Genomic DNA, 57,671 nt, shown 5'->3' on the forward strand with positions numbered 1-57,671 from the left:
CATGGAGTTCCGCGAAGGCGGTCATTGGCATTACGCGATGGTTGAGCCGAATGGCCAGGAATACTGGGGACGTCTGGATTATCAGACCATACAGCCGATTGATCGCTACACGGCGCTGGATGGTTTTTCCGATGCCAGCGGGGCGTTGAATCCTGATCTGCCGCGGTCGACCTGGAACGTCACGTTCTCGGACAAGGCGGCCCATACCGTGGTTGAGACGGTGGTTGCCTATGCCTCGGCCGAAGCGATCCAGCAAGTCATTGACATGGGAATGAAGGACGGCATGACGTCAACGCTGGAGCGCCTGGACGAGTTACTGCTGGCGTTGAATTAAACCGGCGGTGCGGTGGCATGCTTCGCCACCGCTTATATTAGCGTAAGCGTTGCAGGTGGCGGAACATGGTGGCGGCGTTGAAGTCGTTCCCGCGCTCGCGTCGCAAATATTGCACCAGGTCGCCTGCGTCAAAATGAATCCCGTGTACGTCGAACGGGGTGACGACGCTAAATACCTCCCATTCTTCCACGTGATTCTGGACGTCGGTGCGGCTGATCGCCAGCCGGCCGTCGGCCTGTACGGTCCAGCTGGCGACGCGCGGGTTGTTGCGGGAGATATCCATGTCCTTGGCCGAGGCAAATAGGCATGGGGAGGTGCCGGTTATCTGCGCATTGCGTATTTCGCCGTTGGGGTAGTAGGCGACGGCTTCACACTTCACTGGCTGGAACCGGCGCGACGTCAAATCCGAGGGCTTCGGCCCAAAGCGCAATTTCTGTGAGGTTTCTGGAAACAGCCAGACGCCTTCGATATCCTGCGTGGCCGCTGGCCGGAGCTCCTTGCGATACGGAGAGAACGGGCACGGATACAGCGTGTACACCATTTTGGCAATGGCTTCCGCATTGCCGGCCTGGGCTTGCGGTAGCCGCGCAATCACGGCGGCCTTGATGATGGGCAGCGATAGATTCTCGTTCAGGCATAAGAGCTCGGCACTGTGATCCCGGAACTGTCCGATGATGACCTGGTCCACCAGGTCTAGCGGCGCCTGCTGAGCGGAGGCGCTGCCGCAAATACAAAGTAATCGCAGAACAATGGGGTTAATCAGGCGTTGCATCGTGATTGTCAAAAAGAAAATTCTTACTCTATCACTGTTGCCCCGCCCGTAAAGCAGATGCTTTGCTATATTGCCAATTTGTAATTTAACCGTGATGTTCGTGAGAGTGTTTGTTGTCTTCGTGCTTTTCTGGCGCGGGCTTGGCTGGCGCTGGCGGCGCGGAATGCGGCCGCTCGTTGTGCATGGCGAGCATGTCCTGACGCGCTGGATGCGGCTGAGGATGTTCAGGCGGCTTCGCGTCATGGCTTGCGACGGGAGGATGCGGCTGGTTCGCCTCTACGTGCTGGGCCATTTGTGGCATGTGCTGGGCGGCATTGCTGTGTTGCTGCGGCTCGGCGGCATGTTCGTGGACGGGGTTGGCAGCAGGTGGCGGGCTTTTCGGCGCCGGCATTTGCTGGGCGACGTGCTGCTGTGGTGGCTGCTGTTGCTGCAGGTGCAGATCATGGCGGGGCAACGGTGGCGCGGCTTGCGCGCTATGTGCCGGCGCTGCGGTCCGAACGGCAGGTGGCGCTGCCGGCTGGACCTGCTGAGGTGCGGCCGCCATGCGGACCGGCGGCGGCGGTGCTAATGCTGCCGCACGCGGGCCTGGTTCCATATCTCGATGATTGAAGTGCGGCATGCTCATCGGCCCGGCTGGGCGAGGCGGTGCCTGGTTGATGACGTTGTTGGTAATTCGGTAGTTATTGACGTGATTCACCACGGTAACGGACTTCGATATATACGTCGCGTTGTTGTACACCACGGCCGGGCGATGCCACCCGCCATCATGGTCGTAATGGTCAGGATGCGGCGCCCCCCAGTTGACGCCCCATGCATGCCAGCCGTTGTCGTGATGATGGTTGATGGCGGCGCCCACCAGCACGCCGACACCAAACGAAAGCAGCCCGGTCGTGACCAGGTTTTCACTGCTATAAGCCGGCTGCTGCCGCACCCAGCCCGGATAAACCGCCACCGGTTCGCCATACACGACCGTGGGATTGTATTGCGGCACGTAGACCACATCCGGCTCCGCCGGTTCAATCACGATGGTCTGCGGTGGCGGCGGTATCACCGCCGGGCCGGCATAGGCCAACGGCTCCGCCGCAGATGGCGCGTAGTCCGGCGGCGGCGCCTGGCGCACGGTGGTCGATACCCGCAGCTGCGGCGAGTTCTTCAAATTACCCGCCTGCTGGGCACGCAGCCGCATCGCCTGTATGGCGTTCATCACATCGTTGGGATCGTTCACATAGGCTTCGCCCAGTGACCTGGTCCATTGGGGATTGCCGGCCATCTGGTTCAGTACGCCAGGGAAGGCGGTCAGCGATTTCACGCTGACGTCCCACGGCTGCGCGGCTTCTGCATTTTGCAGCGTCTCACCTTTCAGCGCCGGATTCTGCGCCAGCCACTGGTTGGCGGCGGTAATTTGTTCGGGGTAGGTGGCGCCCGCCAGCACCTGGGCCACCAGCTTGTCGGGGAACAGCGCGATCGGCGCCACCATCTGCGACAGTTGCTCAGCGGTGGGCGGCGTGTAGGGGGCAGCGGCTGGCGCTGCCGCGATATTCTGCTGCGGCGTGTCCGCAGGCTTGTTGCATCCGGCAATCGTCAGCAGGCTCAGTATCAGGGTCGAGGAAATTGCTGTTCTTAAATTTTGTGGCTGAACGGGCATGATGAGCTTCCTTCTTCGCTAAGTTTGGAAGCAGATTAACAACTCGCCGCTGATAAAGCTGTTACCTGTTGTAACGTGCGCGGGGTCGGCAAAGCCACATTAGCTGTGCAAAGGCACGGCTATTTTCTGGATGAACCGGTGTGGGAGGGGCGCATGATGAAGCGGTCGTAATGGATTGAGTGAGGCCATCATGGAGCCGCCCCGGACACAAACTACCCATCCCAGCAAAGAGGCGGTACGCCGCCTGTTGCAGCAGCGCCGTGATGCACACACGCCGCCGCCTACGCCCGAACGCATACGCGAAGAGCTGGGCTGGCGGCTGCTGAAGCACTACAACTTGTACGAAGCCTGAAGCGATACGGTGCGCGGCGCCATCGGCAGGTCGTACGGCAGCGTCAGGCCGGGCGCGGGGCTGGGCTCGCGCACGTCGGTGTTGAACAGGTTGCGCAGCGCCAGCGCGAAGTTCCACTGGTTACGGCCATTGCGTGTCGCCAGCGTCAGGTCCAGCGTCGTGTAGTCGCTCAGATTGGTGCGGGCATCGCCGAACGCACGCTTGCGGCCAGCCACCCAGTTGACTTGCGCGCCGGCCTGATAGCCGCTGGTGAACGCCCAGTCGGCGCGGCCAAACAGGTGGTTATGCGGCGCGTAGCCGGCATCGGTGTGATTGGTTTCGTCAGTCGAGCGCTGGAACGCGTAGTTGCCCGACAGGCGCAGATCGCGCGTCACCGTCCAGCTGGATTCCAGCTCGATGCCATGGCCCGTCTGGTCGCCGGTGTTTTTGTAGGTCGAACCGGTGCCGGTCATCGCGTTGGGCACGGTGCGGATGATGTCCTTCATCTTGTAGCGGTAGAAGGTCAGGTTCACAGTCGCATCGGTGCGCGCTTGCCAGGCGAAGGACAACTCGGTGGTGGCGTTCTTCTCGGGCTTGAGGTTGGGATTGCCCAGCACGACCGGGTTGGTGATGCCATAGCTTTCGGCAAATGCGGGCGCGCGGAAGGCACGGCCGTACAGCAGCTTGGCGGTCAGGTCAAAGCTGGCGTCCCACACCAGTGCCAGGCGCGGATTGGTGGTGCCGCCAAAGTCCGAGTAGTGATCATGCCGCACGCCGGCGGTGAGATTCCAGTCCGGTGCGAAGCTCCATTCATCCTGCAGATACACGTAGTCGATCTTGCGGCGCTGCGGGCGCAGGAACGGCGTGGTGTAAGTGGTTTCAATCACGGCCGGCAGCGGAATCGGCGTGCCGTTGCTGGCGTAATTGAAGTTGCGGAATTCGCGCGTGCGGTACAGGTCGATATCGTCGTGGCCCAGGCCGACGCGCAGGTGGTGGTTGCGCACGCCGCTGTAGTCCGCATAGCCGGACAGGCGATAGGTGCGTTCCCATGTCTCGGGCGCGCCGATCATCCCGTTCGGGAATGGGCCGGTGGGAAAGGCCAGGCCGGGCGGCAGCAGATTGTACCGCGTCGGCATCTCCTGCGAGTACTGCTGGGTACTCAGGCTCGCGCCCAGTCCCAGGTCGCGCATCACTTGTGGTTCGGCCCAGCTCAGGCTTGAGGTTACGCGTTCGCTTTGCTGGCGGCCGACCGGATCGAGCGCCGACGAAATGCCTGCGCCGCTGCCCATGTCGTAGCGGCGCTTGTAGCCAAAGCGCGCGCGCCAGGCGCCGTAGATCAGGTCCAGATTGGCGTCGACTGCCTTGTACTCGGTGTTGAGCTGTCCCGGCGCCAGGCTGGCTTTGGTGCCGAATATTTTGTCGTTACGGGTTTGCGCATCGGCCTCGATGGTCTCGCGGATGCCGTCGGTCTGGCCGACGCGCAGATAGGCCGCAACGTCGATGGCGCCCAGCTTGCCGCCATGCTGTACCCAGCCATCGTAGGTGGACAGCGAGCCGGCGCGCACGCCGATCTCGGTGCCGGCGGCCTCGTTCGGCCCTTTGGTGATGATGTTGATGACGCCCGAATAAGCGTCCGAACCATACAGCGCCGAACCGGGGCCGCGAATGATTTCGATACGCGCGATATGCTCGACCGGATAGCCGGCCCAGATATTGCCCTTGTTGCCGATGTAGGCGGTGGTAATCGGCACGCCGTTCTGCAGCATCAGGATCTGCGGCGTGTAGGCGCTGACGATGCCACGCACCACATACAGCGGCGAATAGCTGTTGGGCGTGCGGTTGACGTGGATGCCAGGGACGCTTTCCAGTACCTGGTCGAGATCGGTCGCACCCATTGCGGCGATGTCGGCAGCGGTAATCACGGTGGCCACGGCGGGCGCGCGGCGCAAGGCTTGTAGATTGCCGGTGGCAATGCTGACACTATCGCCCGCGCCGTAGACCAGCGCCAGTTCGTCTTCGTCCGCGACCGGGCTGGCGAAGGCGGCGTTCAGCGCCAAGCTGAGTGCCGCAGACACGCACAGCTTAAGCTGTAGCTGGTGGGCGCTCAACACTTTCAAGATGCAATCTCCCTAGTTGTTTTTTTGATTCTATCCTGAATTCAGCAGCTTGACGATGGAAGTGTTGTAGCCATGTCTACAGTTCTTCTCACAAGTTCAGCAAACTGGTCCGCCGGAATCGCGGGACTCAGGTGATACCCCTGCATCAGATCGCATTCGCGGCCCGCCAGGAACGCCAGCTGCTCGCTGGTTTCCACGCCTTCGGCCACGACTTCCAGGCGCAGGCTGTGCGCCAGCGCGATGATGGCGCTGACAATGGCCGCGTCGTCGGCGTCCTGCGGCAGGTCGTAGACGAAGGAGCGGTCGATCTTGATGATATCGACCGGGAAGCGCTTCAGGTAGGACAGCGAGGAATAGCCGGTGCCGAAATCGTCGATCGACAGGCGCACACCAAGCTCGCGCAGGCGATGCAGCGCGGCCAGCGTGTCCTGTGCATTTTCCATCAGCGTGCTTTCGGTGATCTCCAGCTCCAGCAGGTGCGGCGGCAGGCCGGTGTCCGCCAGCACCGCTTCCACCGACGCAGCGAAGTCTTTTTGCAGCAGCTGGCGCACCGACAGGTTGACCGCCACGCGCAGCTCCGGCAGGCCGTTGCGCATGAACTGGCGCAGTTGCGTGCAGGCGGTACGCAGCACCCAATCGCCCAGCTGGTTGATGATGCCGGTTTCCTCGGCCAGCGGAATGAAGTCCGCCGGCGGTATCATGCCGCGCGTCGGATGGCGCCAGCGCACCAGCGCTTCCATGCCGATAATGCGGCCGCTGCTCAGGCAGGCCTGCGGCTGGTAATAGACTTCCAGCTGGTGCTGCTGTTCCATGGCGCGGCGCAAATCGCTTTCCAGCCGCACGTGCTCGGAGATCGAGTGCTCCATTGACGATTCATAGAACTGGAAGCCGGTGTTGGTGCGCTTGGCGCGGTACATGGCGCTGTCCGCATGCTTGACCAGCGTGGCGACGTCGCCGCCATCGTGCGGGAACATGGCGATGCCGACGCTGGCCGTGACAAAAATCTCGTGGCCGTCAATCGGGAAGGGCACGGACAATGCGCGCACGATGTTGTGTGCGGCGCTGGCGGCCGATGCCGGGCTGTCCAGCTCATTGAGCACCACGGTGAATTCATCGCCGCCCAGACGCGCTACGGCATCGGCCGACCGCACGGTCTGGCGCACACGCTGCGCCACGCCTTGCAGCAGGCGGTCGCCGATTGCGTGGCCCAGGTTGTCGTTGACGTATTTGAAGCGGTCCAGGTCCATGAACAGCACCGCCACCTGCTGGCCCGCGCTGCGCGCGTGGTCGATGCTCTTGCCCAGCAGCTCGAAGAACAGCGTGCGGTTGGGCAGGTTGGTCAGCACGTCGTTGTAGGCCAGGTGGCGGATGCGCTTCTCCGCGCGGTTGGCTTCGATGATGCGGCGTACCCGCTGCGACAGCACGGCGTAGTGGATCGGCTTGGGAATGTAGTCGCTGGCGCCGGCCGCGAATGCGCGTTCCACTGACGAGTTGTCCTGCAGTGCGGTGATCATCAGCACCGGAATGTCGGCGCCGTTGGGCAGTTCCTGCATGCGCGCGCAGGCGGTAAAGCCATCCATCACCGGCATCATGGCGTCCATCAGGATGACGTCAGGCTGGAAGCGCGTCAGCATTGCCAGCGCCTGCTGGCCGTCGGAGGCTTCCTCCACGCGGAAGCCGTCGCGTTGCAGCGTGTGGCGCAGTGTGCTGCGGGTGCTGCGGTCGTCGTCCACCACCAGCACCTGTGGGGTGTCGTCGCTCAGATGCAGGTCGTCGCTGTCGGTGTTGTCCAGCTCTGCGCGCAGGAAGGCGGCCAGCGACCGATACTGCTCGTTCAATGGCGCCAGCAGCGGCTCGATGCGCTCCGGCTGGTTGGCGGCAGCGAATTGCTCCGCCTGCAGCGCCAGTTGCGCCAGCGCCTCCGCGCCGAAGTTGCCCGATGATCCCTTGAGTGCGTGGGCGCGGTTGCGGGCGGTGTTCATGTCGCCGGCGCGCACTGCCAGCGTCAGTTCTTCCAGGCAGACGGGGGTGTCTTCCAGATAGGGCATGACCGCGTGCGGCAGCGACTCGCCCAGCACTTCGCGCAGCTTGTCGAACACTTCCAGGTCGACCGGTGCATTGCCGGCGGCGCGCGAGGTGTGGCTGGCGGCAGCCGTGGTGTGACTGGCGGCGCTGTGTGTGACGGCGCCCATATGATCGCCTTGCGGCAGCCATTTCTCCAGCTTGTGGCGCAGTTCGACCAGCGTGATGGGCTTGGCCAGATAGTCGTCCATGCCGGCGGCCAGGCATTTTTCTGCATCGCCGATCTGGGTGTTGGCAGTCATGGCCACCAGCGGCGTGCGGCGCCCCAGCGCCAGTTCGGCCAGGCGGATGTGGGCGGTGGCTTCGTAGCCGTCCATCTCCGGCATGCTGCAATCCATGAGGATCAGGTCGAAGCGCTCGCGCTGGGCGGCGCGCACGGCTTCGACGCCATCGGCGGCAAACTCGCACACGCAGCCGTTCATGGCCAGCATGCCGGCTGCCACCATCTGGTTGGTGCGGTTGTCTTCGGCCACCAGCACGCGGAACTGGCGCGCAGGCGCGGTGCGGGGCGCCGCGTGCAGCACGGTGGTGGGCAACGCTGGCGCCAGCGGCACGCCGGCGGGCTGGCATGGAATCGCGAAGGTGAATGTGGTGCCGGTGCCGGCCACGCTCTGCACGCCGATCTGGCCACCGAGCAGTTCCACCAGCTGCTTGCAGATGGCCAGGCCGAGGCCCGTGCCGCCGAAGCGGCGGGTAGTGGTGGGGTCCGGCTGCACAAAGGCTTCAAACAGCTGGCGCTGGACGTCGGCGCTCATGCCGATGCCGCTGTCGCGTACTTCGAACGTCAGCATCGGTGCGTCGGCGCCGGACTGGGTGACGTTGATGGTCACTTGTCCACACTCGGTGAACTTGACGGCATTGCCGGTCAGGTTGATGAGGATCTGGCGGATGCGCAAGGCGTCGCTCAGGATGCGGTCCGGTACGTCGGGGGCAACGGCCCAGCTGACGCCTACGCCTTTCTGCTGCGCCGGCCGGCCCACCAGTTCGACCACTTCCGCCAGTAGCGTCGCCAGGCTGAATTCAGTCTCCTCCAGTTTCAGCTTGCCCGCTTCCATCTTGGAGAAGTCGAGGATGTTGTTAATCAGCGCGATGAGTGTGCGCGACGAATTCCAGGCGACGTCGACAAACTCCTGCTGGCGCTGGGTGAGGCGGGTTTCCTTGAGCATGTCCAGCATGCCGACCACGCCATTCAGCGGCGTGCGCACTTCATGGCTCACGGTGGCGGCGAATTGCGCCTTCATCTGCGCCATGTTGACGGCGGCGTCGCGCGATTCCTTGAGCTCCGCTTCGCGCTGCTCCAGCACATTCATCATCTGATTGAAGGCCTGGCCCATTTCGATCAGGTCGCGCGGGCCGGCGGGATCGGCGCGCATGCCGGATTCGCCTTGTTCCGCGCGGCGCATCAGGCGCGACAGCGCGTTGAGGGGATTCAGCATATGGCGCGTCAGCACCCGCGCCAGCACCAGCAGGATCACGGCAAACGACAGCGTCAGGCCCAGATTTCCCAGCAGCAGGGACCAGGTCAGATTCTGCAGCGTGGCCTTGGACAGCTGCACATGCACATAACCCAGCAACTGCTGCTGGTGTTCCTGCAGTTCAAACGGCGACGCTTCCGACTGGCCACCGTAGACCGGCGCCACAAACACCCAGCCATCGGCCGTCTCGCCCACCATGGCCGCGTGCGACGGCGGCATGGCGCTGAACAGCGCCGCAGCGAGCTTCGTGTCGCCTTGTACGCGCGACAGCAGCACCTTGCGGCGCGCATCCATGATCTGCAAACCGGCGACATCGGGGAAGGCCAGGGTGGCGTTGACCACGTCGCGCGCATTCTCGGCGGAGTGGAACAGCAGCGCGAGCGTGCTTTGGCGGGCCAGGTTGTCGGCGATGCGCTGGCCCTGGCCGATGAAGTGGTCGCGCATGCGGGAGTTGGCTTCCCAGGCATTCATCAGCGCGGAAAACACGGCCAGCCCCAGGATCGCGGCTGACACGATGATGGTCAGTTGTTGCTGGAAGCCGGTACGGCGCAGGAATTGTCGGATGGTGTTCATGGCTGTGGGTACACGAAGTCAAAACTGCGCTGTTGCAAGGCACCCAGATTCAGGCCGATATGGCTGGCGGTACGAAGATTGATGGCGGTCTGCAGTTCGCGCAGCGGCACCAGCGGACGGCGGCGCACGTCGCCGGCGATCACGCCCATGGCGGATGCGGCCAGCGTGCGGCCCAGCTCCACGTTATCGGGCAGCATGGCAAACAGCGCGCCTTTCTTCACGTGCAGCACATTGCTGGAGAACAGCGGCAGGTTGCTGTTCCAGGATTCCTTGAGCACCAGCGGCAGGATGGTGCTTTCTTCGACGGTGGTGCTGTCATGCGGCAGCCAGATGGCGTCGTGGCGGTTGTCGGCGCTGGCGATGAGCTGGCTATACAGTTTGGCCGCGCTGGCCAGGTCCGCCGCCACGTAGGCCGCCAGTTCGAGGTTCTGCGCCTTGGCCGCCTCGCGCCCCAGCTTGATGAGCCAGTCGGATTTCTGCGGGTTGTAGACCACGACGATGCGGCGCAACTCCGGCAGCAGCAGGCGCAGGCGCGAGAACAGCATGGCCGGATCGGGCGTCATGCTGATGCCGGTGACGTTTTCCGACTCCGACAGCAGCAGCACGCCGCCGGCCAGCACCGAGATCTCGCGGTCAAGGCCAGCCGTGGCGCTGAGGCCCTGACGGCCCAGCGCGATCACCACTTTGGTGCCGCTGCGCTTGAGCGTGTTGTTGAGGTCAGCCGTATCGACATGGGGATCGACCGGGTAGGCGCGCACCTTGAGCTTGATGCGGTCCTCGATGCCCTGGATCATGGCCAGAAAGGCCGAGCGGAACGGCTCTTCCACATTGGGATACACCACGGCGATGCTGCCTTTGCCAAGCGAGGCTTGCAGCTCGGGGCGGCGCAGCTGGTCTTCCAGCTGGGCCAACGTGACGGGACGGACGTCCGGACGCAGCGGCGCCGCGACGGTGACGATGTCCATGGGTTCAATCAGCATGCCGGTGTCGGCAGCGGCTGTGGCGACGGCGGCGCTGGACTGCAAGGCGCCGCCGCTCGCCTGTAGGGCGCCGGCCGAGCTCAGCAGCACTACGGCGGCAAACAGGGCGTTTATTATCTTTTTCATCACGGCGATCGTTACCGCATCGACAGGCAGACGGCGCCGTTAAGATGCTTTCATAGTATAAGTCGAGTCTTTGCTAAAACGGAAAGAAATTTAGCCACACGTCTACGGCTGGGGGTAGATGGCGTCGAAGTTCCGTTGTTGGCTTACGACAAGATTCAAGCCCAGGTGGCTGGCGGTGCGCGTGTTGAGGGCGGTACGTACCGCGCGCAGCGGCGTGACCTCACGCCGGACGGTTTCGCCGTTCTGCATGGACAGTGCCAGCGCGGCCAGATCGCGCCCCAGTTGCTGGTTATTGGGATACATCCCGAACAGCACGCCTTTCTTCACATGCAGCACGCTGCTGGAAAACACTGGCAGGGAACGTGTCCAGGATTCTTTCAGTACCAGCGGCAGGATGGTGTTTTCATCCACGGTGACGGCGTCTTGCGGCAACCATAGTGCATCGCGGCGGCCGTCGGCGCTGGCCAGCTGGGTTTCGTAGATGCGCGCGGCGCTGGCCAGGTTGGCGGCCTCCAGCGCCGTCAGCTCCAGTCCCTGGGCGCGCGCGGCGTCCTGCGCAATGCGTATCAGCGCGGCGTTGGTTTGCGGGTTGTAGACCACGATGACACGGCGGACGCCGGGCAGCAGGCCTTTGAGCGTGGCAAACAGCAGCGCCGGATCGGGCGTCAGGCTGATGCCCGTGTAGCGCTCGGCGTCGGCGCCGCCACCGATGCCACCGACCACGATGGCGGGCGCCGGTTCCAGTGCGCTGGCGGCCTTCAGGCCTTGCCGTCCCAGTGCGATGACGACCCTGGCGGCGTTGCCGCGCGATTCGGCTGGATCGCTGTTGGCGGCCAGCGGCACGGTGTGGGCACGGGCTTTGGATTGCTCTTCTATGCCTTGAATGATCTCCGCAAACACCGCGCGATATGGTTCGCCGATCTCGGGATACAGCACGGTCAATGACTGTGCGGCCGCGTTGCCGCTGAGCAGCAGCAGGGTGGACGCGCAGACGAGAAAGCGATGGTTCAATGGCATGTCGAAAGTCTAACGGCTAGCCGGATAGTTTTCTCAAATACTATTAGTGAAAGCGCTTCCACTTGGTATAAAGTAGAGCTAATTGGCAACACTTCTACTGACCGCTCCCATGTCCGCCTCCCCAACGCCGGTACGCACGCCACCCATGTTTAACCTTGCGTGGCCATTGCTGGTCGAACTGGGATTGGGGATAGCGGCCAGCGTGATCGGCACCGCGCTGGCTTCGCGCATTTCGGATGAAAATGGCGGCGCGTTTGCGATCGCCAGCCAGGTGTCGGCGACCCTGTTCATTTTGTTTCGGATTATTGGCGCGGGCGTCAGCGTGGTGGTGACGCAGAATCTGGGCGGCGGCCAGCGTGCGGCGGCCGACAAGGTGGCGCGCGCCGTGGTTGGCGCCAGCACCTGGCTGGGCGTTGTCACGGCGCTGATGGCGCTGCTGGGCGCCCACGGCCTGCTGCATTTGCTGAACGCGCCTGCACAAGTGCTGCCGATCGCCGCGCCATTCCTGATGGCGCTGGCGCCCGCGATGCTGCTCGATGCGTGGAATGCGTCCATGGCCAGTGTGATGCGCGCGCATCTGCGGACGCGCGATACGCTGGTGGTGCTGGTCATCATGCACATCTCGCATTTGCTGCTGGCGATTCCGCTGATGTACGGCTGGGGGCCGCTGCCTACCATGGGCTTGCCCGGCTATGCACTGGCGCTGGCGGTCAGCCGCGCCATCGGCCTGGTCCTGCACCTGCTGATGTGGCGCGCGCATCTGGGCATTACGCTGTCGCGCGGGGACTGGTGGCAGCTGCCGCGCCGCGAACTGGCGGCGGTGCTGCATATCGGCTTGCCCGGTGCGGCGGAAAACATCGCCTGGCGCCTGGCGTTCATGGTCAGCGTGGCCACGGCGGCGGAACTGGGCGCCAAGGCGCTGGCGACGCAGGCCTATGTGCTGCAGCTGATGGGCGGCGTGATGATGTTCAGCATCGCCACCGGCCTGGCGGTGGAAATCGTGGTGGGCTATCTGATCGGCGCCGGCCATTTGCGCGAGGCGCACCGCGTGGTCAAGCGCGCGCTGGCGCGTGGGCTGGTGGTGTGCGTGACGATCGCTGCTGCGGCGGCGCTGATGGGGAACTGGCTGCTGGCCTGGTTCACCCAGGACCACGAAATTCTGGCGGCGGGCGCCACGCTGCTGTGGATTACGGTGCTGCTGGAGCCAGGCCGCACCTTCAATCTGGTGGTAATCAACGCCTTGCGGGCTGCGGGCGACGCGCGCTTCCCGGTGATGGCGGGGGCATTCTCGATGCTGTTCGTGCTGGCCGGCGGTAGCTGGCTGCTGGGCGTGGTGCTGGGATGGGGCCTGCCTGGCGTGTGGATCGCTTACGCCGCCGACGAGTGGATACGGGGTCTCATCATGTGGCGGCGCTGGCAGACCCACGCCTGGGTGCCTCATGCGCGCACCTCGCGCAAGCGGCTGCGTCCCGCTATTGTGGTGGAAGGCTGAAGCGCTCTGCGATCCAGTCGATAAACACGCGCAGCCGGTTGCTCATGTGGCGGTTGGGCGGATAGACCACATAGAACGGGTAGGGCGGCGACTGCCAGTTTTTGAGTACCGGCACCAGCGCTCCGCTGGCGATGTAAGGATCGGCCAGGTAATCAAAGGTCTGGATGATGCCGAGTCCCGCCAGGGCCGCTTCGAAGTGGGCGTTGCTCTCATTGATGCCGACCGCATGGCGCGTGCTTATCTCCAGCCGTTCGCCGTTTTTCGTAAAGTGTACCGGCAGGGCGCGCCCCGTGCGGGCGGACAGATAGCTGACCACCAGGTGGCCGCTTTCCAGATCATGCGGATGTTTGGGCACGCCGTGCCGCTTGAGGTAGTCGGGCGAGGCGCATGTCACAAACGCTGCCTTGCCGATCTGCCGCGCGACCATCGACTGGTCGGTGATCGCGCCGCCGCGTATCACGCAGTCGACATTATCGCTGATGAGATCTACCGGGCGGTCGCTGACGCCCAGGTCCAGCTGTATGCCCGGATACTTCGCCATGAACTCGGGCAGCGCCGGCACGATGATGCGGGTGGCGACCGAGGAGCCGGTGTCCACCCGCAGATGGCCGCGCGGCGTGCCGTGGGCCGCGCCAAAGCTGGCATCGATATCACCCAGGTCCTTGATGAAGCGCGTCGCTTTGTCGTAGTAGGCGGCGCCGTCGGGCGTGACGGTGACGCGGCGTGTCGTGCGTTGCAGCAGCTTGACGCCCAGATGCGTCTCGAGTGACTGCACCAGCTTGGTCACGGTGGCCTTCGGCATTTGCAGCGAATCCGCAGCCTTGGTGAAGGTGCCGGCTTCCACCACGCGGGCGAAGGTTCGCATTGCCAGTAATTGATCCATGATTGTGCATGTATGGGAATAATGAATTCATTATAGCCATATTTATCAAATAATCGTTACGCCTTAAAGTGTGTTCACTCAACTCACTTTTAAGGAGCAGATCATGAAATTAGCAGGCAAAACAGCACTGGTTACCGGTGGCACCTCTGGCATCGGCTTGGCGACCGCACAGGAATTTGCGCGCCAGGGCGCTAAGGTGTTTATCACTGGCCGTCGTCAGGCCGAGCTGGATGCGGCAGTCGAGGCGATCGGCCATGGCGTGGTCGGCATGCGTGCCGACAGTGCCGACCTGGCTGACCTGGATCGCGTGTATGCGGAAATCGCCCAGCGCTCCGGCCAGCTCGATGTGCTGTTCGCCAATGCGGGCGGCGGCGATATGCTGCCGCTGGGCGCGATCACGGAAGAGCATTTTGACCGCATCTTCGGCACCAATGTGCGTGGCGTGGTGTTCACGGTGCAGAAGGCTTTGCCGCTGCTGAAAGACGGCGCATCCATCATCCTGACCGGTTCGACGGTGTCGATCCAGGGCACGGAGAATTTCAGTGTCTACAGCGCCAGCAAGGCAGCGGTGCGTAACTTTGCGCGTTCATGGCTGCTGGATCTGAAAGCACGCCGCATCCGTGTCAACGTGGTGAGTCCTGGGCCGATTGCTACGCCAGGCCTGGCAGGGCTGGTGCCGGTGGAACAGAAAGACGGCCTGTATGGCCATCTGGCGAGCCTGGTGCCGATGGGGCGCCTGGGCGAACCGGCGGAAATCGCGAAAAGCGTCTTGTTCCTCGCCACCGACGACAGCAGCTTCGTGAACGGCATTGAGCTGTTTGTCGACGGCGGCGCGGCGCAGATCTGACGCTTACTGCACGGTGAGGATGACTTTGACCGAGTCATCCACCGCCGACTTCTCGATATAGCCGATGGCGCTGGGATCCGCCGCCACGGCTTTTTTCACCTCGGCGCTGGAGCCATACTCCTTGGGCGCCGTGGCTTTACCGGTGAACACCAGTTTGGACCAGATGGCCTTGACCTGGGTGGTGTCCTTGTCCAGCACCTTCTTGTAAAACTCGTTGCGCAGCGGGCCGTCGCTGTGTTCGACCGGCGTAAATAGCGTGGATTTACCAAGGAAAAACTGCGCCGCCTGTTCGCTGAACATGCGCGTTGCAGGATTCTTGGGATTCACGATCACCACAATTTCAGCTGCGAACACAGGGGCTGCAGCCAGCCATACGCCAGTTGCCAGCAGCAGCTTGCCGATAGTCTTGTGCATGGCATTCTCCTTAGAAGACGAAATCGATGCCTGCGGCATAAACGTTGACGGTGCTACCGGCAAAGCCAGGTTTGGCGTTGACGAAGTAGCCGCTGCCATCGCGCGTCTTGATACGGTCCATCTGTATCTTGAAGGCGGCCGATTTGTAGAAGTCCCAGCGCAGACCGATGGCGTTGGTCGATTGCAGGCCTGACTTGATGGCCCCATTGACGGCGGCACTCAGCGGCGCCAGCGGGCCGGTAGTCGGCAGCGTCTCGAAGCTGCGGCGGCTGTCCTGCTTGACGTCGCCGTGCATGTAGTAGGGCACGAACTTGCCGTAGCGGTAGCCCAGCATGATGTACCACGAGCTGGTGTCCTGCACCAGGCGCGTATCGGTCTTGCGCTTGGCGTATTCGGCCTGGCCGATGATGTTGTTGTAGTCCATGCTGATGCCGGCCGAATTGAACGTGCCCTTGATGTCGGTCAGCGGCAGTTCAGCCACCACATTGTTCAGCCCCAGGCTTTTGGCCGTGTTGACCAGCGTGGTCAGGCTGGCGTTGTCATAGATGCCGAAGGTGGCGCGCGAATGGCCGAGGCGATAGGTGAACGGACCGCTCTCCAGCGATACCTGGGTCGAGATCACCGGTTTGAATTCGACGTAGTAGTTGCCTGGCGAGCGCACCTTGGTGCGGCCAATCGCGGCCTGTGCAGTCAGCGTGCTGTCGCCAAAACTGTGCTGGTAGATGATGTCGCCGCCATCCGCATTGTCAGCCGTGACCTGGCGGTACACCTCGTTGGGCGGACGCAGCATGGTGTTGGCGTAGCCGACGTTGCGTACGTCGGAAATCATGTACACCGGCAGACCAATACGGCCCACGCGGATAGAGAATTCGTCGTTCAGCTTGAATTTGGCGAAGGCCCAGGCCAGCTCGGCGCCGAACTGGTCGTTATTGCCGTTCTTGCGTACCAGGCCCTGAGCGGTGAAGGAGATGGTGTCGCTCAACTTGGCAGTGGCCTGGATGCCGAGGTTGGAATCGACGCCGGCGCGGGCGTCTTTGCCGACACCGGAGGTCTGGTTGACGCGATTGAATTCGGCCTGGTCGCTGTTGGTCATGGTCAGCGCGCCGGTGCCGAAGCCGCTGACGGTGATGGGAATGCCTTCCTGGGCATGGCTATTGAAGGCCAATGTGCCGAGAACGGCTAAAGTGGTGATGGCGAGCGCGGGTTGCTTCATCGTGTCTACCCTCCTGATTTGTCGTTGTGGTACTGCTTTTTCAGTATGGGTGTTTTCACGGAAAATGTCACAAATCCGTTGTGTAGTGGCAACGGAATCCATGATGTGAACGCTACCATGTGATGCAAACAGCAAGCTTACTTAAAGGGTATCCGCGATATTCACTGCTGGATTGGATGCTTCAAGCTGAGCTTGCATGACACAATTTCGTCCCGCGTGCTTGGCCCGGTACAGGGCCTGGTCTGCCGCTTCCAGCAGCAGTGCCGGCGTCTGGTCTTCCGAGGGAATAACGGAGGCGACACCGATGCTGACCGTGACGCAGCCGGCCGGCGCATGCGCGTGCGGCAGCTTGAGCGCCTGGAGCGCGGCGCGGATTTTCTCCGCCATGTCCGCTGCCTGGCTGGCGCTGTTCAGCGGTGCGATAAAGGCGAATTCCTCGCCGCCGTAGCGGGCCGCGAGGTCGGTGGCGCGGTGTACGCCTTCATCGAGCACGCGCGCCACTTCACGCAGGCAGGCATCGCCAGCCTGGTGGCCATAGTTGTCGTTGTAGAGCTTGAAGCAATCGACGTCGATCATGGCCAGCGCAAGCGGTTCGCCGGCACGCTGGGCGCGCCGCCATTCGCGTGCCAGCGCCTCGTCAAAGCTGCGGCGGTTCGCCAGGCCGGTAAGGCCATCCGTGGCGGACAGGGCGGTCAGCTTGCGGTTGGATTCCTGCAGTTCCTGCGTCCGTTTGGCCACCAGCGCTTCCAGCCGCCTGGCGCGCCGTGTCAGTGCCTGCACACGTAAGCGGTACAGCATCACCACGCTCGCCGACAGTAGCAAAACTGTACCGGTACGGAACCACCATGTGCTCCAGAACGGCGGCGTCACCGTGATGGGCAGGACCAGCTCTTCGCTCTGCATGCCTTTGTTGGTGTAGGCGCGCAGGTGGAAGCGGTAGCTGCCGGGATCGAGGTTGGTATAGGTGGCCACGGGCTGGGTGGCGTCGGCGCGCATCCATTGGCCATCAAAACCTTCCATCCAGTAGGCATAGGTGTTGCGCTTGGGCGCCGCGTAATGCAGGTTGGCGAATTCCAGCGTCAGCACGGCGGCGCTCCACGGAATGGTCAGCGCGCGCGGCGCCATTACCGCGCCTTCCAGTATCACGTCCTTGGGGCGCATGCCGTTGCTCAGCGATTTGTCGTAAATGCGGATATCGCTGATGGCGGCTTGCGGTACGGTCGGTGTGCGTAGCGGCAGTTCGGGATAGACCGCGGTAATGCCGGTGGTGCCGCCGAAATACAGCTTGCCATCGCTGGCACGCGCTGACGAGCCCTGGTACAGGCCATCGGTCAGACCGTCGTCGGCGGAGTAATGGGTGAAGTGGCCGGTGCTGGGGTCCAGCCGCGAGAGCCCGCGTACGGTGCTGACCCATAAGATTCCGGCGGTATCGCTTTCTATCGATTCGATCAGAATGGGGCCGGGATCGCCAGGCCCGGTGTACTGGCGGAATTCCGGTACACCGTCGCTGCCGGGCACCATGCGGTTCAAGCCGTGCGTGGTGCCGATCCAGATGGTGCCGTACATGTCTTCGTACAGGCAGGTGATCTTGTCGCTGCTGATGCTGCGCGGTTGGCCGGGGTCGTGGCGGAAGTGCCGGAAGTGGCCGTCGCTGCCGTTCATCATATCGAGCCCGGTGCCGCGGAAGAAATCGCCCACCCAGACGCGGCCCTGCGAGTCCTCCAGCACGGCACTGGCTTCGCTGACACTGCGGCTGTGGGGATCCTTGTCGTCATGGACGTAGCGGCGCATGCCGCCAGTGTCCGTTTCGTAGCGTATCAGGCTGGCACCGGTGCCCAGCCAGAGCACCTTGCCGCGGCCGGGCGCCATGGTGTTGACGAAGTTGTCGGCCGGCGTTTCGAAGCGGATTGAAGTAAACCGTTCGCTGCCCGGGGCGAGCCGGTTCAGGCCTTTGGAGGTGCCGACCCACAGCGGGCCATCGGGCTGGTGGTAAAGGCTGTAGACCGAATTGTGGTTGAGCGAACCCGCTTGGCCGGGGTTCGCTGTGTAGCGCCGCACGATGCGTTTTTGCGCCGGATCGAACAGTACCAGGCCATCATCGACGCCTAGCCAGATCTGGCCATCCCGGCCCGCCGCCAGGCTGCGTACGAAATTACTGGACGGGAAGCTGTCCGGCGCCACGTCGCGCGGGATGATGCGCTCCAGCCCATAGTTACCGAGATTGGCACGCGAGACACCGTCGGTGAAGCTGCCCACCCAGAGCGTGCCGTGACGGTCTTCCATCACGGTGTTGACCGCGTTGCTGGGCAGGCTGCGGTTGTCTTCGGCGTGATGGTTGTAGGTCTGGGTTTGCTGCAGATCGCGGGTCCAGCGTATCAGGCCCTCAGTGCGGGTGCTGACCCACACGTTGCCATGGCTGTCGATATTGATGTTGTTGATGCGCCCATGGGGACCGGTGAGCTGCCGGCGGTCGCTCCATGGCGCGCCGTGCTGCCACAGCACGAGGCCCAAGTCCGTGCCCATCCACAGCCGGCCATCCTGATCGAAGCGCATGGCGCGGACATCGTTCAACTTGGGATCGGGATTTTGTTCGCTGTCCAGCCGCAGGTGTGCGAATCCTTTTGCACCGGGCGCCAGGTAGCTCATGCCGCCCGGCCAGGTGGCGGCCCATAAACCGCCGGCCGGGTCCAGGGCGATGGCGTTGACGTCGTTGTAAGCCAGGGCGTCTTTCTGTGCCGGGTCGGCCTGATAGAGCTTGAAGCTGCCAGTGCCAATATCAAAGTGCTGCAGCCCGCCCCAGGTGGCGACCCACAGGCCTTTGGCGCCGTCGCCGATGATGCGGCGGATGATGCGCGTGTTGCGCTGCTTCGAATCGGGATGAAAACGCGTGAAGCTGTTGGACTCCGGGTCGAAGCGCGCCAGGCCTTCGTCGGTGCCGACCCAGATGCGGCCCTGGTTATCGCTGTGCAGTGCGCTGACACGGCCTCCCGGCAGGCTGGCAGGGTTGGCCGGATCGTTGGTGTAGCGCGTGGCGCGCCGCCCGTCGTAGCGGAACAAGCCGCCTTCTATGGTGCCGATCCAGATATAGCCCTGGCGGTCCTGAAGCAGCGAGATAATGGACTGGCTGTCCGACCCAAGCGACTCGATCGCTTCAAAGGTCAGCGGCAGTCTGGCCGGTTCGGCTGCGCCGCATGGCGCGAGCAGGGAAGCCAGCAAAATACAGCATAGTGAATATGGCTTCAGTCGCATCGATGTAGAGACATTTGGTGAGAATTATGCGCTGGGTTGAATATCAGCGCGCCGCCGGCAAACGTCAATACATATTTTTGCGGTTGTGGTTTAGCTGCAAACGCCGCTGTCAAATCGCTTTGGCGGCAAAGCGGAGGTAGCTGCCGGCGATGCCGTCCATTTCGGTGCGATAGCTTGCACTCATGCTGGCCAGCGCGCTGTTGCCACTGGCTTCCAGGGCCGACTGGCTGGCTTTTTAGCGCCCCGAGGCGGCGCGTTGGGCGGCTGGGAGATTGCGTGCGATGACGCGCAGCATTTCCTCGACATCGATCGGCTTGGCGATGAAGTCGTTCATGCCGCAGCTGATGCAGTGCTCGCGCTCCGACGCCATGACGCCGGCGGTCATGGCCAGCACCGGAAGATGCAGGCCCAGATCCTGGCGTATCCGGGTGGTGGCCTCGAAGCCGTCCATCTCCGGCATCTGTACGTCCATCAGCACCAGGTCATAGCGGTGCGCGTCGGTGCGCAGGCGTTCGACAGCGTCGCGGCCATTGTCGACTGCCTCGATCACCGCGCCGGCATGCGCCAGCATGCTGGTGGCGACCAGCTGGTTGACCGGATTATCTTCCACCAGCAGGATACGCACCCCATCCAGACGCTGGCCGCTGATTTCAGCTTCCGCAACGGGCGCGGCGCCGGCGGGATCGCGCGCGCTGGCCTGCGCTTGTTGCAGCGTTTCCGCCAGCCGTCCGGCCGTGACAGGTTTGAGCAGCACTGCATCGGCGGCCTGCGCGCCGTCGGTGTGCAGCAGTTTGCCCTGGCCGAAAGCGCTGATCATTAAAATCACCGGCAGCTTGGCGATGGCGCTGTCGGCCCGGATGGCTTGCATGGTCGCCAGGCCGTTCATGCCGGGCATGTTCCAGTCGACCAGCACCGCGTCGTAGCGGACCTGGGAGCTGTGCAGCATGGCCAGCGCCTGTTCGCCCGTGCCGGCGCTGTCGCAGGTCCAGCCACGCGCGTGGATGGTGCGGCACAGGTAGTCGGCGCTGATGCTGTCATCGTCCACCACCAGCAGGTGTTGAACGGTTCCAATCCGTTCATGCGGCGCTTCCGCGCCGAGCTGCAAGGGCACGACCAGCATGAATTCGCTGCCTTCACCGCAGGTGCTGCGCACGTCGATGGCGCCCCCCATCAGCGCCGCGATACGGCGCGAGATGGCGAGCCCCAGGCCAGTGCCGCCAAAGCGCCGCGTCATCGAGGCATCGGCCTGGGAGAAGGGCGCGAACAGCTGCGCCAGGCGATCGGCCGGAATGCCGATGCCGCTATCGCGCACGGTGAAACGCAGCGTGGACGGCGCTTCGGCCAGTTCAACCAGTACTGCTACCGCACCCTTTTCAGTGAACTTGATGGCGTTGCCCACCAGGTTAATCAGCACCTGCTGCAAGCGGTGGCCGTCGCCGATCAAGGCTTGCGGCACGCCGGGTTCGACGCCGATGGCCAGCTCCAGATCCTTTTCTCCGGCGTTGACCGTCATGATGGTGGCAATGGCTTCCAGCATGGCCGACAGCTGGAACGGCGCCGGCGCCAGTTCCATGCGTCCCGCTTCGATCTTGGAGAAGTCCAGCACGTCGTTGAGGATGCTGAGCAGCGAATTGCCGGAAGACCGTATCATCTCGACGTATTTAAGCTGCTCCGGTTGCAGCGCGGTGTTGCTCAATAAATGCGTCATGCCCAGCACTGCATTCAGCGGCGTGCGGATTTCGTGACTCATGTTGGCGACAAATTCGCTCTTGGCGCGGCTGGCCGCTTCTGCCTGATCGCGCGCGGCGATCAGCGAGCTTTCCGATTGGCGTAAGGCCCCCGTCATCTGCTGCGCCAATGCCGTGGCGTAGGCCTGCCGCGCCGTCAGCGCGCGCACCACGCCAAAGAACAGCAGGCTGATAATCACACCAGCCAGCAGGACGATATGGGACTTCTGCCGGTCGATCGAATCCTCAAACGCGGGTTGCGATGCAAAGCGCAGCGTCCACTGGTGGTGGAGCAGCTCCAGCGGCGCGGTGCGCAGGTAGGGATTGGGATACTGCTGCGGATCGGCGGATTCCGGCTCGCTGGCAAACAGCAGCGCCGCTGGCGTGGTCCGTGTGCCGTCAAAAATCTCCAGCCTGACGGTGCGGTCCGCGGGGCCAAGCAGGTCATGCATCAATTCATCGGCGCGGATCGGGCTGTAGGCGAATCCCTGCAGCGCCGCCATCCGTTGTTCCGCGCTCGCGTCATCGGACAGAAGGGTGTTCTTGCGGTAGATGGGGAAGTACATGAGGAAGCCGGGCTGGCTGGCTTGCTGGCCGTTCTGCACCAGGGCCACCTTGGCCGTCAGCGCCGGCGTGCCGCTGCGCGCAGCCTGCAGCAGCGCCGCGCGGCGCGCCGGCTCGGACATCATGTCGTAGCCGAAGGCGCGCAGGTTGCGGCCTGCGAATGGCTCCAGGTACATCACGACCACGGAGGCGCCGGGGTCTTCGTCCTGGCCATTGGTCCAGATGCGGAAGTCCTCATAGCCCTGCTGACGCATGTCCCTGACGGTTGCGGCACGCTGGTCGGCTCGCAGATACAGTCCATAGCCCAGGCCCATCACACCAGGGAAGTTGTCGTGCAGGTCCATGCCGGAGACGAAGTCGCGCCACTGGTCGCGCGTCGGTTCCTGCTGGGCCTTGAACAGCGCCTGCGCGCCGCGCAGCCCGGATTCGTAGAGCGTCACGCGGCGGCTGATGCGCTTGGCGATGTCGGCGCATTCGGCGTCGAACTGTTCCTGCGCACGGCGCTCCGTGCTGGCGGCCAGCAAGTGCCATACCGCGACCGTCAGGCCGACGCCGACCAGCAGCGTGGCCCATTGTGCGATGCTGTAGCTGGCTGCGTCATTGCCGATGCGTTGGCGCTCGCTGGCGTCGGCCGACAGCACCATGGCGATCAGGCTGCACAGCATGATGAAAGTCGCCAGTGCGATCAGCGCGTCATTCAGCGTGCCGACCGCAAACGGGCCGCGGCCATGGATGGTGCCCATGACGGCGCTGCCCGCCGCCACCATGCACACCACACTGGCGCCACGCAAGCCATGCCGGTGTGAGGACCAGGCAATCGCCAGCACGAACAAATATGGCATCCAGCCCAGGCCATCGTCATATGAGTAGCGCCGGCCGAACACGCCGGCAGCCAGCAGCAGTAATACAAGCCCGGAAAAGCCGATCTCGATGGCGCCGCGCCAGCTCCAGCGCGGCAGGCGCCGTATGCACCAGACCACAATCGCGGGTCCCACCAGCAGCACGCCGGCGGTATCGCCGACCCACCACGTGAGCGCGATGGTGCCGTAGGCCGCCATTGGCGCCAGGCCGCTGAGTACCAGCGTGGTGCTGCCGATACCGGCGGCGACCGCGCACATGGCCATGGCGACGACTGCGAATTTGTAGACATTCTGTTGCTGGCCCATGGGGGCCTTGATATCGAAGAAGCGCTTCACCAGCCATACGCCGGACAGGGCTTCCAGCGTATTGCCGCTGGCGATCAGCAGCGAGGCGGCCGCGGTGGCGCCGTTAAACGCGACGCCATTGGTGTAGAAGGTGGCCAGGTTGGCGATGAGTGCACCGGCAAACACGCCAGGCCAGGCGCGGTAGCCGATCAGCAGCATCGCAGCAAAGGCTATGCCGGACGGCGGCCAGACCGGCGTCACATTCGTATGCGCAAACGCCAGCATCAGGCTGGCGTGGGCGATAACGGCGTAGCTCATTGTAAGCAGCATCAACGCGCGCATGACAGGTTCCACGAGTGTCAACGATGAACCACTATAGCGTAAATATTGTCATAATGGTTTGGCATTCGTTGCGGCTAAAGGTAATATTTTGCTATCCAGTCTATCGTGAGCCAGCTTTGACCATGCCCTCCAAAGAACTGTTGATAGTCGCTGCATCGCTGGCCTTTGCGGCCTTGGCGGGCCTGCTGTCCCTGGTCAGCAACGCAAGGCAGAAGGCGGAGCGCGATGCGGCCCTGCACCGTACCAGCGAGAGCGAGCGCCGCGCGCGCGTGCTGGCCGATACGCTGCCCTTGTTGATCGCCTATATGGACCGCGATCTGCGCTACCGTTTCGCCAACGCGCATTACCGCACCCAATGGGGACTGGACCCGCAGGCGATGATCGGCAAGACCGTGATCGAAGTCTTTGGTCCGGCGGCGGAATCCTGGCTGGGTGATTTGAATGCAGCGCTGGCCGGACGTCGCTTGCATTTTGAGCGCGAGTTCCGGGGCGCGGAAGGCGTCAGCCATTTTCTGGTGGACCTGGTGCCGGATGTGGGGCCGGATGGCGTGGTCAATGGATTCTATCTGACCGCCATGAACATCACCGACCGCAAAAACAGCGAACAGCGCGCCGAAGCGGCCAGCCGCGCCAAGAGCGAGTTTGTGGCAAATATGAGTCACGAGATCCGTACGCCGATGAACGCGGTACTGGGCGTGGCATACCTGCTGGAGAATACGCCGCTGAGCCGCGCGCAGCAGGAATACGTCGGCATGATACGGTCCTCCGGCCAGGTGCTGCTGGGTATCCTGAACGATGTGCTGGATTTCTCCAAGATCGAAGCGGGACGCATGGAACTCGCGCCCACCGCATTCCGTCCGCGCGAGGTGCTGGACGCCGTCTCCAGCGTGATGACGCTGCACGCCAATACGCGCGGCATCAGCCTTGCCATCAATGCGGACGCCGATGTGCCGCCGGTGCTGATCGGCGACGCCATGCGCTTGCAGCAGATTCTGATTAACCTGGTCGGCAACGCCATCAAATTTACCGAACGCGGTGGGGTCACGGTGCGTGTGGTGGTCGCGGCGGCCGGGCAGGGTGGCATGGTGCGGCTGCGCTTTGCCGTGCGCGATACCGGCATCGGCATGGATATGGAGCAGCAAAGCCGCCTGTTTTCCGCGTTCAGCCAGGCCGACGCCTCGACCACGCGCCGCTTTGGCGGCACCGGGCTAGGGCTGGCGATCTGCCGGCGCCTGTCGGAGCTGATGGGCGGTGACATCTTGGTGCACAGCATGCCGGGGGCGGGCAGCGAGTTTATGGTCACCCTGCCGTTTGCGCTGGGCGAGGTGGATGCCAATACCGGTCGCGAGCCGCCCCTACCGCAGGCCGCGCCTGCGGGCAGCTGGGTGCTGCCGGAAGCGCCAGCTCCGGTGGAGCTGGCGCCATCACCCGGCGAGAAAACGCCGACCTTGCAGGGTCTCCGGCTGCTGCTGGTGGAGGACCACCCGCTGAACCAGGTGGTGGCGCGCGGCATGCTGGAACACGCCGGCGCCAGCGTCGCCCTGGTGGAGAACGGCCAGCTGGCGGTCGACTATCTGCGTGAGCACGCGGCCGACATCGATATGGTGCTGATGGATGTGCAAATGCCAGTGATGGATGGTTTTGAGGCGACCGGGCATATTCGCCATGAGCTTGGCCTGAAACTGCCCGTACTGGCGATGACGGCAGGGGTGATGCAGTCCGAGCAGGACCAGTGCCTGGCCGCAGGCATGGATGACTTTATCGCCAAGCCGGTCGATATCGAGCAAATGCTGGCCACCATTTCGCGCCATCGTGGCGCACTTCGCGCCGGGTAGGCGCAATTCGTCGCATGCTGGCACGGCGGCGCCGGGCATTGAATAAAGTGGCATCACACTTCATTCACTCAGGAGCCCAGCATGTCCAAGTTGATACTCGCCGTACTGTTTGCCGCCGCCTTGCCAGCCTATGCCGCCGACCTCACCATCCGCGTCGCCGATGTCGCCAGCAACGACGGCCAGGTCATGGTGGCCGTCTTCGATTCGGCCGACGCCTTCCCGACGAAACCCATGCGTGCCGTGGTGGCGCCCGCCCACAATGGCGAGGTGCAGCTCACGGTAGCCGATCTGCCGGCCGGTGACTATGCGTTTGCGGTTTTCCACGACGCTAACGGTAACGGCAAACTGGATCGCAATGGGGTCGGCATGCCGACCGAGGACTACGCCTTCAGCAACAATGCGCTGGGCAAGCACGGCGCACCTGGCTTCGACGCGGCGCGCATTCAAGTACCTGCAAACGGCGCCACCGCGACCGTCAACCTGCGCTGATCGGAGACCATGATGACGAACCGCCGCCAATTCCTCAGCTTTGCCGCGCTCGGCCTGGCATCCAGCTCCGCGCTGGCCGACACGCTGACCTACCGTAACTTCCACGCCGCGCTGGAGCAGAATGCCCAGTTGTCGGTGTACGCCGACCATAGCGGCGACCTGTCAGGCGACGCCACGGTGCTGGGCAATCTGCCGAAAGACCTGAATGGCGTCTTCTTCCGCAACGGGCCGGGGCGCTTTGAACTGGGTGGTGAACGCTATCACCACTGGTTCGATGGCGACGGCTTTGCCCAGCGCTGGCAGATCGGCGACGGTAAAGTAAGCCATATCGGCCGCTTCGTCGCCACCCGCAAATTTGAAGAGGAAAGCAAGGCTGGCCAGTTCCTGTACCGCACTTTCGGCACCTGGTACGGCCGCAAGGGCTTCAAGAACAACGATACGCTGAATGCGGCGAACACCAATCTGCTGCCGCTGAACGGCAGTGTGTATGCGCTGTGGGAAGGCGGTTCGGCGACGGAACTGGACCCGCAAACGCTGGCCACGCGCGGCATCAAGACCTGGCGCAGCGATCTGAAAGCCATGCCATTCTCCGCGCATCCAAAGATGGACCCGGACGGCGGCCTGTGGAACTTCGGCACGGCGCCGGGCGCGGACCAGCTGGTGATCTACCGCTTGAGCGCCACCGGCGAAGTGACACGCACTGCCATGCTGCCGATCCCGCAGCTGAACATGGTGCACGATTTCGTGGTCAGCGGCCGTCATCTGATTTTCCTGGTGGCGCCTTACGACATGCATGCCGAACCCGAACGCAGCCTGGCTGACAGCTTTGTATGGGTAGGCGATCAGCGCCCGATGCGCGCCATCGTGGTGTCCAAGGATACGCTGGCGGTGCGCCAGATCTTCGAACTGCCGGCGCGTTCGGTCTTCCATCTCGGGAATGCCTACGAAGACGGCGCCTGCACCCGCCTGGACGTGGTGCTGCATGAAGGCGATGGCATGCGCAAGTTCGCGCTGCCGATGAGCGGCCAGATGAACATGGTGTCGGATAACCCGAGCAGTGTCGTGCAGATTACGCTGGATTACGCCAGCGGGCAGGCCCGCGAGGCGCGGCTGTTTGGCATCAGCGAATTTCCGCGCGTTGCGCCGCAAGTGATTTCGTCGCGCCACCGCAAGCTGCTGGTGCTGGGCGCCACCGGCCGTGAACTGATCCTGAACAGCGTTAACCTCATCGACACCGACAGCGGCAAGGTGGACGGCTATGATTTCGGACCGGGATGGCGCGCGGAAGAACACGTTCTGGTGCCACGCCGTGGCGCGCGGTCGGAAACCGACGGCTATGTGGTGGGCGTGGCGCAGGACACGCGCCGGGGTCAAAGTGTCTTGACAGTGTTTGATGCACACAACATCAAGGCGGGTCCGATGGCATTGGCACGACTGCCATATCGCGCGCCGGTTTGCTTTCATGGTAACTTTCTGGCGGCATGAATAACCTGACCCTATGATGACAACACCGAACTCCGTACCGCCACTGGCGCATCCGCTGGAATTGATACCGTTTTTCCGCCGCTGGCCTGCATCGCAACCGCGCAACCTGCTGTACACCATTATCTGGAGCAGCGGCTTGGGCGTGATGCTGGCGGCACTGGAGGTGGTGCTGGTGCGTGACGGCGTCTCGTACTGGACGCGCCTGGGGCCGATGCTGCTGATGTCGAACCTGATCGGTCTCATGATCCACACGGGTTCTGTGCTCAGCAACCGCCTGCTCAACGGCTGGCCGCGCCGCGCGCGTGGCCTGCCGCGCGTCCTGTTCAGCATGACGTTGATGGGCGTGAGCGTCTTGGTTGGCATTGGCTTCGGCAACCTGCTCTGGAGTGGCGCCGATCCCTTGCTGCTGCTGTCCAACCGGGGCGTGCAGGCGGAGTCGCTGGTGATCGCGGCGGGCGTGGCGCTGCTGCTGTACATGGTGCGTAGTGCCGCCGACCGCCGGGCGGCGCGTGCGGTGGAGGAGGCGCGCCAGAAGGAAGCGCTGGCTTCCAGTGCGCGCATGCTGGCCGAAGCACGGCTGCGCGCCTTGCAGGCACAGATCGAACCGCACTTCCTGTACAACACCCTGGCCAATGTGGTCAGCCTGATTGGTCCCCAGCCGGCGCAAGCGCAGCACATGCTGGAGCGCTTCATTGATTATCTGCGCGCGACCCTGAGCGCCAGCCGCAGCGAGGAAGCGTCGCTGGCCTCCGAGTGCAAGCTGATTGCCGCTTATCTGGATGTGCTGAAGGTGCGGATGGGCGAGCGCCTGCGTTACCGTATTGAGGTGCCGGATGAATTGCGCCAGTTCCGCATCGCGCCCATGCTGCTGCAGCCGGTGGTGGAAAACGCCATCGCCCACGGTCTGGAGCCCAAAGTGGAAGGCGGTGAGGTGGTGCTGAGCGCGCGCGTGGAAGGCGACCATGTCAGCCTGCGCATCAGCGATACCGGTGTTGGCCTGAATGAAACCGCACCACGCAAGCCGGGCGGCGGCGTCGGCCTGAGTAACCTGCGGGAGCGCCTGCGCAGTTTGTATGGCGCTGCCGCTAAGGTAGAATTATTAGAAAACCAACCCTGCGGCATGACGGTGCGCCTCATGCTGCCTTTGAATGAGAGTCCAACATCGATACCATCCGTGCCCTGATCGCAGACGACGAATCCCATCTGCGTGAATATCTGGAAGGCCAGCTGAAAACCGTCTGGCCCGAACTGCGCGTGGTTGCCCGAGCCGCCAATGGCATCGAGGCGCTGAGCATGATTGACGAAGAGGCGCCGGAGGTGGTGTTCCTTGATATCCGCATGCCTGGCATGACCGGCCTGGATGTCGCAGCGAGGCTGGTGGACAGCCCGAAGCCGCCGCATATCGTGTTTGTCACGGCGTTTGACCAGTACGCGGTGGAAGCGTTTGAGCATTCGGCGGTGGACTACCTGCTCAAACCTGCCAGCCTGGATCGCCTGGAAAAAGCCGTCGCCAAACTGAAGGCGCGCCTCAAGGCGCCGGAGCCTGCGTTGCCAACGGCGGCCCTGCAGGCTTTGCTGGCGCAGCTGGCTGGCGGCGGGGCGGCGGTTCAGGCGTCCGCGCCAGCGCCCGCCGCTGCAAGCGCGCCGCTGCAATGGATACGCGCGTCGCACGGCGAGGAAACGCGCCTGATTCCCATTGAAGAGGTGATCTACTTCCAGAGTAACGACAAGTACACCAGCGTGTTTGTCGCTGATGGCGAGAGCCTGATCCGCACGCCCATCAGCAAGCTGCGCGAGCAGCTCGACGAGCAGCAGTTCTGGCAGATACACCGGAGTGTGATTGTCGCCGCGCGCCATGTCGCGGGCACGAAGCAGGATTTTCGCGGACGCCTGATGGTGCAGCTGAAAGGCCGCCCGGAGCAGCTCGTCGTTAGCCGTAACTACGTCGATCTGTTCCGGGGGATGTAGCAGGTCTTACTTGACGACGACTGGCTTCACTTTGGATGCGGCCAGTTTGGCGTTGACACGCGCGGCTTCCACATCGTCCGCGGTGGCCAGCGCCACGCCCATGCGGCGGCGGGCAAACGACTCTGGCTTGCCGAACAGGCGGATATCGCTGTTCGGTACGCGCAGCGCGTCAGCCACGCCTTCAAAGGCGATGCCCTGGGCTTCGTGCTGGCCATAAATCACGGCCGAAGCGCCCGGCGCTTTCATGGCGACGTTGACTGGCAGGCCCAGAATAGCTTTGGCGTGCAGTTCAAATTCGCTCTGTACCTGCGTCGCCATGGTGACCATGCCGGTGTCGTGCGGACGTGGGCTCACTTCCGAGAACCAGACCATGTCGTCCTTGACGAACAGCTCGACGCCGAACAGGCCCAGGCCACCCAGGTCGCCAGTCACCTTGGCGGCGATATCGCGGGCGCGCTCCAGCGCCACCGGGTCCATGCGGCATGGCTGCCAGGACTCGACGTAGTCGCCCTGTACCTGCAAGTGGCCGATAGGATCGCAGAACTGCGTCATCACCTTGCCGTCCGCGCCCAGCGAGCGTACGGTCAACAGCGTGATCTCGTAGTCGAAATCGATAAAGCCTTCCACAATCACACGGCCCGAATCCACCCGGCTGCCGGCGGCGGCGTAATTCCAGGCTGCCTTGACGTCAGCGGCGGAGTCCACCTTGGACTGGCCTTTGCCCGACGACGACATCACCGGTTTGACCACGCACGGGAAACCCACGGCAGCAGCGCCGGCTTCCAGTTCTTCCAGGCTGCTGGCGAAACGGTAGGGCGACGTGGCCAGACCCAGGGTTTCGGCGGCCAGGCGGCGGATGCCTTCGCGGTTCATGGTGAGCTGCGCGGCGCGTGCGGTGGGGATGCAGGTGATCTTGCCGGCCTGCTCCAGCTCCGCCAGTTTGTCGGTGGCGATGGCTTCGATCTCCGGCACCACCAGATCCGGCTTTTCCTGCGCGATCAGCGCTTCCAGCGCGGCGCCGTCGGTCATGTTGATGACGTGGGCGCGGTGCGCAACCTGATGGCCGGGCGCATTCGGATAACGGTCTACAGCAATCACTTCCACGCCCAGGCGCTGCAGCGCGATGATGACTTCCTTGCCAAGTTCGCCAGAGCCAAGCAGCATGACTTTTGTGGCGGTAGGGGACAGGGGCGTACCGAGAGTGCGTGGAGTGTTCATAAGTGCGATGTCAAGTTAGAAGGAATAAACCAGTGTTACCGACGTTTGCGTGTCAGTGTTCTTTTTATCGGCTGGCACGTTGGTGTCATTGCGGATGTTGAACGCTGCTTTCATCTGCATCGTGCTGTTGATTTTGGTGCGCAGCGCGGTTTCGGCCATCGAGTGGACGTTGGAGGTCCCTCGTTCAACGCTGACGTTCTGGCTGAACTGCGCGCTGTCGCTGAGTTTCCATTTGAGGTTGGCGGCGCCGCGCACGGTCATGCCGCTTTCGGTTTCGCCTTCCGAACGGACACCGCGGAAGTAGCCAGGACCGATTTCCACGTCCAGGGTGTGATTTTCGGACTGGTAGGTCTGGGTGCCATAACCGACACCGACGGTCGAGTAGCGGGTGTAGGCGCCGAAGCGGTCGTCCACGTGGGTGGCCAGCGCGAACAGTTTGCCATGGTCGTCATGCAGCAGCTTGTAGCCTGCCTTGGCGGACGCCGAATAGCGCTGCGCGGAACGCTCGCGCACTTTCTGGCCTGCGTCGTTGGTGACCTGCTCGTCTTTGAAGTAACCGGCCAGGATGTATTCGTTGCTCCAGTCAGGGAGCTCCTGTTTGGCGTCGATCTTGCCGGTGACCGAGGTGCCGACCGTGTTACCGGAGGTGGAGATCGCACCCAGTTCAGCGGAAGTATTCCAGCCGTGGGCATTAACAGGATCGAGCGAATCGGCTGCGGCGTAGCCGGAAGCCAGCGCAAACGCAGAGAGGATCAGGAGAGATTTCATAGGCATGAGAACGCGATGCCGCGCAACGACAACGCGCTTGTGATACGGAAGAAGGCGTTATTGTACCCGACGTAGAGCGAAAATGCCGCACGCAGCGTGTGCGCCCGTACAGACGCGGGGCGCGGCCGGCCCGATCATGGTGTCACTTGTTAAAGGGGCATCGATCATGAAATTCATTCTATGTGCGGCGCTGGTCGCGATGAGCGGCATGGCGGGTGCCGCAATCAATAAGTGCGTGGACGAGCAGGGCCAGGTGACATTCACCGATATCGCTTGTGCGGAAGGCAGCAAGCTGGCCGAGGCTGAACCGGAGCCGGCGACGTCCTCGGCGCCGCCCGTGTTGCCACCCGTGGTCGCGCCTGCGCCGCGTAGCCGCTGGGCAGACCTGCCACGTCCTCTGGCGCGCAAGATGGTCAGTGTCGATGCGGAGACCCTGCAGGCAGCGCATCAAAACCTGCAGCTGCAGGATGAAGTGCACAAGTCGCGCCGTTTGCTCAGCGCCCGTTGACGTAATCGTCCAGGCCTGCCGCCAGCGCGCTGTAGACCGCCGAGCAGGCCGGATTGGCGCGCAGGTTTTCATGCATGGCCAGCCAGGTGTCGAGCGGAATGGTCAGCAGGTCGGGCATTACGCGTACCAAATGCGGATCGCGTGCGGCCAGCCGTACCTGGCAGATGCCGATGCCCAGTCCCGCACGGATCGAGGCCAGGTGGACCAGGTCATTGTCGCTGCGGACGGCGTAGGCGCTGCTCGACAAGTCGCCTAGCAGTGGCTGCAGCTTGCGGGTGAAGGCGTTTTCGCGGTCTATGCCGATCAGCGTATGCTGCGCCAGTTCCTGCCATGTGCGCGGCGTTCCGTGACGCTCCAGATAATCGCGCCGCGCGTGAAATCCCAGATCGATATTGCCGATGCGGCGCGCCACCAGGACATCCTGTTCGGGGCGCTGCATGCGTACCGCGATGTCCGCATCGCGGCGCAGCAGGTTTTCCATACGGTTCGATACCGCCAGCTCAATGGTGATGCCGGGATGCCTGGCGCGTAGCTGCGCCAGTATCGGCGGCAGCACTTCCACGCTGACCACCTCACTCGCGGTGACGCGCACCGAACCTTTGACCTGCGCGTCTTCGCCGCGCCCCAGGCCGGAAGCCGCGCGCAATAATGCCGAGGATGCGGAGGCCAGCGTTTCTGCAAACGGTTGTAGTGCATAGGCGGCATCGGTGGCGATGAAACCGGACTGCGAGCGCGTGAACAGGGACAGGCCCAGTGCCTGCTCCAGGGTGTCGATATGGCGGCCGACGGTCGGTTGCGTCAGACCGAGCGCGCGGGCGGCGCCGGACAGCGAACCTTCCTGTAGCACGGACAGGAAGGAACGGTACAAATCCCAGTTTGGTTGGCTCGAGGTCATACAAAATTGTATAGCGGCTATGCGGTTTTGGGTAATTTTCTTTTAGGTCGCGCCCGGGCACACTGTCTCCATCGACATTCACTCAAGGAGAACGACATGGAAGCACTGGTACTGGGCGCAACGGGCGGTGTAGGTGGCGAGGTGGCACGTTTGCTGGCCGCACGCGGCTGGATCGTGAAAGCGCTGCACCGCGCGCCGCAGCAGGTGGCAAAGCCCGGCGACGGCATGCAATGGCTGGCTGGTGACGCCATGAACCGGGACGATGTGGTCAAGGCCGCGCAAGGCGTGCAGCTGATCGTCCACGCGGTCAATCCGCCGGGCTACCGCAACTGGGGCGCGCTGGTGCTGCCGATGATCGACAATACCATCGCTGCGGCACGCGCCAGTGGGGCACGTATTCTGTTGCCGGGCACTGTCTACAACTATGGTCCCGATGCGCTGCCGAATATCCGCGAGGACTCGCCGCAGCATCCTGTCACCCGCAAGGGCGCGATCCGGGTTGAGCTGGAGCGCCGTTTGAAGGATGCCGGCGTGCCGGTGCTGATCGTGCGTGCCGGCGATTTCTTCGGGCCGAAAACCGGTAATAGCTGGTTCGCCCAGGGGCTGGTCAAACCGGGCAAGGAGGTGTCGGCGATCAGCAATCCAGCCGCACCGGGCGTCGGCCATCAGTGGGCGTATCTGCCGGATGTGGCGGAGACCATGGTGCGCCTGGTGGAACGCGGCGACCAGTTGCCGATGTTCGCCAGCTACCAGATGAACGGCCACTGGGATGCCGACGGCACCCAGATGACGGCGGCGATCGCCCGCGCAGCCGGCAAGCCCGAGTTAAAAGCCAGCGCGTTCCCATGGTGGCTGCTGGCGCTGGCGTCGCCGTTCGTACCGGTGTTCCGCGAACTGCGCGAGATGCGCTATCTGTGGCGCCAGCCGGTACGCATGTCGAACGCGCGTCTGCTGGCGGTATTGGGCAGCGAACCGCATACGCCGCTGGACGTGGCGGTTCGCCGCACCTTGCAGGGGCTGGGCTGCGTGACGGCGGCTTAACTGCGCGGCCAGTAGGCCAACAGCATTGCTGTCAGCAGGGCGCCGATGGTGAGCATGCCGAGCCAGGCGACGAAGCCGGCGCCTGCGCCCCACAGCAACACGCACGGTGGCATGGCAAGTGCGAGCAGCACCGCGCCGCCGGTGCGCAGCAAGGCGCGCTTGCCAGGTGGCGTGTCCCCGCCGTAGACCTGGCGGTGGTGGCGGTCGATCGCCAGCGAGAGTGCAGTCATGCCGAGCAGGCAAAGGCCCAGCGCGATCAGGATATGTGTCGCGTAAGTCATGGCACGGCCTTTCTGACAGCGGCGCTGGCAACGGTCCTGCGCTGGCCTGTACGTATTGCGGCAAAGGCCAGCACTGCGCCCATGCCGATGGCCGTCAATTCAACGGCCGCGCGTTCGAGGTCACGTTGCGCCAGATATGTCAGCAGGTGCTGGCCGGTAGTGGCCAGATTCAGCAAGGGCAGCGCAGCACACAGCGCCGCGCCAGCCCACAGCTGTTCGCGCCAGGCCTGGGTCACCGGGCGCAGGGCCGCATGCAGCAGGGCTGCGGCCCAGGCGCCGAAGAATGCCGCCACTTCCCATTCGTGCCGCTCGTCCAGCGCCAGCGGGATCAGACGGTTGGACCACAGGAAGGCGATGCACGCCAGCGACAAGCCGGCAATGCTGGCCACGTTCAATACGTCGATGAGGCGGTAGACGCGTTGGGTGCTGGCGCCAAATTCGTTCAATGCCCGCTGCCGGCGTTTGACCATGAACAGAATGGCGCCGGTTGCCATCATTGCCGTCCCGGCCATGCCCGCCACAAAATAGATCCAGCGGATCACCGCCCCGGCAAAGTGCAAGCGATGCAGTTCGTCGAGCGTGACCATGGTGGCGCGGGCGCCGTTGGACGGGGCGCGGTGTGGCATCTCGGTTTCAAGCAAGGCGCCGCTGACGCCATCAAACTTCATCATGCCGCGCTTGCTGAGCAGGTTGCCTTGCTGGGTATCGGGCGAGGTGGTGCTGTAGACCTGCACCGTCATCGCCGCATCGCCAGGATGGTTGACGACGAGCGCATACACCGGCGAGTGGAAGGTGGCCTCGGCCAGCCGCACCAACGGCTCCAGTGGCGTCAGCACTCCCGGCTGGCCCGAGGACTTGATCTCGGGGCCGTATTCGCGCGTGTAGGCCTCGTCGCCGGTGCGCAGCTGCTGTGCCCACGATATCGCCGGCATATACGTATTCCAGCTGATTGCCAGTCCGCTGTAGACGATCATGAACAGGAAGGGCAGCGTCAGTACACCAGCCAGATTATGCGCGTCCAGCCATGAGCGCTGGCCTTTGGCGGGGCGGAACGTGAAGAAGTCCTGGAAAATGCGCTTGTGCGTGATGACGCCGGAAATCAGCGCCACCAGCATCGCCGCCGACGCTGCGCCAACGATCCACAGGCCCGTGGTACCGGCGTGCAGCGCGTGGTGGAACTCGACAAAGTGCATGCCGCCCAGTGTATCGCGGACGGCGCCGGCGTCTTCACGCAGCGCTGCGCCGGTGGCGGACGACAGGTGCGCGTCCTCGTACATGCCTTGCGCGTTGAGCCAGAAGACCTGGAACTGCTCCTTGCCCGCGCGCGGCCATAGTTCCCACATCTTGCTGTCGGCGGCGTGTTGCTGCAGGTAGCGCAAGCCATGACGGAGCTGACTGGCGTGGTCCAATGGCCCGGTGAAGGGCATCTGCGCTGACTCCTGCGCCTGTTCCGGCCGCATCCAGTCGGAGATGGGATCCACAAACACGCTCAGCGTCCCTGTCAGGAAAATGGCGAAGGCCAGCCAGCATACCCACAGGCCTGCCCAGGTATGCAGCCACGCCATGCGTTGTCGCAGTCCGCTCATGACGCACCTCCCACGATGGCGGTCAGCGCCGCACAGCACAGGCTTGCGCCCAGCAGTCCCGCCCAGGCGCGGCGGTTGCTGCGGGCGGCGAACGCCCAGATCACGGCCGGTGCATACAGCGCCAGGCCAAGCAGGGCGCCGCCCATCATGGCGTCGCTGCCGGGGCCATTGATGGTTGAAAGTAGCGCGCCAGCAGCTGACGCGAAGAGGTAACCGCCAAGTATGGCGGCGGCGATACGGTTCATATGAGTCCTCGGTGGCTTAGCGGAAGCGGTAGTTCAGCGACAGCATGACGTTGCGCGGATCGCCATAGAAGCCGCCCGCAGCGGATGAGTAGTACTTCTTGTCGAGCAGGTTGTTGAGGTTCACGGTTGCCGACAGCTCGCGCGTCAGGCGATAGCGCGCCATCAGCGCCAGCAGCGCGTAGCTGTGCTGCGTGAAGCGCTCGCCGTGCGGGCCGGCGCTTTCGGTGTAGACCTCGTCCTGCCAGTTGATGCCGCCGCCTACCGTCAGCTTGTTGACGTCATAGCTGGTCCACAGTTTGAAGTTGTTGAGCGGCTGACCCGTTTGCAGGCGGCTGCCCTGGCTGTCCTCGATACGTGAATGGGCGTAGCCGGCGGTGAGCTGCCAGCCTGGATGGATTTGTCCCGAGACTTCCAGCTCGTAGCCTTGCGCCGTTGCGCCTTTGACCGTGTGATAAGCGTAGGTGCCGCCGCCCGCAGGCAACAGCAGCATGTCCTGATCGATTTCCGCCAGATTGTCCTGCTTCATGCGGAACACCGAAACGCTGGTGCTCAGCAGGCCGTTGAGGAAGTCACCCTTGACGCCCACTTCCGTGTTGTTGCCTTCGAGCGGCGGCAACAGGCTGTTGTCGCGCTTGCGATAGCTTTGCGGCGAGAAGATGCTGGTGTAGCTGGCGTAGGCCGACCATGCGGGGTTCAGCGCGTAGACTGCGCCGATATAAGGCGTCAGCTTGCCATTCTTGCGGAAGCTGTCGGCGACGGTGGGCGCGCCGAATTCCACATATTCCGTATCGCGCTGCCAGTTGGTGACGCGCGCGCCCAGTATCAGCGACAGCTCGTCCGTCGGACGCAGGCGCATGGAGCCATAAGCGGCCAGCTGCTTCTCGCGTTCCAGCGAGCTGCCTGTGACCTTGCCGTTGTAGTCCGGCATGGGCGAGTTGCCGTTCCAGGTGTAGAAGTTCGGGATGCTGGCATCGTAGCCCGGCAGTATCCAGGCCGGATAACTCGGGCCTTTGAGCTCCATGCGCGACGCGCTCATGCCAAGCACCAGTTCATGCTTGCGGCCGAAAGCGGTGAACGGACCGCTGGCAAAGGCGTCAACCGTGAGCTGCTCCGGTTTGGAATCCCACTTGGTGACCCACTGCGACAGGCCGCCGCCGGTTTGCCTGTCCAGATTACCGCGCATGGCGTAACCCTGTACCGCATCGTACTGGTTGGCTGCGTAGTTGATGGCCAGCTTGGCGCTCCATTCGTTGTCGAAGAAGTGTTCGAGTGTGGCGAAGCCGAGGCTTTGCTTGCGTTTGAAGTAAGAGTAGCCGGCCGCGCTGTTGATGGAGCGCGGGAAATCGGTCAGGCTGCCGTCGCTGTAAAAGCCGGCGAAGCGGCGGCTGGCGCCTTCCAGCTTCTCGTTCTGGTAGATCAGGCCAGTGCTGAGCAGCGTGGATGGCGTGACATCCGCTTCGACCACGCCGTAGAACAGGTCCTTGTCCTGATGAAAACGGTCGATGAAGGAGTGGTCGTCCTGCTGGGCGACGACGATGCGGCTGCGGACATGCTTGTCTTCACTGAGCGGCGCCGAGATGTCGGCCTGCACGCGAAAGCGGTCCCACGACCCGGCCTGAAGCTCGAAGTCGGCATGGAGCTCGCGCGCAGGGCGCTTGCGCACCAGGTTGACGGCGGCGGCCGGGCTGCCGGTGCCGCCCATCAGGCCTGCGGCGCCGCGCACCACTTCAATCTTCTCGTAGATGTTGGCGTCGAAACCCGAAGGTTCGACCAGCCTGGTGGTGGGGATGCCGTCGAACAGATAGGTGTCGATGGCGAAGCCACGCGAGTACATCTGGTCCGTTTCGCGGGTAGTGGATGAATGATCGAGCGTGATGCCGGTGGTTTGTGCTACCACGTCCTGCAGGGTTTCCAGCCGCTGGTCCTCAATGCGTTGGCGCGTCATGACGCTCATCGCCTGGGGTGTTTCGCGTATCGACAGTTCCAGGCCGGTAGCACCGGTGCTGCGCAAGTTGCCCGGCGCGCCTTCGCTTACTCCACGTACCTCCACCTGAGCCAGCGTAGCCGGAGCGGCATTCGCGCTCGTTGCTGCGGTAGGGCTGGGGGCGGCGTGCTGTTTTTGCAGGGTCAGCGTGCCGTCGGTCCGGGTGACCAGTATCAGGCCGCTGCCCGCCAGCAGGCGTTCCAGCGCCACGCGCGGCGGGTAGTTGCCGGTGAGCGCAGGGCTGCTCAGGCCCGCCGTCAGCGCCGGGTCGAACGACAGCGGGATGCCTGCGCCAACCGCAACGCCGGACAACGTGCGGCCCAGCGGACCTGCGGGCAGTTGATAGGTTTGCGGCGCGGCGACGGGTGCTTCTGCAGCGATGACCGCCGGGCCAGCGGCCAGCGTCATGCTGAGCAGGGCGATGCGGACAGCGCGCGCCAGGCGGCGTTCGGACGAGGTGGAGCGGTGGATCGGCATTACAGCGACTTCCTTTTGGTTGGCAGTTAATTGGTTACTGCCTGTTTGCCAGCCGGGCCGCAAAAAAGTATCAGGACAATGCAAAAATATTTTTTAGCCACGTGGCGTGAGCGTGATCCAGTAGCCGCGCAAGCGCTGCACGGCGTCGACCGGATAGGTGGAGACCAGCATGTCCAGCGTGCGCTCGGTATCGGTGATGGGAAAGGCGCCGGACACGCGCAGCGAGGCCACCGCCGGATCCACCCGGAGCAGGCCTTTACGATAGCGCGACAGCTCCGCCACCAGATCCTCCAGCCGCATCTGATCGGCCAGCAGCATGCCGGTGGTCCAGGCGCTCAGGGCGGGATCGATAGCGCGTGCGGGAGCGATGTGGCGGGCGTTGAAGCGCGTCTGTGTGCCGGCGCCGATGACCTGCACGTTCTGCGCTGCGTGCGCTGGCGTGACGCGGACCGCGCCTTCGAGTACGGCGAGTTCGGTACTGCATGCGTGGCGGCGTACGTTAAAGATAGTGCCCAGTGGCTGCATGAGGCCTTCTGCGGTGCTGACCCGCAGCGGGCGGGCGTCAGGCGTCGATGCGCTGCGGACCAGGATTTCGCCATTGCGCAGGACGATCAGGCGCTCCTCTGCCGTGTAGCGGGCGTCGATGGCGCTGGCGGTGTTCAGTGTGACGCTGGTGCCATCCGCCAGCGTGACGAGGCGGCGTTCGCCGGTGGCGGTATGGATTTCGCCCGCCCATGGCTGCGATTCGGCATAGCGCCACGCGGCCCAGCCGGCCGGCACGGTCAGCATCAGGGCGACGATGCGCGTGACCGCCGCACGGCGCGAGCCTGGTGCACGGCTCAACACCGGCATCGCCAGTTCCGGCGGCAGCGCTCCCAGTTTACTCATCAGCTTTTCGGCGCGCTCCCAGGCCAGGGCATGTTGCGGATCGCTGCTGCGCCATTGTTCGCAGGCCGCGTGGTCGGCGCTGGTGGCGCCGTCCTGTAACCGGACCAGCCATTCCGCCGCCTGTTCCAGTGCCTTCGGCGAGACGCGCGCATTCATGCGAAATCCTCCATCGCCAGCAGGCATTGCAGGAAGGCTTGTTTCATATAACGCTTGATGGTGATGACGGACATGCCCAGGCTGGCCGCGATCTCGGCGTAGCCCATGCCATCCAACTGCGCCATCAGGAAAGCCTGCTTGACCTTGGCGGGCAGGGCGTCCAGCATGGCATCGATTTCGTGCAGGGTTTCCAGGATCACCATGCGCTGTTCGGGCGAGATGGCAGCCGGTTCGGGCAGCGTCGCCAGCGCTTCAAGGTAGGCGCGTTCCAGCGCCTGGCGCTGATACCAGTTGACCAGTACACCTTTGGCGACGGTGGTCAGGTAGGCGCGCGGCTCGTGCAGCGTTGCCAGGTCGTTTCGACCAAGAATACGGGTGAAAGTGTCTTGTGTGAGGTCTGCCGCGTCATGCGCGTTGCCCAGTTTGACGCATAGCCAGCGCTGCAGCCAGGAGTGGTGCGAACTGTATAGGTCGGTGAAATGGGTGTGGAGTACGGCGGCTGTCATGAATTTGAGAATAAGAACTATTCTCATTCATTCTACATGAGCATAACAGCCGCCGCAACCGCTTACATGCGTGGTTCGCCGGTTTGCGCGTTGACGGCGATGTTGGACGCCGGTGGCGTATTCATTTGTACGCGATGCTCAACGCCACGGTAGTTGTACGTCACGTCCCAGTATTCCGGCTTGGGATTGCTGACATTTTCGCAGCGGCGTACGTCGCGCGAGTAGCTGTTGTTCTGGTTGGCGACGTTGTTGCCGACAGCAGCGCCGGCGATAGCGCCGCCGGCCGTGGCCACATCACGTCCGGTGCCGCCGCCCACCTGGTGACCCAGGATGCCGCCAATCAGCGCGCCGGCGATGACGCCGCCCGCGTTGGGGCGCGATGGCTCATTGACTTGCTGGCGTTCGACCCAGCAGCGCTGCTCAGGCGTGCCCACCACGGCGCGCACCGAGGTGACTGGCACCTGGACCACGCGTTCGCTAGGACGGCGTCGCCATTCGTAGCTTGGCTGCGCCAGCGGTGGCGGTGCTTCATTGTCGTAACGGTCGCGCGCCTTGACCGGGCGTACCGAGGAGATACGGTTGTTGAGGCCCATGCCGCTCAGCGACTCATAGCTGCCGGGGCGCAGGACCATGCATTGACCGCGGAAGTTGGAGTCTTCGCAGACTTCCCATTGGCCGCGGTCGACGAATACCGAGGAAGCGCGGTCGTTAAATCCGACACGGCCCAGATCCCGGACCTGGCCGTTGGCGCTGTAGGCGCGGCCGCGCAGGCCGTCGCCTTCGTAAAAAGTGATTTGTGCAAATGCTTGCGAGGCCAACCCCATGGCTGCGATGGCTGCGGCGATTTTCAACGTCTTGTTCATTGTCTTCTCCTGTGTGGATGAGCCTTGAGCATGTACGTTTTTGAAAGTGGCCTCTGTACGCAGCCGCACATACCTACGGTTCGACCGATTGTGTGCGCTTCAGGCAGCGCAGCACGAAGGTGGAGCGGCTGTGCTTCAGGCCTGGCAGCTTATAGAGTTTCTTGCGCAGGAATTCCTCGTAGCCCGCAGTGCCGGCCACGGCGACCTTGATGAGATAGTCATAATCGCCGGTCAGCAGATAGGCTTCCATGACTTCCGGCAGCGTGGCCAGCGCCTCGCCGAATTTTTCAAAGATCTCGTCGTCGTGGCGGTCCAGCGTGACTTCAATGATGACGGTGTCGGGGTAGCCCAGTGCGGTCTGGCTAATCAGCGCGGTATAGCCTTCGATCATGCCGCCGTCTTCCAGTGCGCGCACGCGGTTCCAGCACGGCGTGGTCGACAGGCCGACCTTCTCGGCCAGCTTGGTGTTACTCAGGCGCCCGTCCTTGCGCAATTCACGCAGGATGCGGCGATCCAGTTCGTCGATTTCCATGAAAACCCATGCTTGAGGATGAATATTCCATGTATTTTATACTGACCAGGAGAATCTGCTGGAATTATGCAAAATCAGCGTAAATTCAGGAAGCCTATTTTTCACCTTCCCGGCTATGCTGATAGCATGGATACCACACAAAAAAGCTACCGTTTCTGCATCGAGCCAGATGCACCCATCGCGACGCTGGAAGCGGCGTTGCAGGTCGTGCGTCGTCTGGAGATTGATTTGCGGGCCTTGCGAACCACCAGTACGCCCTACGGCATGGAGGTGCAAATGCGTCTGGCGGCGCCGGAGGAGGATATTCTGACGTTATGCCGCATGCGCCTGCATAACCTGATCGGCGTGCTGCCGATCAGGGAAATGCCGACGCTGGTGGTGAACAACCTGCGTCAGGCGGCGATGTAGGTGTATTTGATGAGGAAGACGACCGCGATGATCCACACCACCGGCTTGACCTTGCGGGCCTGGCCGGTCAGCAGTTTCAGGCCAGCGTAGGTGATGAAACCGAAGGCGATGCCGTGGGCGATGGAGTAGGTGAACGGGATCACCAGCGCCGTGATCGCGGCCGGTACACTTTCGGTGGTGTCGCTCCAGTCAATGTCGATGAAGTCGCGCAGCATCAGGCAGGCGACAAACAGCAGCGCAGGCGCCGTTGCGTAGGCTGGCACCACGCCGGCTATCGGCGCGAAAAACAGCGCGGCGAGGAACAGTACAGCCACCACGACAGCGGTCAAACCGGTACGGCCACCCGCCTGTACACCTGCGGCGCTTTCCAGATACGCCGTGGTGCTAGAGGTGCCCAGCATGGAGCCGGCGACGATGGCGCAGCTGTCGGCCAGCAGTGCCTTGTTCAGGCGTTCCATGCGGCCGCCGACCAGCAGGCCGGCACGGCTGGCCACACCCATCAGGGTGCCGGTGGCGTCAAACAGTTCGACCAGGAAGAACACCAGCACCACGTTCAGCAGGCCCATATTCAGCGCGCCTTGCAGGTCGAAGTGGAACAGCGTCGGTGAAATCGACGGCGGCAAGGACATGAAGCCGTGGAAGGTATTCCCGCCGAAGAAGAAACTCAGGACCGTCACGCTGACAATGCCGATCAGCAGCGCGCCAGGTACTTGCAGGCGGTCCAGCGTGACGATGAGCAGGAAGCCGAAGACGGCCATGATGGTGTGCGGATTGTGCATGTCACCCACGCGCACCAGTGTTTCAGGATTGGCGACCACCAGGCCCGCACTCTTCATCGCGATCAGTGCGAGGAACAGGCCCAGGCCCACCGTGATCGCCACCCGCAGCGAGTGCGGTATGCCATTGATGATTTGCTCACGCACCCTGAACAGGCTGACGATGACGAACAGGCAGCCGGAAATGAACACGGCGCCCAGCGCCGATTGCCACGGCACGCCCATGCCCAGCACCACGGCGTAGGCGAAGTAGGCGTTCAGGCCCATGCCCGGCGCCATGCCGATCGGGTAGTTGGCGTACAGGCCCATGATGATGGTGCCCAGCGCGGCGGCGAGGCAGGTGGCGACGAACACGGCGTCCTTCGGCACGCCAGCGTCGCCCAGAATCGCGGGGTTGACGAAAATGATATAAGCCATCGTCAGGAAAGTCGTCGCCCCGGCGACGACTTCGGTACGGACGTTGCTGCCGTGCTCGGAGAGCTTGAAGAATTGATTAAGTGACGGCATACGCGCGCTCCTGCTAAACATCGAGGGCGAAGAATATCACGGATGGGCGCCACAGATGGTGGTGTCAAAAGGATAAAAAAATGTGATAATGCAAAAATAGTTGTCCAATTTATTCGGGTCGCCACCATGGAATTACAGCCAACACAAGAGGGCAGCACCGTCGTGCTCAACCCCTCCGGCCGCATCGATCATACGCATGCTGATGCTTTCAAACTGGCGCTCGACCCGCACCTGGCGGACTGCCGCAAAGATGGCGCATCGCTGGTGATCGATTTTTCCAACGTGAGCTACATCAGTAGTATCGGCTTGCGCGCCCTGATGGTGGCGATCAAGCAGGTGAAGGCGCAGGGCGGACGCATGGTGCTGGCGGCCTTGCAGCCGCTGGTGCTGGAAGTGTTCACCATCAGCCGCTTCGATATGCTGTTTGAGATCTTCCCTGATCGCGCGGCGGCGCTGGCCGCTGTAGGCAGCGCCTCATGAAAGCGCGCATCTGGGGCGCGCGCGGTTCGCTGCCTGTTGCGCTGACCCATAAACAGATCCGCACCAAACTGCAGGCTGCGCTGGAAGGCGCTATCGGCCGCGACCTGGATACGGCTGAAAAAATCGCCGGCTATGTGGATGAACTGCCGTTCGAACTGCGCGGCACCTATGGCGGCAATTCCAGCTGCGTGGAAGTGGAGGCCTGGGACACGGACGCCATCCATGAGCACATCATTCTGGACCTGGGTTCCGGCGTGCGTGCGCTGGCGGGCGCCAAACTCGCCAGGTATGGACCGGGCAAGCCGCAGACCTACCACGTGCTGATGTCGCATCTGCACTGGGACCACATCATGGGCTTCCCGTTTTTCACGCCGGCCTACATTCCGGGTAACCGTATCATCATTTATGGCTGCCATGAGGAGCTGGAGACGGCGTTCCGTCGCCAGCAGGAGCCGATCAGTTTTCCCGTAGCCTTCCACCAGCTGGGCGCCACCATCGAGTTTGTACAGATCGAGCCGGGCGTGCCGACGCAGATACGCGATGTGACGGTGACCGCCAAGCTACAGCTGCATGCCGGCGATTCGTATGGCTATCGGCTAGAGAAAAATGGCAAGGCGCTCATCTACAGCACCGACTCTGAGCACAAGCTGGATAACGCGGCGGAGCGCGTGGCGTTCGTGGATTTCTTCCGCGACGCCGACCTGGTGATCTTTGACGCCATGTACTCGTTGGCCGATTCCATTTCGGTCAAGGCCGACTGGGGCCATTCCAGCAATGTGGTGGGCGTGGAGCTGTGCCAGCTGGCCGGCGTGCGCCAGCTATGCCTGTTCCACCACGAACCTATCTACGACGACGCGCAGATATCGCGCGTGCTGGCGGAGACACGCCGCTATGCGGAGATTACCGGCGAAGCGCCGCTGGACATCGTCTCCGCTTACGACGGCATGGAAATCACGCTGTAGCCGCCTATGCTGCGCCGACTGCAAACGCGCGCCTGGGGCGGCATACGCGCCGGGCAGGGCAGGCCGTTGGCGCTGCTGCTGGCATTGGTGCTGGCTTTGCTGCTGGCGCGGGGCGGCGATGGCCCGTTACCTGCGCTGCGTCTGGCCCTGTTCGATAGCTACCAGGTGCAGCTGCCGCGCCAGCGGCTTTCCGGCCCGGTCCAGATCATCAATATCGATGAAGCGGCGCTGAGCGAATATGGCCAATGGCCCTGGCCGCGTACCTTGTTTACCGAGCTGCTGGCGCATATCGGCGAACAGCACCCACTGGCCATCGGGCTGGATATCCTGATGCCGGAGCCGGACAACACCTCACCTGAGTCACTGGCGGCTCGTCTGCCGGATGGTCCGCTGCGCGGCGAGCTGGCCACGCTGCCATCGCACGATGCGCTACTGGCGGAGCAGATGCGGCAGCTGCCGGTGGTGCTGGGAACGGCGGGCTTCCTGCATGTGGAGGCAGGCACCAGCGACGCCTTGCGTGTGTGGCCGGTGCGGGTGCATCGCGCTTCGGGCACGGTTGACGGCCACGCCGCTGCGCCATTGCCGGTGATGCGCTTCCCGCAGGCGATGTCCAGTCTACCCATATTGCAGGCGGCGGCGCATGGACAGGGACTGCTGTCGGCCAACCTGGAAAAAGGGATAGTGCGCCGTGCGCCCCTGGTGGGCGCCGTGGGCGAGACGCTGGTGCCATCGCTGTCGATGGAGCTGCTGCGCGTGGCGACCGGCGCGGCGGCCGTCGAGGTGAACGCCGATGCTGGCGGTGTACAGAGCGTGTCGGTAGGCGATCTGCGTGTGCCGACGCTGCCGGATGGATCGGTGTGGGTCAACTTCTCGGCGCCAGCCATGGACCGCTACATCTCCGCGCTGGATGTGATGCGCGGCCGTACCGGCACCGATGTGCTGGAGAATAAAATCGTTATTGTCGCCATGACGGGGCTGGGCCTGAGCGATTATAAGACCAACGCCCGCGGCGACCTGCTGCCCGGGGTAGACACGCATGCACAGATGATCGAAAGCTTCTTCGATGGCGCCTTTCTGCGTCGTCCGCAGTGGATGCGCTGGGTAGAGATGGCGGCATTCGGCGCCTGCAGCCTGCTGACCATCTGGCGCCTGCCTCGCCAGCGGCTGCGCGTTGGCGTGCCGATGGCGGCAGCACTGGTGCTTGGCCTGTTTGGCGCAGGCGCCTTGCTGTTTGCACGTGCCGGCCTGCTGTTTGATGCAGCGACGGTGGCGCTGGGCTATGCGGCTGTCTGTCTGAGCCTGTTGACCAGCATGCTGTCCGCAGCGGTACGCGACCGCAAACAGTCGGAGCGTGCCTTGCAGGCGGCGCGCGAGTCCGCAGCCCGCACGGCGGGTGAGCTGAATGCGGCGAGGCGGATTCAGATGGCGTCTTTGCCACAGGCGGCAAGCGCCTTTCCCGGCGAGCGGCGCTTCGAACTGGATGCCTTGCTGGAGCCGGCGAAAGAAGTGGGCGGGGACCTGTATGACTTCTTCATGCTTGACCAGGACCGCGTGTTCTTCATGGTGGGGGATGTCTCCGGCAAGGGGCTGCCGGCCAGCTTGTTCATGGTCGTCGCCAAGGCCCTGTCACGCAGCATCGCGTTGCGCAGCGAAGCGGATATGGCGGTGATTATGAACGACGCCAACCGGGAGCTGGTGCGCGAAAATCCGGAGATGCTGTTTGTGACCAGTGTCGCCGGCATGCTGGATGCCGCGACGGGCGCCGTCTTCCTGTGCAATGCCGGCCATGATGCGCCGCGCCGCATCACGGCCCAGGGCAAGGTCGAGCTGCTGCGGCCGGCCGATGGTCCGCCGCTGTGCGTGATGGATGATTTTGAATACCCCGTCCAGCAGTACCAACTGCATCCGGGCGAGAGCCTGTGCCTGACCACCGACGGCATCAGCGAAGCGATGAATGCGGCGGGGGAGTTGTATGGCAATGAGCGTTTGAACGGCTTGCTCAGCGGCGTGGTGACGGCTGCGCCAGCTGCAGTGGTACAGGCGGTGCGCGATGACGTGCGCCGTCACGTGGACGGCGCCGAAGCCTCGGACGATCTGACGCTGCTGGTATTGCGCTGGAACGGTCCAGCGGCCGCCGGGGCCTAACGCACGCGGATTTCTACGCGCCGGTTGCGCGGTTCGTCCATACCGTCGGCGGTGGGCACCAGCAGTTCACGCTCGCCGCGCGCCTGCACTTCAATCTGGTTTTCGGCGATGCCCGCTTCGACCAGGATGCGCTTGACCGTCTGCGCGCGGCGCAAGGACAGGGCGTCATTGTATTCGCGCTTTGCTACCGTATCGGTGTGACCGATGACGATGATTTCCGGCGCCGGACGGGCGGCCAGTTGTGACCTGATTTCTGCCAGCTGCGCTGCCGATTCAGGCGTCAGGCTGTCGGTGTCCGTAATGAAGTAAACGATGAACACCGCAGCGCGCTGCGGCAGTGCCTCCAGCAGCGCGCCATAACGGTTCCTGGTGTCTGCGCTGTCGCCTGCGGTAATGACGGCGCCACGGCTGTCAACTGCGGCAGTCTGATATGGCTTGTCGATGACAGTGTCTTTGCCGGCCGTGGTGATAATCACGGCGCTTGGCTTGCCGTCCTGATTGGGCAGCAGCGTGATTTGTTCGGTGGGTCCCCGGTGCAGCTGCGAGACAGCCGCCAGCAGGCCCATGGCCCATAGCAGAAGGGCGGCCATCGCTTACTCCCCGTCTTTGACGTCGATGACAAACTCGGTGCCGCGCACACCGAGTATCGAGGTCGGCGTGCGGAACTGCACCGCCCCCGGCGATTGCTTGGACAGCTTGCCGGAGATGACGCCCAGCGTGCCTTTTTTGACGGTGGCATCCAGCGTGCCTTCGTGCGAGGTCGGATCGAAAGCATACTTCTCCAGCCACACATTGCTGTTCGGGCCAACCGCCAGCAGCGTTTCATCGCGCAGCGTGATGCCGACGCTGCCATCGGCGCCGGTGACGACGCGGTCGCTGGCCATCAGCGCAGCGCCGGTTTGGGCCGGGGTCTTTTTTCCTTCACGTTCGATAGCGGCGACGCCTTTTGCGGTCTTAATCATGCCGGCCGGGAGTTCGGCAGCGTTGGCCAGCAGCGCCATGGAGGCTGCCAGTGTGGCGATTATTCTTTGCACGGTTCTTCTCCTCACATGAGCATTCCGATAATATGCTCGAATGGACGAAAAAGAAACCGGTATTGCGCATCTGCTGCAGTTTCCGGCACGGCTGGATGCGATCCCCGGCGCGATGGCATTTGCTGCCATGGCGCTGACGCAGGCTGGCCTGGCGCCTGGCCTGGTGGCGCGCGCCGAATTGATCCTGGAGGAGCTGCTGCGCAACAGCATCCTGCATGGCTATGGGGGCGACAGTCCGCACGCGGTGTGGGTCGGCGTACGTGGCCAGGTGTTGTGTTATGAAGACGCGGCGCCGCCGTTCAATCCCCTGACCGAAGGCCCGCCGCCTCCCGACCTGTCGCTGCCGCCGGAAGAACTCATCGCGGGCGGCGTCGGCCTGCTGCTGATACGCCAGCTGGGCAGCGCCGTCAGCTACCGCCATGGCGAAGGACGCAACCGCATCGAGATCACCTTACAATAGCGTCCGTAACATCATCAACTACCAGGACCACGCATGACCGAGTTTTCCACCGATATCTATACCGAACCCCATCCGATCGACGTCAACACCCTGAACAACCTTGGGCCGCTGGCGCCCATGGCAGGCATCTGGAAAGGCGAACGCGGTCTGGATATCAAACCCAAGGCCGACGGCGCGCGCAAGCAGGCTTACGTTGAGCGCATCGAGCTGTATCCGATCGATCCGGTGACCAATGGCCCGCAGCTGTTCTATGGCCTGCGCTATCTCATCATCGTCAACAAGCCGGATAACGTCAAGACTTACCACGAGCAGGTAGGCTACTGGCTGTGGGAGCCGAAGACCAGGACCGTGATCCAGACGCTGGGCATCCCGCGCGGCCAGATCGCCATGGCTTCCGCCGTGGTGGAGCCGGATGCGAAGGAGTTTGAACTGGTGGCACGGCTGGAATCCGATACCTACGGCATCCGCTCCAATCCCTTCCTGGAGTATGGCTTTAAAACCACCGAGTACCGCATCAAGGTCACCATCAACGATGACGGCACCTGGGGCTACGAGGAAGATACCGTCATGCTGCTGCGTGGCGAAGAGGAGTTCCATCACCGCGACCGTAACATCCTGCATCGCGTGGCCGATCCTGTGCCGAACCCGCTGGCCAGCGGCGTGCCGGCCTAATCGGCGATAGCGTATCCATCGCGGCCATTGCGTTTGGCCGTGTACAGCGCGCTGTCGGCGCGCGCCACCAGCTGTTCCGTCGCCTCTTCGTCACCTTCATGCAAGGCGACGCCGATGCTGGTGGTGACGTGGCGCGGCAGGCCGGCCAGCGAGAACGGCACGCGCATGGCTTCCACGATCTTGGCCGCCAGCCGCGCGGCTTCCTCGATGCTGGCCACCTGTTCAAAGACGATGACAAATTCGTCTCCTGCCAGGCGCGCAACCGTGTCCGACGCGCGCACGCAGGCCAGCAGCCGCGAGGCGAACTCCTTCAGCACGATATCGCCCGCGCCATGGCCGCGCGTGTCGTTGATCTCCTTGAAGTGGTCGATGTCCAGATAGGCCAGCGCCAGCGGCTTGCGGTTGCGCCGGGCGCGCAGTATCGCCAGCTGCAGTATTTCTTCAAACATCAGGCGGTTGGCGATGCCGGTCAGCGTGTCAATGCGCGCCAGCTGTTTCAGGCGCTCCTCGATTTCCTTCATGCGGGTGGTGTCGTGCGTCAGCGAGTAGATGCCGACCACCTGGCCGTCCGCCGCGATCTCCGGGACAAAGGTGGTTTCCAGCGTGTGCAGGCAGTCGCCGATGGTTGCCTTCAGCTCGTAGGTGGCGTTGTGGCCATGGTAGGCGAGGTCCAGGTGTGGTTCGGCGGTGGCGTAATGGTCGTCGCCTATCCCTTCCACGAGGTGGCGGCCGATCAGGGTTTGCGGGTCAATGCCGAACCACTGCTGGAAGGTCGCGTTCAGGAACAGGAACTGGCGTTTGTGGTCCAGGTAGGCAATCAGTACCGGCAGATTGTCGGTCAGTAGCTTGAGGCGTTTTTCGCTGGCGGCCTGCAGCAGCTCCGCGTTCTTGCGTTCCGTGATATCAAGCGCCATCAGATAGAAGCCCGTGACACTGCCATCGGCGGCGATGTCCGGCACCAGATCGCCCATCATCTGGCACGGTTTGCCGTTGCGCAGTCCCTCGCGTTCGTAGTGCACGCGCTGGCCGCGCAGGGCGGCTTCGCTCAAATGGGCGACGCTGTCGGCAAAGGCCTGGCCGGATACCTCCGCCACCGTCTTGCCCAGCATGGACTGTGGATCAATGCCCATCAGATGCCGGAAGTGTTCATTGGAGAAGCGGTAGCGGCGCTCGCGGTCGATGTAGGCGATAAGGGCGGGCACGCTGTCCGCAATCGTGCGCAGGCGCTTTTCGCTGGCGGCGATCTGCTGTTCGTAGAGCACGCGGTCGGTGACGTCGTGCAGGAAAGCGGTGGCGTAGTAGTTGCCGTCATGGCGCAGCGCGCCGATCGACAGCTCAATGGGGATGCCGTGTCCATCCTTGTGCACCGCCATCACGCGGATACGGGCGTCGATCATCGGGCCGGGCACGCCGCGCGAGAAGTTGAGCATGCCGGCGCGGTGCGCGTAGCGGCGGTCTTCGGGAATAATCAGGTCGGCGATGTCGCGGCCGATGGCTTCCTTGGCGGTCCAGCCGAAGGTGCGTTCGGCGGCGGCATTCCACTTGGTGACGATGCCGGTGTTCTCGCAGCTGACAAAGGCATCGGGTGCGCGCTCCAGCACATTGCTGATGAAGGTCTCGCTGTCGCGGATGACTTTTTGGGCCTCCTCGCGTTCGGCCATCAGCTCATAGAAGGCCGCGCCCAATTCGCCGATTTCGTCACGGCGGCCGCGCGGCAGTACATCGATGCCGGCACTGCCGGTGCGGATGTCGGCGATGTTACGGTGCAGCCGGCCGAGTGGACGCAGCAGCATCTGTATCGCCAGCCAGGCCATCAGGCCCGCGATGCCGGCAAACAGGGCGGCGGCCAGGACCGCGTGGCGCCGCATCTCGATCATTGGCGCAAAGGCTTCATCGACCGGGAAGCGCGAGCCGAGTATCCAGTCGGTGGACTGCAGGCGCTTGTACGAGTAGATGCCTTCGCTGCCGGCTTTGTTGGTCGCTTCGGTCCAGCCCTGGAAACCGTCCAGCGCCATTTCCGTGGCGCGGTTATAGCCCGGCCGGGCGTTGATGTTTTCCAGCAGCCGCCGGTGGTCGGGGTGCAGCAGCAGCGTGCCATCCTGCGTCATGATGAAGACAAAGCCTGTCTTGCCAGGCTTCTGCGCGGCGATCTGCCGGATGAAGTCCGAGTTGACAAGGTCGATGCTGCCACCCAGGAGCATGGCGACCTTGCCATGGCCGTCGCGCACCGGCTGCAGGATCATCACCGATGGCTGGCCCGTGATCTCACTTTTGTAGGGCGGCGTGATGACCGCTTCTCCCTGCGCGAACACCTTTTCCAGGAAGTCGCGGGCGCGTGGCGGCAGCGGCATCAGCGCCGTGGCGTTGTCGCCTTCGGTGTGCAGCAGATCACCATGCTGGTTGAAGATGTGGAGATTGACGAACTCCTTGCGCGCGACCGGGTGGTGCGCCACAAAATCCTGCATCGCGGCGGGACTGTCGCCCGCCGACAGCGGCATGGTGTCGGCCAGGCTGGCCAGCAGTACCTTGCGTGCGGTGAGTTGCGCATCGACTTGCGAAGCGGTGGAGGCGAGGACGGCGTACTGCTGGTCGCCGATCACGCTTTTCATGTCCTGCTCCGCCAGCAGCAGCGCCATTAGCGTGACGGTGGCGGTGGCGGTCAGCACAAGCATCACCACCACTCCGGTCATGCGGAATTTCAGGCTACGCGGTAGCGTTGCAAAAACGGCCATGTTGCGATGGATGGTCTTCGGTGAATTTGAGTATGTCATACCCTGATGGGCAAGGCCAGCGGGTATGTGCTACAGCATCGTCTGAGTCCCTTTTACAACAACATCGACGTTGACAAGCAAGGTGCGCCGGGACCAAAGTAGCTACTCTCGCAAGCGTCTCTTTGCCGGGCCCAATCCCCGCCCTCTATCGCTTCGGATCTGATCTGCACCTTCGACAAGGAGAGTCACGTGAATGTATCGAACTGGAAGATTGGCACCCGGCTCAGCGCCGGCTTTGGCATTGTGCTGGTGCTGCTGGTGGTGGTCACCATTGTGGGCATCACCCGCATGGCGCAGGTACAGCAGCGGCTCGACGAAATCGCCAACGTCAACAACCCCGAAGGCAAGCTGGCCGACCTGATGCTGGACACCGTCAACGACCGCTCCATTGCGTTGCGCAACCTGGCCCTGTTCACCGAGATGAAGGACATGCAGCCGGAAGCCGACCGCATACGCCTGAACGAGCAAAAGTACGCCGACGCGGAAAAGAAACTGAATGAGATGTTCGCCTCTCTGCCCAGCACGACGGACCGCGAACTCGCCCTGATGCCGAAGATTAAAGAGGCCGAAGCAGCCGCGCGGCCACTGATGGCCAAGGCGGCCGCACTGGGTCTGGCCAATAAGGCCGAAGAGGCCACCAGTCTGTTGAGCGGTGAACTGAAACCGGTGCAGCAAAAATGGCTGGATCTGCTGAACCAGCTCGCCGATCTGGAAACCACGCTCAACACCGAAGCAGGCAATGACGCCGCGGCCGCCTACGCCAGTGCGCGCCTGATGATGATTGTGCTGTCGGTGGCCGCCATCGGCATGGGCGTGGTGATCGCGTGGATGACCACGCGCTCCATCACGGTGCCGATGCAGCAGGCCGTGCAGGTCGCGCAGACGGTGGCCGCCGGCGATCTGACCAGCCGGATCTCGGTCAATACCCAGGACGAAACCGGCATGCTGCTGCGCGCGCTGGCGGATATGAACGAACATCTGCAGGACATCGTCGGCAAGGTACGCGGCGGCACGGACACCATCGCGACGGCGTCAAGCCAGATCGCCAGCGGCAACCTGGATCTGTCGCAACGCACCGAGCAGCAGGCCAGTTCACTCGAAGAGACGGCATCGTCGATGGAGGAGCTGACGTCCACCGTGAAGCAGAATGCGGATAACGCGCGCCAGGCCAATCAGCTGGCGGCGTCGGCGTCCGACGTGGCAGGGCGCGGCGGCACGGTGGTGGCAGAGGTGGTGGTGACCATGAACTCGATCAATGACTCCTCGAAGAAAATCGTCGACATCATCGGCGTCATCGACGGCATCGCCTTCCAGACCAATATTCTGGCCTTGAACGCGGCGGTGGAAGCGGCGCGCGCGGGTGAGCAGGGCCGTGGTTTCGCGGTGGTGGCGTCCGAGGTGCGCAACCTGGCGCAGCGCTCGGCGGCGGCGGCCAAGGAAATCAAGGCGCTGATTAACGACTCGGTGGAGAAAGTCGATGCAGGCGCCAGGCTGGTCAACCAGGCCGGCGTGACGATGGACGAAATTGTGGCCAGCATCCGCAGCGTGACCGACATCATGGGCGAAATCACAGCCGCCAGCCGCGAACAGGAAGTCGGCATTGAGCAGATCAATCAGGCCGTGACGCAGATGGACACGGTGACCCAGCAGAATGCGGCACTGGTGGAGCAAGCCGCTGCTGCGGCGGCCTCTTTGCAGGAGCAGGCGACAGGCCTGGCGGAAGTGGTCAGCGTGTTCAAGCTGAATCAGGCGCACCGGCCGGTCTTAACGCAGCTGGCATTGCCGCATCGGCGCCAGGGCGCGCTGGCGGGCGGAGGCTGATTGGCGCATATTCACCTGTGCTGGGAACTGGGCGCTGGACTGGGGCATGCCGGCCGGCTGAAAATGCTGGCGCTGGCCTTGCTCGAACATGGCCATCGCGTCAGCCTCAGTGTGCGTGACCTGATGCACACGCATGCCTTGCTGGCGGAGCTCGAGGTCCAGATACTGCAGGCGCCCTTGTGGCTGCATGACACGGTAGGTCTGCCGCCGCCAGCCAGCCTGGCGGAGATCCTGTTCCGCTGCGGTTATCTGGAAGCGCCGGCCTTGCGTGGCATGGTGGACGGCTGGCGCGCCATGCTGGCACTGCTGGAGCCCGACCTTGTGGTCGCTGACTATGCGCCAACTGCGCTGCTGGCTGCGCGCAGCATGGGCTTGCGCACTGCCGCCATCGGCACCGGTTTCAGCATGCCGCCCGAGGGACGGCCGCTGCCTGCTTTACGCGAGGCGCCGGCAGAACGTCTGGCATCGTCCGAGGCGCGCATGCTGGCCACGGCGAACGCGGTGCTGGCGGAACTGGGTGCTCAACCCTATGCCTACGCGGCAGACGTGTTCCTTGGCGATGCAAATTTGCTGTGTACCTGGCCGGAGCTGGATCATTACCAGCGTGATGGCGCAGACTGGCTGGGGCCGAGCTGCGTCGCCGAAGGTGGCCTGGCGCCATATTGGCCGGATGGCGAAGGACGCAAGGTGTTCGCGTATCTGAAGGCATCGCATGCGGCGCACGCTGCGGTGCTACGGGCGCTGGTGGACGAAGGCTGCCGCGTGCTGGCGTATGTGCCGGAAGTGGCAGCTGGCGGCGTACCGCCCGTCATCAGTGAACGCGTGCTGTATGCAGAGGCGCCGGTGTCGCTGCCGCAGGCTTTGGCGCAAGCGGATCTGTGCGTGTGCCATGCGGGCGAGGGCACGCTGGCACAGTCGCTACTGGCCGGCGTGCCGCTGCTGATGCTACCGTCGCATACCGAACAATTCCTGGGGGCGCGGCGGGTTGCCATGTCTGGCGCCGGTTACAACGCCGCATTGCTTGCCCCGGATGGGGATTGGCGCGCGGTCCTGCGGCCCTTGCTGAATGAGGCAGGGTATCGTGACGCCGCGCGTGGTTTCGCGGCGCGTCACGCGGGATTCAGCCAGCAGCAGTTGAACGCGCTGCTGGTGGAGCGGATAACGCTTCTACTCGACGGGCGCCACGACGCCCGGCGCTGATCGACGAGATCCGGGCGCTACGGCCTTCGCCATCCAGCTTGAATACGCTGACCGCATCGACCAGGTGCGAGGCCTGCTCCTGCATGGTGACGGCAGCGGCGGATGCCTGTTCCACCAGTGCCGCGTTCTGCTGCGTGGTCTGGTCCATCTCGGTGATGGCGCCGTTGATGTGCTCAATACCGGACAGCTGCTCCTGGCTGGCGAAAGCGATTTCGCTCATGATGTCGGTGACGCGGCGTACGCTGGTGACGATTTCCTCCATCGTGGCGCCAGCCTGGTCGACCAGGCGTGCACCGGCATCGACCTGGTCCACCGAATCGCCGATCAGTTGCTTGATTTCCTTGGCGGCGGCGGCCGAACGTTGGGCGAGGCTGCGCACTTCGCTGGCCACGACCGCGAAGCCGCGGCCTTGTTCTCCGGCGCGCGCTGCTTCCACCGCCGCATTCAGCGCCAGAATATTGGTCTGGAAAGCGATACCGTCGATGACCGCGATGATATCGACAATCTTGCGCGCGGAAGCGTTGATCGACGCCATGGTGTCCACCACCTGTGCGACCACTTGCCCGCCCTTGCCGGCCACGCTGGACGCCGACATCGCCAGCTGGTTAGCCTGATTGGCATTGGCGGCGTTCTGCTTGACGGTGGAGGTCAACTCCTCCATCGAGGATGCGGTTTCTTCCAGCGAACCGGCCTGGCGTTCGGTGCGTTCGGACAGATCCAGATTGCCGGCGGCGATTTCGGCCGAGGCAGTGCCGATTGAATCCGTGCCTTTGCGCACTTCGGACACGATGGAAATGAGGCTGGTATTCATGTCCTTCAGCGCGGCCGACAATTGACCGATTTCGTCGCGGGTGCGGATCTGGATCTCGGAACTCAGGTCGCCATCGGCCACCGTGCGCGCCACGCGCACCGCATAACGGATCGGACGCACGATGGTGCCGGTGACATACCAGCCGGCGAACAGTCCCAGCGCGGCGCCGGCGACGCCGATCGCAATCATCAGCGCACTGGAGGTGCTGGCGGTTTGTTCAGCGCTGTCGCCCGAGTGCTGCATGAGCTGCACCTGGAAGTCAATCAGCTTGTCCAGCGCCGCCACATACGTTGCTTGCGCAGGGCGGACTTTTTGCAGCAGCAGGGCGGTTGCGCGGTCCTTGTCGCCGGCCTTGACGGCGGCAATCAGCTGGTCGCGCAGCGGCGAATATACGCCACGCGCATCCTGGAGTTCCTTGAACAGCACCAGCGCCTGCGGTTGATGGAGAATGCCGCCTAGCTGCTCCAGCAAACTGCGGATGGTTTTGCTGCGCTGTTCAATCGCGGCGTATTCCGCATTGGCTTCCGCCGCGTCGATCAGCAGCAGGTCGCGCAAGCCGCGCGACTGCTGCGCCACCTGGTCCTTCACCTGGTTAAGCAGGCTGATTTTCAGGTAGCGGTCATGGGTGGTCAGGTTGATTTCATTGCTGGTCGCGCGCAAGCCCAGGGCGCCGACAATGACCACAATGGCCATCAGCAATGTCGTCAGTGAAAAAGCGATGGTGAGGCGGTGGCCGATCTTCAGGTTGGCAATATTCATGACTCGTCTTTAGTTATGTTTTTAAGAGATGGTAGTTACCTGTAGGAACGGAAAGTGTATCCGGGAAATAAATGGCTAGCTAGAAATATTTCTTATTTGCATAGACACATTCGTGAATAAAGCAACAAGGGCAGGCGTGCGCCGTGCGGGCGGTCATTTCCGTAGCATGGGACAACCCCAACTGCGAAGGAGATCCATCATGCCGAAAGGAGCCAGCCCCAAGCGCGAACGCGAGTACCAGGAGCTAGAACACAAATTCGAGAAGGAAGGGCGCTACAAGGGGCGCGAGGAAGAAGTGGCTGCGCGCATCGTGAATAAACAGCGCGCCAAGGCGGGAGAAACCAAGTCCGGCCACAGCAAATCATCTTGAGTGGCTGTGGTGGTAACACCGGCGCCTTGTCAAGCGCGCCGGCGACCACTGCTTCCGGTGTTTTAGTGCTGCGGCAACAGGGATGGCAAAGCTGGCGCCAACGGTTGCAGCGGTTCACCGCCGCCGCCAATAGTCGTAGCGGAATTATTGTCTACTACATACAGTGCCACCATCAGACGAATAAAATCGCGTGACCATGGCGTGTCGTCCTTGACTATGGCGTTAAGGTTAAATTGCCAGTCGTCATAGAACTGCTTCATGAACGAGCCGTCGGCGCCGTCCTCGGCATTCAGCGCATAGTTCGGGCCCAAGGCGTCGTCAACAATGTATGCGCCGTAATTCTGCAAGGTCCACGCGAGCTGCTTGGCGGGCGTAGTTTCCAAACCAAGGGTACTCAAATCTGTCGTTGCCGGAATCGCGAGCAGGGCACCCATTCGCATGGCGTACGAGCCTCCCGTATCCGCTGTGCCATTGATGACCAGCCCATTGTCCACAGTACCGTAGTGTCCGACTGCGTATTTATCAGCAGCGAGCGCAGGCCAGCGGTAGCAGTCGGAGTTAGAGGTTTTATCCTTGCACTTGTATAGAACCTGGGCGGCGTAGACATTTAGCTTCAGCGCGTGGCGCGGACCTTGCCCGCCAGGACGCAGCTCGCCGAGCCGGAGACTGCCGCCAATCGCAGAAAGGCGTGAGCCACCGTGTGCGCCCAGGATGCCCGGTCCATACAGGTCAACCGGCGGCAGCAAGGCCTGGCTTGTTGCCGGGCCACCCGCAGTGCAGCGAGCAAAAGGCTGGGACTGTATCAGGGTGCGGCCGTCTTCCATGAGGAATGTGGCGGAACTATTTGTATTATTGTTTTCAACCACATAGTCTGTCGGGATAGGCACGCTAGTGATCTGTGCTCCCGTGGGCGCGCAGCGATTGGCACCGGGGCCCCATCCTGCAGAACTGGTGAAAATCGCGGTGGACGGCGCATTCGGCCGGAGTACGATCTTCTCACGGTCAACTTGTGGCGCACCTGCCCAGACATTGTTGCCAGGCTTTTCAGGCAGATTGGCTGGAACATAGGTCGCGCCCCGGCCAATCGGCATATTCCAGATGCTGTTTTGAGCAAATGGCCAGACCAGGGGATCGCGAGCGAGCACCTGGGTAGTCGAGCTGAATGTATGTGAAACGATGGATGATGTCGATTGCCAGCCTGCACCTTTCAGGTTACCGGCGACGCGGACGTCTGCCACTGCCGGCAGCAGGCTACGCGGTATCGTCCACTGGGCTTTGGTGCCATCATCCGAATAGCTGACCGGAACAGTATTGTTTAGGTCCCATGAGAAATCATAGCCCCCCTTGCCGATGTATCTGAAAAAAGTACCGTCGCTGACGAAAAATTCCGCACCGACCCCGCCCATCGTAAAACCAGTATTTCTGGACAGGTCTGTATCAAT

The 57,671-nt window shown here is 63.2% G+C and carries 48 protein-coding genes (2 of these 48 running past the window's edge); 20 read left to right on the forward strand and 28 right to left on the reverse strand.

Going from position 1 to position 57,671, the window contains the following annotated elements:
• Nucleotides 1-334, forward strand: the 3' portion of a protein-coding gene (locus GTP58_RS07365; protein ID WP_161076854.1) for an SRPBCC domain-containing protein. The gene continues 167 nt to the left of window position 1, outside the view; 334 of the gene's 501 nt are visible here — the last part of the coding sequence; its start codon lies beyond the left edge, outside the window; it ends in the stop codon at nt 332-334.
• Nucleotides 335-371: 37 nt separating this feature from the next.
• On the opposite strand, the gene GTP58_RS07370 is transcribed toward GTP58_RS07365, so the two are convergent.
• Together GTP58_RS07370 and GTP58_RS07375 are read right to left on the reverse strand one after the other, a co-directional pair.
• Nucleotides 372-1,106 carry a hypothetical protein gene (locus GTP58_RS07370; protein WP_161076855.1) on the reverse strand — a complete coding sequence of 245 codons (735 nt, stop codon included), beginning with the start codon at nt 1,104-1,106 and terminating at the stop codon, nt 372-374.
• A gap of 85 nt (nt 1,107-1,191) precedes the next feature.
• A complete protein-coding gene (locus tag GTP58_RS07375; RefSeq protein ID WP_161076856.1) occupies nt 1,192-2,751 on the reverse strand; it encodes a DUF3300 domain-containing protein in 1,560 nt (519 codons plus the stop codon).
• Nucleotides 2,752-2,941: 190 nt separating this feature from the next.
• Here GTP58_RS07375 and GTP58_RS31030 point away from each other — a divergent pair, with 190 nt between their 5' ends.
• Nucleotides 2,942-3,103 carry a hypothetical protein gene (locus GTP58_RS31030; protein WP_167544258.1) on the forward strand — a complete coding sequence of 54 codons (162 nt, stop codon included), beginning with the start codon at nt 2,942-2,944 and terminating at the stop codon, nt 3,101-3,103.
• Here the strand turns inward: GTP58_RS31030 and GTP58_RS07380 are convergent.
• From GTP58_RS07380 to GTP58_RS07395, 4 genes are all read right to left on the reverse strand, one after another.
• Entirely contained in the window at nt 3,082-5,193 is a 2,112-nt protein-coding gene (locus tag GTP58_RS07380) for a TonB-dependent receptor plug domain-containing protein (RefSeq protein WP_373924726.1), read from the reverse strand. The two genes, GTP58_RS31030 and GTP58_RS07380, sit on opposite strands and share 22 nt — an antisense overlap.
• A gap of 47 nt (nt 5,194-5,240) precedes the next feature.
• Nucleotides 5,241-9,329 carry an EAL domain-containing protein gene (locus GTP58_RS07385; protein WP_161076857.1) on the reverse strand — a complete coding sequence of 1,363 codons (4,089 nt, stop codon included), beginning with the start codon at nt 9,327-9,329 and terminating at the stop codon, nt 5,241-5,243.
• Nucleotides 9,326-10,435, reverse strand: coding sequence for an ABC transporter substrate binding protein (locus GTP58_RS07390; protein ID WP_161076858.1), 1,110 nt, complete (start codon nt 10,433-10,435; stop codon nt 9,326-9,328). Before GTP58_RS07390 ends, GTP58_RS07385 begins: the two co-directional genes overlap by 4 nt.
• A 102-nt stretch (nt 10,436-10,537) precedes the next feature.
• Nucleotides 10,538-11,452, reverse strand: coding sequence for an ABC transporter substrate-binding protein (locus GTP58_RS07395; RefSeq protein WP_161076859.1), 915 nt, complete (start codon nt 11,450-11,452; stop codon nt 10,538-10,540).
• A 109-nt stretch (nt 11,453-11,561) separates the two neighbouring features.
• Between GTP58_RS07395 and GTP58_RS07400 the strand changes: the two genes are divergently transcribed.
• A complete protein-coding gene (locus tag GTP58_RS07400; protein ID WP_161076860.1) occupies nt 11,562-12,944 on the forward strand; it encodes an MATE family efflux transporter in 1,383 nt (460 codons plus the stop codon).
• Here GTP58_RS07400 and GTP58_RS07405 read toward each other — a convergent pair.
• Complete coding sequence (locus GTP58_RS07405) at nt 12,925-13,827, reverse strand: LysR family transcriptional regulator (RefSeq protein ID WP_161076861.1); 903 nt, start codon at nt 13,825-13,827, stop codon at nt 12,925-12,927. The genes GTP58_RS07400 and GTP58_RS07405 overlap by 20 nt on opposite strands.
• 103 nt (nt 13,828-13,930) lie before the next feature.
• Between GTP58_RS07405 and GTP58_RS07410 the strand changes: the two genes are divergently transcribed.
• A complete protein-coding gene (locus GTP58_RS07410) occupies nt 13,931-14,674 on the forward strand; it encodes an SDR family oxidoreductase (RefSeq protein WP_072782199.1) in 744 nt (247 codons plus the stop codon).
• A 3-nt stretch (nt 14,675-14,677) separates the two neighbouring features.
• On the opposite strand, the gene GTP58_RS07415 is transcribed toward GTP58_RS07410, so the two are convergent.
• The 4 genes from GTP58_RS07415 to GTP58_RS07430 form a co-directional block, all read right to left on the reverse strand.
• On the reverse strand, nt 14,678-15,088 hold the full coding sequence (locus GTP58_RS07415; protein ID WP_161076862.1) for a hypothetical protein: 411 nt from the start codon (nt 15,086-15,088) through the stop codon (nt 14,678-14,680).
• 10 nt (nt 15,089-15,098) lie between these two features.
• Complete coding sequence (locus tag GTP58_RS07420) at nt 15,099-16,301, reverse strand: hypothetical protein (protein ID WP_202413497.1); 1,203 nt, start codon at nt 16,299-16,301, stop codon at nt 15,099-15,101.
• A 141-nt stretch (nt 16,302-16,442) separates the two neighbouring features.
• A complete protein-coding gene (locus GTP58_RS07425) occupies nt 16,443-19,517 on the reverse strand; it encodes a ligand-binding sensor domain-containing diguanylate cyclase (protein WP_161076863.1) in 3,075 nt (1,024 codons plus the stop codon).
• 268 nt (nt 19,518-19,785) lie between these two features.
• Complete coding sequence (locus tag GTP58_RS07430; RefSeq protein WP_161076864.1) at nt 19,786-23,328, reverse strand: CHASE domain-containing protein; 3,543 nt, start codon at nt 23,326-23,328, stop codon at nt 19,786-19,788.
• Nucleotides 23,329-23,450: 122 nt separating this feature from the next.
• On the opposite strand from GTP58_RS07430, the gene GTP58_RS07435 reads away from it, so the two are divergent.
• From GTP58_RS07435 to GTP58_RS07455, 5 genes are all read left to right on the forward strand, one after another.
• On the forward strand, nt 23,451-25,163 hold the full coding sequence (locus tag GTP58_RS07435; RefSeq protein WP_229215451.1) for a PAS domain-containing hybrid sensor histidine kinase/response regulator: 1,713 nt from the start codon (nt 23,451-23,453) through the stop codon (nt 25,161-25,163).
• A gap of 81 nt (nt 25,164-25,244) precedes the next feature.
• Nucleotides 25,245-25,652 (forward strand): DUF2141 domain-containing protein, encoded by a 408-nt coding sequence (locus GTP58_RS07440; RefSeq protein WP_161076866.1) that lies wholly within the window; start codon nt 25,245-25,247, stop codon nt 25,650-25,652.
• A gap of 9 nt (nt 25,653-25,661) precedes the next feature.
• Nucleotides 25,662-27,137 (forward strand): carotenoid oxygenase family protein, encoded by a 1,476-nt coding sequence (locus GTP58_RS07445; RefSeq protein WP_229215452.1) that lies wholly within the window; start codon nt 25,662-25,664, stop codon nt 27,135-27,137.
• Between the two features lie 13 nt (nt 27,138-27,150).
• On the forward strand, nt 27,151-28,320 hold the full coding sequence (locus GTP58_RS07450) for a sensor histidine kinase (protein WP_229215453.1): 1,170 nt from the start codon (nt 27,151-27,153) through the stop codon (nt 28,318-28,320).
• A 20-nt stretch (nt 28,321-28,340) separates the two neighbouring features.
• Nucleotides 28,341-29,105, forward strand: coding sequence for a LytTR family DNA-binding domain-containing protein (locus tag GTP58_RS07455; RefSeq protein ID WP_229215506.1), 765 nt, complete (start codon nt 28,341-28,343; stop codon nt 29,103-29,105).
• Between the two features lie 6 nt (nt 29,106-29,111).
• On the opposite strand, the gene purT is transcribed toward GTP58_RS07455, so the two are convergent.
• A complete protein-coding gene (gene purT, locus GTP58_RS07460; RefSeq protein WP_161076867.1) occupies nt 29,112-30,323 on the reverse strand; it encodes a formate-dependent phosphoribosylglycinamide formyltransferase in 1,212 nt (403 codons plus the stop codon).
• Nucleotides 30,324-30,338: 15 nt separating this feature from the next.
• Nucleotides 30,339-31,097, reverse strand: coding sequence for a YdiY family protein (locus GTP58_RS07465; RefSeq protein WP_373924705.1), 759 nt, complete (start codon nt 31,095-31,097; stop codon nt 30,339-30,341).
• A 160-nt stretch (nt 31,098-31,257) separates the two neighbouring features.
• Here GTP58_RS07465 and GTP58_RS07470 point away from each other — a divergent pair, with 160 nt between their 5' ends.
• On the forward strand, nt 31,258-31,599 hold the full coding sequence (locus GTP58_RS07470; RefSeq protein WP_161076869.1) for a DUF4124 domain-containing protein: 342 nt from the start codon (nt 31,258-31,260) through the stop codon (nt 31,597-31,599).
• On the opposite strand, the gene GTP58_RS07475 is transcribed toward GTP58_RS07470, so the two are convergent.
• Nucleotides 31,586-32,494, reverse strand: a complete 909-nt coding sequence (locus GTP58_RS07475; protein WP_161076870.1) for a LysR family transcriptional regulator — start codon at nt 32,492-32,494, stop codon at nt 31,586-31,588. The genes GTP58_RS07470 and GTP58_RS07475 overlap by 14 nt on opposite strands.
• Nucleotides 32,495-32,590: 96 nt before the next feature.
• Between GTP58_RS07475 and GTP58_RS07480 the strand changes: the two genes are divergently transcribed.
• Nucleotides 32,591-33,535 (forward strand): NAD(P)H-binding protein, encoded by a 945-nt coding sequence (locus tag GTP58_RS07480; RefSeq protein ID WP_161076871.1) that lies wholly within the window; start codon nt 32,591-32,593, stop codon nt 33,533-33,535.
• Here GTP58_RS07480 and GTP58_RS07485 read toward each other — a convergent pair.
• The 8 genes from GTP58_RS07485 to GTP58_RS07520 all read right to left on the reverse strand — a co-directional run bounded on the left by GTP58_RS07485 (nt 33,532) and on the right by GTP58_RS07520 (nt 41,053).
• Nucleotides 33,532-33,816: a DUF3325 domain-containing protein gene (locus tag GTP58_RS07485; RefSeq protein WP_072782173.1), complete on the reverse strand. Its 285-nt coding sequence runs from the start codon at nt 33,814-33,816 to the stop codon at nt 33,532-33,534. The two genes, GTP58_RS07480 and GTP58_RS07485, sit on opposite strands and share 4 nt — an antisense overlap.
• Nucleotides 33,813-35,402 carry a PepSY domain-containing protein gene (locus GTP58_RS07490; RefSeq protein WP_161076872.1) on the reverse strand — a complete coding sequence of 530 codons (1,590 nt, stop codon included), beginning with the start codon at nt 35,400-35,402 and terminating at the stop codon, nt 33,813-33,815. The genes GTP58_RS07485 and GTP58_RS07490 overlap by 4 nt, the downstream gene beginning before the upstream one ends.
• Entirely contained in the window at nt 35,399-35,647 is a 249-nt protein-coding gene (locus GTP58_RS07495) for a DUF3649 domain-containing protein (RefSeq protein ID WP_161076873.1), read from the reverse strand. The genes GTP58_RS07490 and GTP58_RS07495 overlap by 4 nt, the downstream gene beginning before the upstream one ends.
• A 16-nt stretch (nt 35,648-35,663) precedes the next feature.
• Entirely contained in the window at nt 35,664-38,108 is a 2,445-nt protein-coding gene (locus GTP58_RS07500; protein WP_161076874.1) for a TonB-dependent receptor, read from the reverse strand.
• A gap of 93 nt (nt 38,109-38,201) precedes the next feature.
• Complete coding sequence (locus GTP58_RS07505) at nt 38,202-39,152, reverse strand: FecR domain-containing protein (protein WP_229215454.1); 951 nt, start codon at nt 39,150-39,152, stop codon at nt 38,202-38,204.
• Nucleotides 39,149-39,658 carry a sigma-70 family RNA polymerase sigma factor gene (locus tag GTP58_RS07510; RefSeq protein ID WP_161077308.1) on the reverse strand — a complete coding sequence of 170 codons (510 nt, stop codon included), beginning with the start codon at nt 39,656-39,658 and terminating at the stop codon, nt 39,149-39,151. The genes GTP58_RS07505 and GTP58_RS07510 overlap by 4 nt, the downstream gene beginning before the upstream one ends.
• 62 nt (nt 39,659-39,720) lie before the next feature.
• Nucleotides 39,721-40,521 carry a beta/gamma crystallin-related protein gene (locus GTP58_RS31705; RefSeq protein WP_161076876.1) on the reverse strand — a complete coding sequence of 267 codons (801 nt, stop codon included), beginning with the start codon at nt 40,519-40,521 and terminating at the stop codon, nt 39,721-39,723.
• A 73-nt stretch (nt 40,522-40,594) separates the two neighbouring features.
• Nucleotides 40,595-41,053, reverse strand: a complete 459-nt coding sequence (locus GTP58_RS07520; protein ID WP_072782165.1) for an Lrp/AsnC family transcriptional regulator — start codon at nt 41,051-41,053, stop codon at nt 40,595-40,597.
• Between the two features lie 126 nt (nt 41,054-41,179).
• Between GTP58_RS07520 and GTP58_RS07525 the strand changes: the two genes are divergently transcribed.
• Entirely contained in the window at nt 41,180-41,461 is a 282-nt protein-coding gene (locus tag GTP58_RS07525) for a hypothetical protein (protein WP_072782163.1), read from the forward strand.
• On the opposite strand, the gene GTP58_RS07530 is transcribed toward GTP58_RS07525, so the two are convergent.
• Nucleotides 41,446-42,744: an NCS2 family permease gene (locus GTP58_RS07530; RefSeq protein ID WP_161076877.1), complete on the reverse strand. Its 1,299-nt coding sequence runs from the start codon at nt 42,742-42,744 to the stop codon at nt 41,446-41,448. The genes GTP58_RS07525 and GTP58_RS07530 overlap by 16 nt on opposite strands.
• 126 nt (nt 42,745-42,870) lie before the next feature.
• Between GTP58_RS07530 and GTP58_RS07535 the strand changes: the two genes are divergently transcribed.
• From GTP58_RS07535 to GTP58_RS07545, 3 genes are read left to right on the forward strand one after another with little or no spacing between them, the layout of a single operon-like run.
• The gene (locus tag GTP58_RS07535) at nt 42,871-43,224 is read left to right on the forward strand and encodes an STAS domain-containing protein (RefSeq protein WP_161076878.1); all 354 of its coding nucleotides are present in this window, start codon (nt 42,871-42,873) and stop codon (nt 43,222-43,224) included.
• Nucleotides 43,221-44,186, forward strand: a complete 966-nt coding sequence (locus GTP58_RS07540; RefSeq protein WP_072782155.1) for an MBL fold metallo-hydrolase — start codon at nt 43,221-43,223, stop codon at nt 44,184-44,186. Before GTP58_RS07535 ends, GTP58_RS07540 begins: the two co-directional genes overlap by 4 nt.
• 6 nt (nt 44,187-44,192) lie before the next feature.
• Nucleotides 44,193-46,331, forward strand: coding sequence for a SpoIIE family protein phosphatase (locus GTP58_RS07545; protein ID WP_161076879.1), 2,139 nt, complete (start codon nt 44,193-44,195; stop codon nt 46,329-46,331).
• Here the strand turns inward: GTP58_RS07545 and GTP58_RS07550 are convergent.
• Together GTP58_RS07550 and GTP58_RS07555 are read right to left on the reverse strand one after the other, a co-directional pair.
• Nucleotides 46,328-46,921 (reverse strand): OmpA family protein, encoded by a 594-nt coding sequence (locus GTP58_RS07550; protein ID WP_161076880.1) that lies wholly within the window; start codon nt 46,919-46,921, stop codon nt 46,328-46,330. The two genes, GTP58_RS07545 and GTP58_RS07550, sit on opposite strands and share 4 nt — an antisense overlap.
• A 3-nt stretch (nt 46,922-46,924) precedes the next feature.
• A complete protein-coding gene (locus GTP58_RS07555) occupies nt 46,925-47,365 on the reverse strand; it encodes a FecR domain-containing protein (RefSeq protein ID WP_373924706.1) in 441 nt (146 codons plus the stop codon).
• A 40-nt stretch (nt 47,366-47,405) separates the two neighbouring features.
• On the opposite strand from GTP58_RS07555, the gene GTP58_RS07560 reads away from it, so the two are divergent.
• On the forward strand, nt 47,406-47,825 hold the full coding sequence (locus GTP58_RS07560; protein ID WP_161076881.1) for an ATP-binding protein: 420 nt from the start codon (nt 47,406-47,408) through the stop codon (nt 47,823-47,825).
• Between the two features lie 33 nt (nt 47,826-47,858).
• Nucleotides 47,859-48,497, forward strand: a complete 639-nt coding sequence (locus GTP58_RS07565; protein ID WP_072782145.1) for an FABP family protein — start codon at nt 47,859-47,861, stop codon at nt 48,495-48,497.
• Here GTP58_RS07565 and GTP58_RS07570 read toward each other — a convergent pair.
• Entirely contained in the window at nt 48,494-51,229 is a 2,736-nt protein-coding gene (locus tag GTP58_RS07570; RefSeq protein ID WP_161076882.1) for a diguanylate cyclase domain-containing protein, read from the reverse strand. The two genes, GTP58_RS07565 and GTP58_RS07570, sit on opposite strands and share 4 nt — an antisense overlap.
• Nucleotides 51,230-51,457: 228 nt before the next feature.
• Here GTP58_RS07570 and GTP58_RS07575 point away from each other — a divergent pair, with 228 nt between their 5' ends.
• Together GTP58_RS07575 and GTP58_RS07580 are read left to right on the forward strand one after the other, a co-directional pair.
• A complete protein-coding gene (locus GTP58_RS07575) occupies nt 51,458-53,089 on the forward strand; it encodes a methyl-accepting chemotaxis protein (RefSeq protein WP_161076883.1) in 1,632 nt (543 codons plus the stop codon).
• Entirely contained in the window at nt 53,090-54,289 is a 1,200-nt protein-coding gene (locus GTP58_RS07580) for a glycosyltransferase (protein ID WP_161076884.1), read from the forward strand.
• Here the strand turns inward: GTP58_RS07580 and GTP58_RS31710 are convergent.
• Nucleotides 54,210-55,859: a methyl-accepting chemotaxis protein gene (locus tag GTP58_RS31710; protein ID WP_161076885.1), complete on the reverse strand. Its 1,650-nt coding sequence runs from the start codon at nt 55,857-55,859 to the stop codon at nt 54,210-54,212. The genes GTP58_RS07580 and GTP58_RS31710 overlap by 80 nt on opposite strands.
• Before the next feature lie 199 nt (nt 55,860-56,058).
• On the opposite strand from GTP58_RS31710, the gene GTP58_RS31035 reads away from it, so the two are divergent.
• Entirely contained in the window at nt 56,059-56,229 is a 171-nt protein-coding gene (locus GTP58_RS31035) for a hypothetical protein (protein WP_202413499.1), read from the forward strand.
• A gap of 62 nt (nt 56,230-56,291) precedes the next feature.
• On the opposite strand, the gene GTP58_RS07590 is transcribed toward GTP58_RS31035, so the two are convergent.
• Nucleotides 56,292-57,671, reverse strand: partial view of a hypothetical protein gene (locus GTP58_RS07590; protein ID WP_161076886.1) — the 3' portion only. 174 nt of this gene lie beyond the right edge of the window; 1,380 of the gene's 1,554 nt are visible here — the last part of the coding sequence; the start codon falls outside the window, past its right edge; it ends in the stop codon at nt 56,292-56,294.

The organism is Duganella sp. CY15W, assembly GCF_009857555.1.
GTDB lineage: Bacteria > Pseudomonadota > Gammaproteobacteria > Burkholderiales > Burkholderiaceae_D > Rugamonas > Rugamonas sacchari.

Excerpts from the sequence above, each read along its gene's own strand:
- GTP58_RS07370 (WP_161076855.1), bottom strand. The coding sequence starts at position 1,106 with ATGCAACGCCTGATTAACCCCATTGTTCTGCGATTACTTTGTATTTGC.
- GTP58_RS07375 (WP_161076856.1), bottom strand. The coding sequence starts at position 2,751 with ATGCCCGTTCAGCCACAAAATTTAAGAACAGCAATTTCCTCGACCCTG.
- GTP58_RS31030 (WP_167544258.1), top strand. The coding sequence starts at position 2,942 with ATGGAGCCGCCCCGGACACAAACTACCCATCCCAGCAAAGAGGCGGTA.
- GTP58_RS07385 (WP_161076857.1), bottom strand. The coding sequence starts at position 9,329 with ATGAACACCATCCGACAATTCCTGCGCCGTACCGGCTTCCAGCAACAA.
- GTP58_RS07390 (WP_161076858.1), bottom strand. The coding sequence starts at position 10,435 with ATGAAAAAGATAATAAACGCCCTGTTTGCCGCCGTAGTGCTGCTGAGC.
- GTP58_RS07395 (WP_161076859.1), bottom strand. The coding sequence starts at position 11,452 with ATGCCATTGAACCATCGCTTTCTCGTCTGCGCGTCCACCCTGCTGCTG.
- GTP58_RS07400 (WP_161076860.1), top strand. The coding sequence starts at position 11,562 with ATGTCCGCCTCCCCAACGCCGGTACGCACGCCACCCATGTTTAACCTT.
- GTP58_RS07405 (WP_161076861.1), bottom strand. The coding sequence starts at position 13,827 with ATGGATCAATTACTGGCAATGCGAACCTTCGCCCGCGTGGTGGAAGCC.
- GTP58_RS07410 (WP_072782199.1), top strand. The coding sequence starts at position 13,931 with ATGAAATTAGCAGGCAAAACAGCACTGGTTACCGGTGGCACCTCTGGC.
- GTP58_RS07415 (WP_161076862.1), bottom strand. The coding sequence starts at position 15,088 with ATGCACAAGACTATCGGCAAGCTGCTGCTGGCAACTGGCGTATGGCTG.
- GTP58_RS07420 (WP_202413497.1), bottom strand. The coding sequence starts at position 16,301 with ATGAAGCAACCCGCGCTCGCCATCACCACTTTAGCCGTTCTCGGCACA.
- GTP58_RS07430 (WP_161076864.1), bottom strand. The coding sequence starts at position 23,328 with ATGCGCGCGTTGATGCTGCTTACAATGAGCTACGCCGTTATCGCCCAC.
- GTP58_RS07435 (WP_229215451.1), top strand. The coding sequence starts at position 23,451 with ATGCCCTCCAAAGAACTGTTGATAGTCGCTGCATCGCTGGCCTTTGCG.
- GTP58_RS07440 (WP_161076866.1), top strand. The coding sequence starts at position 25,245 with ATGTCCAAGTTGATACTCGCCGTACTGTTTGCCGCCGCCTTGCCAGCC.
- GTP58_RS07445 (WP_229215452.1), top strand. The coding sequence starts at position 25,662 with ATGATGACGAACCGCCGCCAATTCCTCAGCTTTGCCGCGCTCGGCCTG.
- GTP58_RS07450 (WP_229215453.1), top strand. The coding sequence starts at position 27,151 with ATGATGACAACACCGAACTCCGTACCGCCACTGGCGCATCCGCTGGAA.
- purT (WP_161076867.1), bottom strand. The coding sequence starts at position 30,323 with ATGAACACTCCACGCACTCTCGGTACGCCCCTGTCCCCTACCGCCACA.
- GTP58_RS07465 (WP_373924705.1), bottom strand. The coding sequence starts at position 31,097 with ATGCCTATGAAATCTCTCCTGATCCTCTCTGCGTTTGCGCTGGCTTCC.
- GTP58_RS07470 (WP_161076869.1), top strand. The coding sequence starts at position 31,258 with ATGAAATTCATTCTATGTGCGGCGCTGGTCGCGATGAGCGGCATGGCG.
- GTP58_RS07475 (WP_161076870.1), bottom strand. The coding sequence starts at position 32,494 with ATGACCTCGAGCCAACCAAACTGGGATTTGTACCGTTCCTTCCTGTCC.
- GTP58_RS07480 (WP_161076871.1), top strand. The coding sequence starts at position 32,591 with ATGGAAGCACTGGTACTGGGCGCAACGGGCGGTGTAGGTGGCGAGGTG.
- GTP58_RS07485 (WP_072782173.1), bottom strand. The coding sequence starts at position 33,816 with ATGACTTACGCGACACATATCCTGATCGCGCTGGGCCTTTGCCTGCTC.
- GTP58_RS07490 (WP_161076872.1), bottom strand. The coding sequence starts at position 35,402 with ATGAGCGGACTGCGACAACGCATGGCGTGGCTGCATACCTGGGCAGGC.
- GTP58_RS07495 (WP_161076873.1), bottom strand. The coding sequence starts at position 35,647 with ATGAACCGTATCGCCGCCGCCATACTTGGCGGTTACCTCTTCGCGTCA.
- GTP58_RS07500 (WP_161076874.1), bottom strand. The coding sequence starts at position 38,108 with ATGCCGATCCACCGCTCCACCTCGTCCGAACGCCGCCTGGCGCGCGCT.
- GTP58_RS07505 (WP_229215454.1), bottom strand. The coding sequence starts at position 39,152 with ATGAATGCGCGCGTCTCGCCGAAGGCACTGGAACAGGCGGCGGAATGG.
- GTP58_RS07510 (WP_161077308.1), bottom strand. The coding sequence starts at position 39,658 with ATGACAGCCGCCGTACTCCACACCCATTTCACCGACCTATACAGTTCG.
- GTP58_RS31705 (WP_161076876.1), bottom strand. The coding sequence starts at position 40,521 with ATGAACAAGACGTTGAAAATCGCCGCAGCCATCGCAGCCATGGGGTTG.
- GTP58_RS07520 (WP_072782165.1), bottom strand. The coding sequence starts at position 41,053 with ATGGAAATCGACGAACTGGATCGCCGCATCCTGCGTGAATTGCGCAAG.
- GTP58_RS07525 (WP_072782163.1), top strand. The coding sequence starts at position 41,180 with ATGGATACCACACAAAAAAGCTACCGTTTCTGCATCGAGCCAGATGCA.
- GTP58_RS07530 (WP_161076877.1), bottom strand. The coding sequence starts at position 42,744 with ATGCCGTCACTTAATCAATTCTTCAAGCTCTCCGAGCACGGCAGCAAC.
- GTP58_RS07535 (WP_161076878.1), top strand. The coding sequence starts at position 42,871 with ATGGAATTACAGCCAACACAAGAGGGCAGCACCGTCGTGCTCAACCCC.
- GTP58_RS07540 (WP_072782155.1), top strand. The coding sequence starts at position 43,221 with ATGAAAGCGCGCATCTGGGGCGCGCGCGGTTCGCTGCCTGTTGCGCTG.
- GTP58_RS07545 (WP_161076879.1), top strand. The coding sequence starts at position 44,193 with ATGCTGCGCCGACTGCAAACGCGCGCCTGGGGCGGCATACGCGCCGGG.
- GTP58_RS07550 (WP_161076880.1), bottom strand. The coding sequence starts at position 46,921 with ATGGCCGCCCTTCTGCTATGGGCCATGGGCCTGCTGGCGGCTGTCTCG.
- GTP58_RS07560 (WP_161076881.1), top strand. The coding sequence starts at position 47,406 with ATGGACGAAAAAGAAACCGGTATTGCGCATCTGCTGCAGTTTCCGGCA.
- GTP58_RS07565 (WP_072782145.1), top strand. The coding sequence starts at position 47,859 with ATGACCGAGTTTTCCACCGATATCTATACCGAACCCCATCCGATCGAC.
- GTP58_RS07570 (WP_161076882.1), bottom strand. The coding sequence starts at position 51,229 with ATGGCCGTTTTTGCAACGCTACCGCGTAGCCTGAAATTCCGCATGACC.
- GTP58_RS31710 (WP_161076885.1), bottom strand. The coding sequence starts at position 55,859 with ATGAATATTGCCAACCTGAAGATCGGCCACCGCCTCACCATCGCTTTT.
- GTP58_RS31035 (WP_202413499.1), top strand. The coding sequence starts at position 56,059 with ATGCCGAAAGGAGCCAGCCCCAAGCGCGAACGCGAGTACCAGGAGCTA.